64 protein-coding genes and 1 pseudogene (1 of these 65 only partly in view) are annotated in these 55,074 nt (G+C 67.2%); 23 read left to right on the top strand and 42 right to left on the bottom strand.

Translation table 11 applies throughout. The features are described 5' to 3' along the window. Positions 1–114: the 3' end of a menaquinone reductase MenJ gene (menJ, locus tag ACR2JI_RS04480; protein ID WP_526388447.1), read on the top strand. The gene continues 1,149 nt to the left of window position 1, outside the view; the window shows 114 of its 1,263 coding nt (coding positions 1,150–1,263); the start codon falls outside the window, past its left edge; it ends in the stop codon at positions 112–114. A 71-nt stretch (positions 115–185) separates the two neighbouring features. Here menJ and ACR2JI_RS04475 read toward each other — a convergent pair whose 3' ends face one another. The 8 genes from ACR2JI_RS04475 to ACR2JI_RS04440 all read right to left on the bottom strand — a co-directional run bounded on the left by ACR2JI_RS04475 (position 186) and on the right by ACR2JI_RS04440 (position 7,206). Continuing rightward, positions 186–875, bottom strand: coding sequence for a demethylmenaquinone methyltransferase (locus ACR2JI_RS04475; RefSeq protein ID WP_526388445.1), 690 nt, complete (start codon positions 873–875; stop codon positions 186–188). 18 nt (positions 876–893) lie between these two features. Then, on the bottom strand, positions 894–1,061 hold the full coding sequence (locus tag ACR2JI_RS04470) for a hypothetical protein (protein WP_526388443.1): 168 nt from the start codon (positions 1,059–1,061) through the stop codon (positions 894–896). Between the two features lie 146 nt (positions 1,062–1,207). Then, entirely contained in the window at positions 1,208–1,690 is a 483-nt protein-coding gene (locus ACR2JI_RS04465; RefSeq protein ID WP_526388541.1) for a DUF3592 domain-containing protein, read from the bottom strand. A gap of 29 nt (positions 1,691–1,719) precedes the next feature. Then, positions 1,720–3,372, bottom strand: coding sequence for a 2-succinyl-5-enolpyruvyl-6-hydroxy-3-cyclohexene-1-carboxylic-acid synthase (gene menD, locus ACR2JI_RS04460; RefSeq protein WP_526388441.1), 1,653 nt, complete (start codon positions 3,370–3,372; stop codon positions 1,720–1,722). 12 nt (positions 3,373–3,384) lie between these two features. Further along, a complete protein-coding gene (locus ACR2JI_RS04455; RefSeq protein ID WP_526388439.1) occupies positions 3,385–4,170 on the bottom strand; it encodes an alpha/beta fold hydrolase in 786 nt (261 codons plus the stop codon). Positions 4,171–4,179: 9 nt separating this feature from the next. After that, complete coding sequence (tpx, locus tag ACR2JI_RS04450; protein WP_526388437.1) at positions 4,180–4,671, bottom strand: thiol peroxidase; 492 nt, start codon at positions 4,669–4,671, stop codon at positions 4,180–4,182. Continuing rightward, on the bottom strand, positions 4,659–5,621 hold the full coding sequence (locus ACR2JI_RS04445; protein ID WP_526388435.1) for an o-succinylbenzoate synthase: 963 nt from the start codon (positions 5,619–5,621) through the stop codon (positions 4,659–4,661). The genes tpx and ACR2JI_RS04445 overlap by 13 nt, the downstream gene beginning before the upstream one ends. 16 nt (positions 5,622–5,637) lie before the next feature. After that, positions 5,638–7,206, bottom strand: coding sequence for a long-chain-fatty-acid--CoA ligase (locus ACR2JI_RS04440; protein WP_526388433.1), 1,569 nt, complete (start codon positions 7,204–7,206; stop codon positions 5,638–5,640). Between the two features lie 132 nt (positions 7,207–7,338). Between ACR2JI_RS04440 and fadD8 the strand changes: the two are divergent. From fadD8 to ACR2JI_RS04405, 7 genes and pseudogenes are all read left to right on the top strand, one after another. After that, positions 7,339–8,939: pseudogene (gene fadD8, locus ACR2JI_RS04435) on the top strand (fatty-acid--CoA ligase FadD8). Positions 8,940–8,965: 26 nt separating this feature from the next. Then, positions 8,966–9,610, top strand: a complete 645-nt coding sequence (locus ACR2JI_RS04430) for an HAD family hydrolase (RefSeq protein ID WP_526388431.1) — start codon at positions 8,966–8,968, stop codon at positions 9,608–9,610. Then, positions 9,607–10,467, top strand: coding sequence for an SDR family oxidoreductase (locus ACR2JI_RS04425; protein WP_526388429.1), 861 nt, complete (start codon positions 9,607–9,609; stop codon positions 10,465–10,467). Before ACR2JI_RS04430 ends, ACR2JI_RS04425 begins: the two co-directional genes overlap by 4 nt. A gap of 2 nt (positions 10,468–10,469) precedes the next feature. Next, entirely contained in the window at positions 10,470–10,856 is a 387-nt protein-coding gene (locus tag ACR2JI_RS04420; protein ID WP_526388427.1) for a VOC family protein, read from the top strand. A gap of 172 nt (positions 10,857–11,028) precedes the next feature. Further along, positions 11,029–12,117: an o-succinylbenzoate--CoA ligase gene (menE, locus tag ACR2JI_RS04415; protein WP_526388539.1), complete on the top strand. Its 1,089-nt coding sequence runs from the start codon at positions 11,029–11,031 to the stop codon at positions 12,115–12,117. A 28-nt stretch (positions 12,118–12,145) separates the two neighbouring features. Next, a complete protein-coding gene (locus ACR2JI_RS04410) occupies positions 12,146–12,835 on the top strand; it encodes a response regulator transcription factor (protein ID WP_526388425.1) in 690 nt (229 codons plus the stop codon). Between the two features lie 4 nt (positions 12,836–12,839). After that, positions 12,840–13,847, top strand: a complete 1,008-nt coding sequence (locus tag ACR2JI_RS04405) for a sensor histidine kinase (protein ID WP_526388423.1) — start codon at positions 12,840–12,842, stop codon at positions 13,845–13,847. A 24-nt stretch (positions 13,848–13,871) separates the two neighbouring features. On the opposite strand, the gene ACR2JI_RS04400 is transcribed toward ACR2JI_RS04405, so the two are convergent. After that, the gene (locus ACR2JI_RS04400; RefSeq protein ID WP_526388421.1) at positions 13,872–15,002 is read right to left on the bottom strand and encodes an NAD(P)H-dependent flavin oxidoreductase; all 1,131 of its coding nucleotides are present in this window, start codon (positions 15,000–15,002) and stop codon (positions 13,872–13,874) included. Positions 15,003–15,026: 24 nt separating this feature from the next. On the opposite strand from ACR2JI_RS04400, the gene ACR2JI_RS04395 reads away from it, so the two are divergent. Genes ACR2JI_RS04395 through ACR2JI_RS04385 form a run of 3 tightly spaced genes read left to right on the top strand, consistent with a single transcriptional unit; the run spans position 15,027 to position 17,050 of the window. After that, positions 15,027–15,653, top strand: coding sequence for a DUF1345 domain-containing protein (locus ACR2JI_RS04395; RefSeq protein ID WP_526388419.1), 627 nt, complete (start codon positions 15,027–15,029; stop codon positions 15,651–15,653). Then, positions 15,653–16,522, top strand: a complete 870-nt coding sequence (locus ACR2JI_RS04390) for a 1,4-dihydroxy-2-naphthoate polyprenyltransferase (RefSeq protein WP_526388417.1) — start codon at positions 15,653–15,655, stop codon at positions 16,520–16,522. The genes ACR2JI_RS04395 and ACR2JI_RS04390 overlap by 1 nt, the downstream gene beginning before the upstream one ends. 21 nt (positions 16,523–16,543) lie before the next feature. Then, a complete protein-coding gene (locus ACR2JI_RS04385) occupies positions 16,544–17,050 on the top strand; it encodes a RidA family protein (protein WP_526388415.1) in 507 nt (168 codons plus the stop codon). Here ACR2JI_RS04385 and ACR2JI_RS04380 read toward each other — a convergent pair. Continuing rightward, entirely contained in the window at positions 17,047–17,325 is a 279-nt protein-coding gene (locus ACR2JI_RS04380; RefSeq protein WP_526388537.1) for a DUF4229 domain-containing protein, read from the bottom strand. The two genes, ACR2JI_RS04385 and ACR2JI_RS04380, sit on opposite strands and share 4 nt — an antisense overlap. Before the next feature lie 85 nt (positions 17,326–17,410). Between ACR2JI_RS04380 and ACR2JI_RS04375 the strand changes: the two genes are divergently transcribed. After that, positions 17,411–17,551 carry a hypothetical protein gene (locus ACR2JI_RS04375; protein WP_526388413.1) on the top strand — a complete coding sequence of 47 codons (141 nt, stop codon included), beginning with the start codon at positions 17,411–17,413 and terminating at the stop codon, positions 17,549–17,551. An 8-nt stretch (positions 17,552–17,559) separates the two neighbouring features. On the opposite strand, the gene ccsB is transcribed toward ACR2JI_RS04375, so the two are convergent. From ccsB to hemL, 6 genes are read right to left on the bottom strand one after another with little or no spacing between them, the layout of a single operon-like run. Then, positions 17,560–18,594, bottom strand: coding sequence for a c-type cytochrome biogenesis protein CcsB (gene ccsB / locus ACR2JI_RS04370; RefSeq protein WP_526388411.1), 1,035 nt, complete (start codon positions 18,592–18,594; stop codon positions 17,560–17,562). Beyond that, a complete protein-coding gene (gene resB / locus ACR2JI_RS04365) occupies positions 18,578–20,155 on the bottom strand; it encodes a cytochrome c biogenesis protein ResB (RefSeq protein ID WP_526388409.1) in 1,578 nt (525 codons plus the stop codon). The genes ccsB and resB overlap by 17 nt, the downstream gene beginning before the upstream one ends. Next, positions 20,155–20,907 carry a cytochrome c biogenesis CcdA family protein gene (locus ACR2JI_RS04360; RefSeq protein ID WP_526388407.1) on the bottom strand — a complete coding sequence of 251 codons (753 nt, stop codon included), beginning with the start codon at positions 20,905–20,907 and terminating at the stop codon, positions 20,155–20,157. Before ACR2JI_RS04360 ends, resB begins: the two co-directional genes overlap by 1 nt. Further along, positions 20,904–21,503 carry a TlpA disulfide reductase family protein gene (locus tag ACR2JI_RS04355; protein ID WP_526388405.1) on the bottom strand — a complete coding sequence of 200 codons (600 nt, stop codon included), beginning with the start codon at positions 21,501–21,503 and terminating at the stop codon, positions 20,904–20,906. Before ACR2JI_RS04355 ends, ACR2JI_RS04360 begins: the two co-directional genes overlap by 4 nt. Further along, a complete protein-coding gene (locus tag ACR2JI_RS04350; RefSeq protein ID WP_526388535.1) occupies positions 21,500–22,081 on the bottom strand; it encodes a histidine phosphatase family protein in 582 nt (193 codons plus the stop codon). Before ACR2JI_RS04350 ends, ACR2JI_RS04355 begins: the two co-directional genes overlap by 4 nt. Before the next feature lie 23 nt (positions 22,082–22,104). After that, entirely contained in the window at positions 22,105–23,409 is a 1,305-nt protein-coding gene (gene hemL, locus ACR2JI_RS04345) for a glutamate-1-semialdehyde 2,1-aminomutase (RefSeq protein WP_526388403.1), read from the bottom strand. Between the two features lie 132 nt (positions 23,410–23,541). On the opposite strand from hemL, the gene ACR2JI_RS04340 reads away from it, so the two are divergent. From ACR2JI_RS04340 to ACR2JI_RS04330, 3 genes are read left to right on the top strand one after another with little or no spacing between them, the layout of a single operon-like run. Continuing rightward, entirely contained in the window at positions 23,542–23,838 is a 297-nt protein-coding gene (locus ACR2JI_RS04340) for a FeoA family protein (RefSeq protein ID WP_526388401.1), read from the top strand. Then, positions 23,835–25,793 carry a ferrous iron transporter B gene (gene feoB / locus ACR2JI_RS04335; RefSeq protein ID WP_526388399.1) on the top strand — a complete coding sequence of 653 codons (1,959 nt, stop codon included), beginning with the start codon at positions 23,835–23,837 and terminating at the stop codon, positions 25,791–25,793. Before ACR2JI_RS04340 ends, feoB begins: the two co-directional genes overlap by 4 nt. Then, positions 25,790–26,338, top strand: coding sequence for a NifU family protein (locus ACR2JI_RS04330; protein WP_526388397.1), 549 nt, complete (start codon positions 25,790–25,792; stop codon positions 26,336–26,338). The genes feoB and ACR2JI_RS04330 overlap by 4 nt, the downstream gene beginning before the upstream one ends. Here ACR2JI_RS04330 and ACR2JI_RS04325 read toward each other — a convergent pair. From ACR2JI_RS04325 to ACR2JI_RS04280, 10 genes are all read right to left on the bottom strand, one after another. Next, on the bottom strand, positions 26,322–28,424 hold the full coding sequence (locus tag ACR2JI_RS04325) for a heavy metal translocating P-type ATPase (protein ID WP_526388395.1): 2,103 nt from the start codon (positions 28,422–28,424) through the stop codon (positions 26,322–26,324). The genes ACR2JI_RS04330 and ACR2JI_RS04325 overlap by 17 nt on opposite strands. 16 nt (positions 28,425–28,440) lie before the next feature. Further along, a complete protein-coding gene (locus ACR2JI_RS04320; RefSeq protein ID WP_526388393.1) occupies positions 28,441–28,701 on the bottom strand; it encodes a hypothetical protein in 261 nt (86 codons plus the stop codon). Then, positions 28,698–29,168 carry a transport-regulating membrane protein Mce1N gene (gene mce1N / locus ACR2JI_RS04315; RefSeq protein WP_526388391.1) on the bottom strand — a complete coding sequence of 157 codons (471 nt, stop codon included), beginning with the start codon at positions 29,166–29,168 and terminating at the stop codon, positions 28,698–28,700. The genes ACR2JI_RS04320 and mce1N overlap by 4 nt, the downstream gene beginning before the upstream one ends. Then, positions 29,161–29,604, bottom strand: a complete 444-nt coding sequence (locus ACR2JI_RS04310) for a hypothetical protein (RefSeq protein WP_526388389.1) — start codon at positions 29,602–29,604, stop codon at positions 29,161–29,163. The genes mce1N and ACR2JI_RS04310 overlap by 8 nt, the downstream gene beginning before the upstream one ends. 14 nt (positions 29,605–29,618) lie before the next feature. After that, positions 29,619–30,014, bottom strand: a complete 396-nt coding sequence (locus tag ACR2JI_RS04305) for a hypothetical protein (protein ID WP_526388387.1) — start codon at positions 30,012–30,014, stop codon at positions 29,619–29,621. Further along, positions 30,011–30,991: a porphobilinogen synthase gene (gene hemB / locus ACR2JI_RS04300; protein WP_526388385.1), complete on the bottom strand. Its 981-nt coding sequence runs from the start codon at positions 30,989–30,991 to the stop codon at positions 30,011–30,013. The genes ACR2JI_RS04305 and hemB overlap by 4 nt, the downstream gene beginning before the upstream one ends. A 23-nt stretch (positions 30,992–31,014) precedes the next feature. Continuing rightward, positions 31,015–32,673, bottom strand: a complete 1,659-nt coding sequence (locus ACR2JI_RS04295) for a bifunctional uroporphyrinogen-III C-methyltransferase/uroporphyrinogen-III synthase (RefSeq protein ID WP_526388383.1) — start codon at positions 32,671–32,673, stop codon at positions 31,015–31,017. Continuing rightward, the gene (gene hemC / locus ACR2JI_RS04290) at positions 32,670–33,608 is read right to left on the bottom strand and encodes a hydroxymethylbilane synthase (protein ID WP_526388381.1); all 939 of its coding nucleotides are present in this window, start codon (positions 33,606–33,608) and stop codon (positions 32,670–32,672) included. The genes ACR2JI_RS04295 and hemC overlap by 4 nt, the downstream gene beginning before the upstream one ends. Then, positions 33,605–34,978, bottom strand: a complete 1,374-nt coding sequence (locus ACR2JI_RS04285; protein WP_526388379.1) for a glutamyl-tRNA reductase — start codon at positions 34,976–34,978, stop codon at positions 33,605–33,607. The genes hemC and ACR2JI_RS04285 overlap by 4 nt, the downstream gene beginning before the upstream one ends. Positions 34,979–35,077: 99 nt before the next feature. Further along, a complete protein-coding gene (locus tag ACR2JI_RS04280) occupies positions 35,078–35,371 on the bottom strand; it encodes a glutaredoxin family protein (RefSeq protein WP_526388377.1) in 294 nt (97 codons plus the stop codon). Positions 35,372–35,406: 35 nt separating this feature from the next. On the opposite strand from ACR2JI_RS04280, the gene ACR2JI_RS04275 reads away from it, so the two are divergent. Both ACR2JI_RS04275 and ACR2JI_RS04270 read left to right on the top strand, forming a co-directional pair. Next, positions 35,407–36,333: an HAD family hydrolase gene (locus ACR2JI_RS04275; protein WP_526388375.1), complete on the top strand. Its 927-nt coding sequence runs from the start codon at positions 35,407–35,409 to the stop codon at positions 36,331–36,333. 24 nt (positions 36,334–36,357) lie between these two features. Beyond that, positions 36,358–36,861 (top strand): FAS1-like dehydratase domain-containing protein, encoded by a 504-nt coding sequence (locus tag ACR2JI_RS04270; RefSeq protein ID WP_526388373.1) that lies wholly within the window; start codon positions 36,358–36,360, stop codon positions 36,859–36,861. Positions 36,862–36,873: 12 nt separating this feature from the next. On the opposite strand, the gene ACR2JI_RS04265 is transcribed toward ACR2JI_RS04270, so the two are convergent. The 9 genes from ACR2JI_RS04265 to ACR2JI_RS04225 form a co-directional block, all read right to left on the bottom strand. Next, complete coding sequence (locus ACR2JI_RS04265; protein ID WP_526388371.1) at positions 36,874–37,899, bottom strand: lysophospholipid acyltransferase family protein; 1,026 nt, start codon at positions 37,897–37,899, stop codon at positions 36,874–36,876. A gap of 2 nt (positions 37,900–37,901) precedes the next feature. Beyond that, entirely contained in the window at positions 37,902–38,987 is a 1,086-nt protein-coding gene (locus tag ACR2JI_RS04260; RefSeq protein ID WP_526388369.1) for an SDR family oxidoreductase, read from the bottom strand. Positions 38,988–39,003: 16 nt separating this feature from the next. Continuing rightward, the gene (locus ACR2JI_RS04255; protein WP_003402602.1) at positions 39,004–39,105 is read right to left on the bottom strand and encodes a 30S ribosomal protein bS22; all 102 of its coding nucleotides are present in this window, start codon (positions 39,103–39,105) and stop codon (positions 39,004–39,006) included. Between the two features lie 115 nt (positions 39,106–39,220). After that, positions 39,221–39,472, bottom strand: a complete 252-nt coding sequence (locus ACR2JI_RS04250) for a cell division/environmental response transcriptional regulator (RefSeq protein ID WP_524922621.1) — start codon at positions 39,470–39,472, stop codon at positions 39,221–39,223. A gap of 140 nt (positions 39,473–39,612) precedes the next feature. Further along, positions 39,613–40,482 carry a pyrroline-5-carboxylate reductase gene (proC, locus tag ACR2JI_RS04245; protein ID WP_526388366.1) on the bottom strand — a complete coding sequence of 290 codons (870 nt, stop codon included), beginning with the start codon at positions 40,480–40,482 and terminating at the stop codon, positions 39,613–39,615. A gap of 11 nt (positions 40,483–40,493) precedes the next feature. Beyond that, the gene (locus tag ACR2JI_RS04240; protein WP_526388364.1) at positions 40,494–41,306 is read right to left on the bottom strand and encodes an acyl-CoA thioesterase; all 813 of its coding nucleotides are present in this window, start codon (positions 41,304–41,306) and stop codon (positions 40,494–40,496) included. 9 nt (positions 41,307–41,315) lie between these two features. Continuing rightward, a complete protein-coding gene (locus tag ACR2JI_RS04235) occupies positions 41,316–42,161 on the bottom strand; it encodes a sugar phosphate isomerase/epimerase family protein (protein ID WP_526388362.1) in 846 nt (281 codons plus the stop codon). A gap of 7 nt (positions 42,162–42,168) precedes the next feature. After that, positions 42,169–43,302, bottom strand: coding sequence for an Rv0497 family membrane protein (locus tag ACR2JI_RS04230; RefSeq protein ID WP_526388360.1), 1,134 nt, complete (start codon positions 43,300–43,302; stop codon positions 42,169–42,171). Continuing rightward, positions 43,299–44,255 (bottom strand): Ppx/GppA family phosphatase, encoded by a 957-nt coding sequence (locus ACR2JI_RS04225; RefSeq protein WP_526388358.1) that lies wholly within the window; start codon positions 44,253–44,255, stop codon positions 43,299–43,301. The genes ACR2JI_RS04230 and ACR2JI_RS04225 overlap by 4 nt, the downstream gene beginning before the upstream one ends. Before the next feature lie 33 nt (positions 44,256–44,288). Between ACR2JI_RS04225 and ACR2JI_RS04220 the strand changes: the two genes are divergently transcribed. Then, the gene (locus tag ACR2JI_RS04220) at positions 44,289–45,074 is read left to right on the top strand and encodes a DUF3109 family protein (RefSeq protein ID WP_526388356.1); all 786 of its coding nucleotides are present in this window, start codon (positions 44,289–44,291) and stop codon (positions 45,072–45,074) included. Positions 45,075–45,079: 5 nt separating this feature from the next. Here ACR2JI_RS04220 and ACR2JI_RS04215 read toward each other — a convergent pair whose 3' ends face one another. The 6 genes from ACR2JI_RS04215 to ACR2JI_RS04190 form a co-directional block, all read right to left on the bottom strand. Further along, the gene (locus tag ACR2JI_RS04215; protein WP_526388354.1) at positions 45,080–45,766 is read right to left on the bottom strand and encodes a winged helix-turn-helix domain-containing protein; all 687 of its coding nucleotides are present in this window, start codon (positions 45,764–45,766) and stop codon (positions 45,080–45,082) included. Beyond that, complete coding sequence (locus ACR2JI_RS04210) at positions 45,763–46,941, bottom strand: sensor histidine kinase (RefSeq protein ID WP_526388352.1); 1,179 nt, start codon at positions 46,939–46,941, stop codon at positions 45,763–45,765. Before ACR2JI_RS04210 ends, ACR2JI_RS04215 begins: the two co-directional genes overlap by 4 nt. Positions 46,942–47,047: 106 nt before the next feature. Then, positions 47,048–47,797, bottom strand: coding sequence for a phosphoglyceromutase (locus ACR2JI_RS04205; protein WP_526388350.1), 750 nt, complete (start codon positions 47,795–47,797; stop codon positions 47,048–47,050). Positions 47,798–47,810: 13 nt separating this feature from the next. Then, positions 47,811–48,320, bottom strand: coding sequence for a YbjN domain-containing protein (locus ACR2JI_RS04200; protein ID WP_526388348.1), 510 nt, complete (start codon positions 48,318–48,320; stop codon positions 47,811–47,813). Further along, positions 48,317–49,606 carry a D-inositol-3-phosphate glycosyltransferase gene (mshA, locus tag ACR2JI_RS04195; protein WP_526388533.1) on the bottom strand — a complete coding sequence of 430 codons (1,290 nt, stop codon included), beginning with the start codon at positions 49,604–49,606 and terminating at the stop codon, positions 48,317–48,319. The genes ACR2JI_RS04200 and mshA overlap by 4 nt, the downstream gene beginning before the upstream one ends. A 13-nt stretch (positions 49,607–49,619) precedes the next feature. Beyond that, on the bottom strand, positions 49,620–50,909 hold the full coding sequence (locus ACR2JI_RS04190; protein ID WP_526388346.1) for an ROK family protein: 1,290 nt from the start codon (positions 50,907–50,909) through the stop codon (positions 49,620–49,622). A gap of 169 nt (positions 50,910–51,078) precedes the next feature. On the opposite strand from ACR2JI_RS04190, the gene ACR2JI_RS04185 reads away from it, so the two are divergent. Continuing rightward, positions 51,079–51,831: an SDR family NAD(P)-dependent oxidoreductase gene (locus ACR2JI_RS04185; RefSeq protein ID WP_526388344.1), complete on the top strand. Its 753-nt coding sequence runs from the start codon at positions 51,079–51,081 to the stop codon at positions 51,829–51,831. Positions 51,832–51,912: 81 nt separating this feature from the next. Here the strand turns inward: ACR2JI_RS04185 and ACR2JI_RS04180 are convergent, their stop codons facing one another. Then, complete coding sequence (locus tag ACR2JI_RS04180) at positions 51,913–52,974, bottom strand: UDP-N-acetylmuramate dehydrogenase (RefSeq protein WP_526388342.1); 1,062 nt, start codon at positions 52,972–52,974, stop codon at positions 51,913–51,915. 26 nt (positions 52,975–53,000) lie between these two features. Between ACR2JI_RS04180 and ACR2JI_RS04175 the strand changes: the two genes are divergently transcribed. The 4 genes from ACR2JI_RS04175 to ACR2JI_RS04160 form a co-directional block, all read left to right on the top strand. Then, positions 53,001–53,507 (top strand): DUF2505 family protein, encoded by a 507-nt coding sequence (locus ACR2JI_RS04175; protein ID WP_526388340.1) that lies wholly within the window; start codon positions 53,001–53,003, stop codon positions 53,505–53,507. 15 nt (positions 53,508–53,522) lie between these two features. After that, positions 53,523–54,026: a DUF2505 family protein gene (locus tag ACR2JI_RS04170; RefSeq protein WP_526388338.1), complete on the top strand. Its 504-nt coding sequence runs from the start codon at positions 53,523–53,525 to the stop codon at positions 54,024–54,026. An 82-nt stretch (positions 54,027–54,108) separates the two neighbouring features. Then, on the top strand, positions 54,109–54,834 hold the full coding sequence (locus ACR2JI_RS04165) for a class I SAM-dependent methyltransferase (protein WP_526388336.1): 726 nt from the start codon (positions 54,109–54,111) through the stop codon (positions 54,832–54,834). Between the two features lie 9 nt (positions 54,835–54,843). Then, positions 54,844–55,074: nitrilase-related carbon-nitrogen hydrolase (locus ACR2JI_RS04160; protein WP_526388334.1), on the top strand; the 231-nt coding region annotated here is incomplete at its 3' end.

Genomic DNA, 55,074 nt, shown 5'->3' with positions numbered 1-55,074 from the left:
GTGCGCGTGATGGGGAACCTGGTGACCGATGAGGATGCCGACTGGGTGGCCCGGCTGTGGCGCGGCGCCGGAGCCGGCTCCCGGATGGTGGATCGCCGAAAGCCGTTCTGCTAGTTCTGCCGACTGATTCGGCGCGGTTTCGTGCGCTCACCGCTTGTTTGCGCGCCGACTTGCGCGAGCTCGGCTCAGCCGGGCTTGACGGCGGAGTGCAGGGCGACGATGCCGCCGGTGAGATTGCGCCAACGCACTTCGGCCCAGCCGGCCCCCTCAATCCGGCGGGCCAGCGCGGGCTGATCGGGCCAGGCCCGGATGGACTCGGCCAGGTAGACGTAGGCCTCCGGGTTGCTCGACACCGCGGTGGCCACCCGCGGCAGGGCCCGCATCAGATATTCCTTGTAGATGGTGGAGAACACCGGCACGGTGGGCGTGGAGAACTCGCAGACCACCAGCCGTCCGCCCGGTTTGGTGACCCGGGCCATCTCGCGAAGACCGGCGACGTTGTCGACGACGTTACGCAGGCCGAAGCTGATGGTCACCGCGTCGAAGACATCGTCGGCGAACGGCAGTCGGGTGGCATCGGCAGCGACCTTCGGCACCGGCCGGCCGGCGCCGGCACGGAGCATGCCCACCGAGAAGTCGGCGGCCACACACCAGGCTCCGGACTTCTCCAGTTCGACGGTCGACACCGCCGTGCCCGCGGCGAGATCCAGTACCCGATCCCCCGGGCCCGCTCCCAGCGCCGCCCGAGTGGCCCGTCGCCAGGAGCGGTCCTGCCCGGCCGACAGCACCGTGTTGGTGATGTCGTAGCGGCGCGCCACACCGTCGAACATGGACGCGACATCGTGTGGGTCTTTGTCCAGGGAAGCGCGGCTCACCCGCCTGACGTTACCGCCTCAGGCGGTATCGGACGACATGCGAATCCCCACCTGGCGGGCATGCTGGACCATCTGTTCGCTGAGCCGGATCAGCCGGTCCTCGTGCCCCGCAGGCATGGTGTAGGCCAGCTTGCGTAACTCGATGGCGAATCCGTTGAGGTCCTGTCGGAATGCATTTTCGTTCATTGGGTTTCGCTCCCCACGTTCTCAGCTGGTATTCACCAGCGCGAAAGCACTTGTGCGAGATGGCCCCTTTGCCCTGCACACCATCTTCCACCGCAATCAGCCCGGGGAGAAGACCTCCCAGGAAAGATTCAGGTGAACATCATGTTTCAGACAGATGCCGACCCGGGCGAGCGTTGTTCGGCCCGCACCAGCCCGGCTAGCACGATGCTGCCCGCCAACCAGCCGGCTACGGCGATGGATCCGGCCGGGATGATGGCCAGCGCCGCGTTGCGATCCTGCACGCGAACGAGATTCGGATTGCTCTTGTCGTATTCGACGTAGATGCGCATTCCGGTGGCCAACTCTGACGGGTAGAGCACACCCAGTTCGGGCCGGTAGGTCACACGCTCGGGGGTGACGTACTCGACGGTGGACCGACGGGGCCCGGCGGAGAGCACTTCTGCTTCCGCAACGCCCATGTGCCGCTCGATCTGCCGGTCGTTGCGCCACGCTCCGGCAACCAGTAGGACTGACTGAAGGGTGACGATGCCCATCAGGATCCATACTCCACTCTTGGCCCAGCGCAACGCTTTTCGCCGCGGGCTATCCGTCAGGCCGGGGTCGCGCAGCGGTAGCGCGGCTTGCAGTATCGATCGCAGCCACCCGATAACCGAGCTGATCACAGCGCCGCTCTGATGGCGGCGTGCAGCTGCCGCAACGTGGATCGGTCGGCCTTGACCTCGAGTACCCGGATACCGTCGTGCGGTTCATCGAGTGCGAGTCCGAGTCCGTCGACCTCGACCTGCCGGGAGTCGACGTGATAGGCACGGCAGAGGGCGCCGACATCGACGTCATGGGGGGTGCCGAAGATGCGCGATGAGACATCCGAGAACCGCGGGTCGCCCTGCTCGAGCAACTCGAAGATACCGCCGCCGTTGTCATTGGACACCACGATCGTGAGGTTGCGCGGAACCGGCTCGGTGGGCCCGATCAACAGGCCCGATGCGTCGTGCACGAAGGTCAGATCTCCGAGCAGAGCGATCGTCCGGCCGTCGTAGGCCAGTGCTGCGCCGATGGCCGTCGACACCGTGCCGTCGATACCGGCGACCCCGCGGTTGGAGCGCACTGCGACCCCGTCGGTGTTCAGCCCGACCAGGGCCATGTCGCGAACCGGATTGGAGGCGCCGAGCACCAACTGGTCGCCGGGGCGCAACGCGGCGGCCACTGCCGCCGCGACATGCAGGCCAGTGGCCAGCGGGTACTCCGCCAGTTGTCCCCGCACCGCGGCCAAGGCATTCTCATTCGCCGCGGCACAGCGCGCGATCCAGTCCGGGTCGGGGGTACCGACGGTCTCCGCACGAGTGCCGGTGGCCTCGGAATTGCCCGATACATCGGGCCAGCGTGGACCGGTGGTCAGCGCGAACACCGGCACCGCCGGGTCAGCCAGCAGAGCCGAGACACCCCGGTGCAGGGTCGGACGGCCCAGCATGATCACCTGCTGGGGTCGAACGGTGTTCAGCGCCAGAGGATGCAACGGGTTGGCCGCGTGCGGGGCGGTGGGCTCGGCGATCGTCGGCAGGTGCGCCAGGTTCGGATGCACGCCGGCGCCGTGTCCGGCCACAACGACGGTGTCCGGTGTCAGGTCGATCGCCAGCGGCTGGTCGAAACTCACCGGCGGGACGTAGGTCCAAGGCTTGCCGTCAGGCCGGCCCGGTAGAACATCAGCGGGATCCGAATCAACCTCGGGCACAAGGGGTTCGCGGAGCGGGATGTCGAACTGGACGGGACCGGAGTTGGCAGTTCGGGCACCGGTGGCAGCGGCCAAAACCCGGGAGGTGACTGAGCGCCACGATGCGTTTTGCGCATCGAATCGCCGCGATGCGTTGTGAGCGTCCAAACTCTGCGGCGCACTCTCCGCCAGCCCCAGACTGATCGCCGCACGCACCTGGGTGCCGAAGTACCCCAGTTGCTCCATGGTCTGGTTGGCGCCGGTGCCCAGTAATTCGTAGGGGCGGTTCGCGCTCAGGATGATCAGCGGAACTCGGGCGTAATTGGACTCCACCACAGCCGGACCAATGTTGGCCACGGCGGTGCCCGAGGTCATCGCGATCGGCACCGGACGGCCACTGCCCAGCGACAGACCGATAGCAAGGAACCCGGCGGTGCGCTCGTCGATGCGCACATGCAGACGCAACCTGCCGGCCCGGTCTGCGTCGGACAGGGCGAAGGCCAGCGGGGCGTTACGCGACCCGGGGCAGAGCACGACGTCGCGCACGCCGCCGCGAACGAGTTCGTCGACGACGACCCGTGCCTGAGCCGTCGAGGGGTTCACCCTCTCAGGGTGTCATATGAGGGTGCCGGCGAAGAATTCCAGGATCGCCCGGTTGACGGCGTCCGGGCGCTCCAGGAAGCCGAGGTGCCCGGCATTGGCGATTTGGATGTAGCGGCCGTTGACCAGCGCCTCACCGACCTCTTTGCCCAGCGCCGGCGGGGTGATGATGTCGTCGCCGAAACCGATCACCAGTGTCTCGGTGGAGATTGAGCGGTAAGCCGGCAGCCGGTTCTCGGTGGGGGCCACCGTCAACTGGGCACGCCACCCGGGGGTACGCCGCAGCGGGAATGCGGCGAAGACCTCCAGCCACTCCCCGATCGCCGGGGAATTGATGGTCTTCGGTGAGAAGTTCTCCAGCACCCGCACCTTGGCCGCGTAGGCGGACGGAATCTCCACGTTCGCGTCGGCCAGCGCGAAGTCGGCGGCCCGGAAAGTCTTGCGGGTGTCGTCCAGTCGGCCGCGAGTGCCCATCAGCACCGCCTGGTGCACGAGTTCGGGGCGGACCAGCATCAGTTCCTGGGCAATGAAGGCCCCCATCGACATCGCGACCAACCGGACCGGACCGCCGACCACCGCATCGATCAGTTCGGCGGTGTCGGCCACCATCTGCGCGGTGGAGAAGCCGTCGGCGTTTTCGGTCTCGCCGATACCGCGGTTGTCGAAGGTGATGCAGCGGTAGCCGGCTTCCAGGAATGCCGGGACCTGGTGGATGTGCCAGGTCCGCCCACCGCCGCCGGTGCCGGAGATGAACAGCACAGGATCACCGGACCCGCTGTCGTTGTAGGCCAGGTTGGTCACGCGGGGTGGCTAGCCGGCGGCCAGCGCGGCGTCGTAGTCGGGTTCCTGGGCGATCTCGCCGACCAGCTCGGTGTAGGCGACCTTCCCATCGGCGCCGATCACCACAACCGCACGCCCGAGCAGTCCGGCCATCGGGCCGTCGGTGATGGTCACCCCGTAGTCCTCACCGAAGCTGTCCCGGAACGCCGACGCGGAGATGACGTTCTCGATGCCCTCGGCACCGCAGAACCGGCTCAACGCGAACGGCAGATCCTTCGACACGCACAGCACCGTCAGCCCGCGCGCCGCGGCCTGCTCGTTGAACTTGCGGACACTCGATGCGCAGACCGGGGTGTCCACCGAGGGGAAGATGTTCAGCAGCACCGGTTTCCCGCTGAACTGCGCGAGGCTGACAGTTCCGAGATCGGTTCCGGTCAGAGCGAACGCCGGGGCCGACGATCCCACGGCCGGGAGATCGCCGACGGTGTTGATGGGGTTTCCACGCAGGGTTATCTGAGCCATGACCAACAGTCTTGCACCCTGGTCACCCACCAGTCACGGCGGTCGCCCGGCACGGCCAGACCGGCCAGCCGGGCCGGGTCAGGAGCGACCGGGGCCACCGCCAATCGGCCATCGACCGGGGTCAGGCCCGGCTCGATGACGTCCTCCACGAACAGGCCGCCGGTTCCCAGCCCGCACGCGTATGCCAGGGCGGGCAGGGCCGCGGCCGCCGCCACCCCCGCCGCGATGCCGACCGCGGAGTCCAGTGCGCTGGAGACGACCACCGGGATGTCGATCTGACCGGCGATATCCAGCATGGCCCGCACCCCGCCCAGCGGGGCCACCTTGAGCACAGCGATATCGGCGGCGTCGGCCCGCACCACGGCCAGCGGGTCCGACGCCTTGCGGATGCTCTCGTCGGCGGCCACCGGAACGTCGATCAGCCGGCGCACCTCGGCCAGCTCGCCTGTGCTGCGGCACGGCTGTTCGAGGTACTCCAGGTCACCGCCGGCGGTCAGCGCCCGCGCCGCCGTCACCGCCTCGGCCACCGTCCACCCGCCATTGGCGTCCACCCGTACGGTCGGGATCAACGCCCGCACCGCCTCGACCCTGGCCACATCGTCGGCCAACGTCTGCCCCGGCTCGGCGACCTTGACCTTCGCTGTAGTCGAACCCGGGAACCTGGCCAGCACCTCGGGCACCCGATCCGGCGTGATCGCAGGCACGGTGGCATTGATCGGTATCGAATCACGCACTGGCACAGGCATTGTCCCGTAGGCGGATTCGATACCGGAGGCCAGCCAGTGAGCCGCCTCCGGCGCCTCGTACTCCAGGAACGCCCCGAACTCACCCCAGCCGGCGGGACCGTCGATCAACGCCACCTCGCGCACTGTGATGCCGCGGAACCGCACCCGCATCGGCAGTGCCACGACATACAGCCGGTCGAGCAGATCGTCGAGCGCCGGGATCACGACGAATCAGCGATCATCAGATCGCGCGGTCGCGATTCTCCCAGTAGGGCTTTCGCAGATCCTTCTTGAGCAGTTTGCCGGTGGGGTTACGTGGCAGCTCTGCCATGATCTCGACGCTGCGCGGGCACTTGTAGCCGGCCAGCCGCTCCCGGCACCAGGCGACCAGCTCTTCGGGTGACGTCTGCTGTCCGTCGGCCAACTCCACGACGGCTTTCACCGACTCCCCCCACTTCTCATCGGGAATGCCGAACACCGCGGCATCGGTGACCGCCGGGTGGTCGGTGAGCGCCCGCTCCACCTCCACCGAGTAGATGTTCTCGCCACCGGAGATGATCATGTCCTTGAGCCTGTCCTCGACGAACACGAACCCGCCGTCGTCAACGCGGCCGATATCGCCGGTGCGGAACCAGCCGTCATCGGTGATGGCCTCCCGGGTGGCATCCGGCTTGTTGTGGTAACCCTGCATCAACTGCGGTGTGCGGAACCACAATTCCCCAGGCTCGCCGGGCGCGACGTCGTCGAGGGTGTCGGGATTGACCACCTTCACTTCGACCCCACGCGCGGGCTGGCCGGCACTGGTGAGCCGCTCCGGCCGAGAGTCGTCGCGATGTGCCTCCGGCGACAGCTGGGTGATGGCGCCGCACACCTCGGTCAGTCCGTACACCTGGACGAAGTCGGTGTTGGGAAACTCCTCGAGGGCGGTCCGCAACAGCGCAGGCGGCATGGGTGCCGCCCCGTAGACGAAGGTGCGCAACTGGTTGAACAGCTTGATGGCATCGGGGCCCATCTCCATCACCTTGGCCAGCACCGCGGGCACCAGGAAGGTGCGGGTGGCCCCTGCCAGCATCGCTCCGGCAAGAGAGGCGCCGTCGACCTCGCGGGTCATGATGCTGGGGATGCCGGCGTGGATACCGAACTGGGCATACGAGGATCCGCCCACGTGGAACAGCGGCATCGACACCATGTTCTTGTCATCGGCATCGAACTCGAAGGTGCCGGCATTGAGGGTGTGGGCGATCAGGTTGGCCTGAGTGAGCCTGATGCCCTTGGGGTTTCCGGTGGTGCCGGAGGAATACATGATGACGCAGACATCCTCCGGTGTGACGTCGGCTCCGCGGCCACGCGGGGTCGCGGCGGCCAGCATCGCCTCGTACTGGTCGCCGTCCACTCCCTCGGGGGTGACTTCGATGATGTGCTCGACACCCGGGATCCGGTCGCGGATCGCGTCGATACCGTCGGCGAGTTCGGCGCCGACGATCAACAGCTTGGCGCCGGAGTCGTTGAGCACGTAGTCGGTCTCGGCACCAGCCAGTCGGAAGTTGATGATCGCGGTCGCCGCGCCCAGGGAGGCCGCGGCCAGCGTGACCTCGATGCAGGCCGGGTGGTTCTTGTCCAGGAAGGCCACCACATCGCCGCGACCGACACCGCGTTCTGCCAGCGCCCCGGCCAGCCGTCGCACCCGGTCGTCCAACTGCGCCCAGGTGAAGCTGCGGCCGAGGTAGGAGATGGCCTCCGCGTCGGGCTTGGCCTTCGCCCAGTAGGCCAGCCGGTCGTCAAGGAAGCGCGGTTCGGGTGGTTGCGACATACCCCACAGGGTGCCACGCATCGCCCGATCAGTGGACGGTTCCAGTCAACCCCGAAGTTGATTCCTCAGGCCTTACGAAGGCGTGCGCTCCGATGCCTTCCGAGGAACTGGAACACGTTCTAATCTGTGGTCATGAGCCAGGACCTGTTACGCCATCCCGTGCACTCGGGTCATTTGACCGTCGGTGCGCTCAAACGCCACCGGAACTCACCTGTGCTGTTCCTCGGGGACACCACACTGACCGGGGGCGAACTGGCGGACCGGATCAGCCAGTACATCCAGGCGTTCGAGGCGCTCGGCGCCGGTAGCGGCGCGACCGTCGGCCTGCTCTCGCTGAACCGGCCCGAAGTGCTGATGATCATCGGCGCAGGCCAGACCCAGGGCTACCGGCGCACCGCGCTACACCCGCTGGGCTCGCTCGACGACCATGCCTACGTGCTCGCCGACGCCGAGGCGACCGCGCTGATCATCGATCCGAACCCGATGTTCGTCGAGCGCGCGCTGGGATTGCTGGCCAAGGTGGGGTCGCTGACCAAGATCCTGACACTGGGACCGGTGCCGGCCGAACTGGCCGAGGTCGGGGTGGATCTGATCGCCGAAGCGGCCAAGTACCCGGCCACGACCCTGGCGGCGGCGGATCTACCGCCCGACCACATCGGCGGCCTGACCTACACCGGCGGCACCACCGGCAAGCCCAAGGGCGTGATGGGGACGGTGAGTTCGATCCTCACCATGACCACCGTGCAGCTGGCCGAATGGGAATGGCCGGAGAATCCGCGGTTCCTGATGTGCACGCCGCTCTCGCACGCCGGTGCGGCGTTCTTCGTGCCGACGATCGTCAAGGGCGGCGAGATGATCGTGTTGCCCAAGTTCGACCCCGCCGAGGTGCTCAAGACCATCGAGGAGCGTCGCATCACCGCCACCATGCTGGTGCCGTCGATGATCTACGCACTGATGGACCATCCCGACTCACATACCCGCGATCTGTCATCGCTGGAAACGGTGTACTACGCGCCTCAGCGATGAACCCGGTCCGACTGGCCGAGGCGATCAGCAGGTTCGGGCCGATCTTCGCCCAGTACTACGGGCAGTCCGAGGCTCCGATGGTGATCACCTACCTGGCCAAGGGCGACCACGACGAGAAGCGACTGACATCCTGCGGGCGTCCCACCCTGTTCGCCCGTACGGCTCTGCTCGGCGCCGACGGAAAACCGGTGCCCCGTGGCGAAGTCGGTGAGATCTGCGTGTCCGGTCCGCTGCTGTCGGGCGGCTACTGGAAACTGCCGGAGGCCACTGCTGAGACCTTCAAGGACGGATGGATGCACACCGGCGATATGGCGCGCGAGGACGAGGACGGCTTCTGGTTCATCGTCGACCGGGTGAAGGACATGATCGTCACCGGCGGATTCAACGTCTTCCCCCGGGAGGTGGAGGACGTCGTCGCAGAGCACCCCGCCGTCGCGCAGGTGTGCGTGATCGGCACACCGGACGAGAAGTGGGGTGAGGCGGTGACCGCGGTGATCGTGCTGCGCCCCGAGCATCCCGCCGATGAGGATTCGGTGGCCCGGGTGACCGCCGAGATCCAGGAGGCGGTCAAGGACCGCAAAGGCTCCGTGCAGTCGCCCAAGCAGGTCATCGTGGTGGACTCGGTTCCGGTGACCGCACTGGGCAAGCCGGATAAGAAGGCGGTGCGGGCAAGGTTCTGGGAGGGCGCCGGACGGGCCGTGGGATGACGATCGGGTGACCGTAGGCTGACGCGGTGGCTCCGCGCGCTGTGCTGTTCGACTACTCCGGAACCCTGTTTCGTCTCAACGAGGACGACCGGTGGTTCGGTGGGATGGACCTCGACGCCGATCAGCGTGCCGAGGTGATGGACAGGCTGACCCACCCGACCGCCGATGTCACCCACCATGCCTGGGCACACCGAGACCTCGACCCGGTGCTGCACCGGGAGGCCTACCTGCACGTGCTCCAGATCTCCGGACTCAGTGACGAGCACGCCGAGACGCTGTACCAGCGCGTCATCGATCCGGCCCACTGGACGCCCTACCCCGATACCGCCGCGGTGCTGCGGGGCCTGCGTGACCGCGGGGTGAGAACCGCGGTGGTGTCCAACATCGCCTGGGACATCCGGGAGACGTTCGCTGATCTCGGCGCCGATCCGGATGACTTCGTGCTGTCCTTCGAAGTCGGCGCGGTCAAACCGGATCCGCGAATCTTCGAGACCGCACTGGCCCGACTCGGGGTGGACGCCTCCGACGCCCTGATGGTCGGCGACAGCGAGGAGAACGACGGCGGTGCACGAGCACTGGGAATGGGGTTCGCACTGGTCGATCCGTTACACACCGATGACCGGCGCACCGGACTTATCGCCGCGCTGCGCGATCACGGACTGGCGCTATGAAATCCCGGCGCCGAAAACTGACCGAAGCCATCGCACTGGCCGGCATGCGACCACCGCTGAGCATGCCGTCACGTACCCGAATTCCCCTGCGGGGCAGGCGAGTACTGATCACCGGCGCCTCATCGGGCATCGGTGAGGCCGGCGCCGAGGCGTTCGCGGCCGAAGGCGCAGAAGTGATCATTGTGGCCCGTCGGATCGATCTTCTCGAGAACGTCGCGACCAGGATCTCCGGCAATGGCGGCATCGCGACCGCGCTGCCCTGCGACCTGTCCGATCTCGATGCTGTCGACGCCCTCGCCGATACCGTCGAGCGGCGCTTCGGCGGAGTGGACATCCTGGTGAACAACGCGGGCCGTTCGATCCGCAGGCCGCTTGCCGACTCGCTGGACCGTTGGCATGACGTCGAACGGACCATGGGTCTCAACTACTTCTCCCCACTGCGACTTATCCGCGGACTGGCTCCCGGGATGATCGAACGGGGCGACGGTCACATCATCAACGTGGCCACCTGGGGTGTGCTCAGCGAAGCCTCCCCGCTGTTCAGCGTCTACAACGCTTCCAAGGCCGCGTTGAGTGCGGTCAGCCGGGTCATCGAGACAGAGTGGTCACGCCACGGGGTGCACTCCACAACGCTCTATTATCCGCTGGTGGCCACCCCGATGATCGCTCCGACCAAGGAGTACGACGGGATGCCCGCGTTGAGTTCCGCAGAAGCGGCGCAGTGGATGATCGACGCCGCCCGCCGCCGCCCGGTGCGGATCGCCCCGCGGTTCGGGGTTGCCGCGCGGGCCATCGATGTGCTTGCACCCGGCGTCCTCAACGGGATGCTGAAACGTCAACGCGTGCAGCCGAACTGACGATGGAGATCCTATCCAGCCGGGTGTTGTTCCGGCCCGCGGACTATGACCGATCGGTCCGTTTCTACCGTGACCGTCTGGGCCTGGCGATCGCTCGCGAATACCCCGGCGGGACGGTCTTTTTCGCCGGACAGTCGTTGATCGAACTGGCCGGCCACGGTGAACCGACCTCATTCTCCGGTGGCCCATTCCCTGGGGCCCTGTGGCTGCAGGTACGCGACCTCTACCAGACTCAGGGTGAGCTACGCGACCGCGGCCTCACGATCACCCGCGAGGCCCGACGCGAACCGTGGGGCCTGCATGAGATGCACATCATCGATCCGGATGGGATCACCCTGATCTTCGTGCAGATCCCCGAGGACCACCCGTTGCGCCGGGACAGCCGCTGACCTGATCGCACGACCTCCACCACCTGCAAGGATGGCGGCCAGGGTTACCTCGGTTTTCTGCTTGGGCGCCCCGCGCCCGATATCGTTGGGTCCGGCCATCACCGAAAGGAAGTCCGGGATCACCACCCTGCGCGCGCTCGCAATTCCCCCTGGTCCGTCGGCGTTATCACTGCTGGCGGCGCTTGAGGGCGTACTGGATGGCCGGGAAACCCCGCTGGTGCCGATCCCGTCCGGGGACTTCCGGGAGAGTGAACTGCTGACCCGAGCGCTGCGGGTCGGTGAGGAGATCGACGACGATATCGCCCTGGTGATCCCCACGTCCGGGACCACCGGAAAGCCCAAGGGCGCAATGCTGACTCCGGCCGCCCTGATCGCCAGCGCATCGGCGACCCACGACCGGTTGGGCGGGCCGGGCACCTGGCTGCTGGCTCTGCCGGCCCACCACATCGCCGGGATGCAGGTGCTGGTCCGCAGTGCACTGGCCGGCACGGTTCCGGTTGAACTCGACCTGTCCGAGGGTTTCGAACCCGCAGAATTGCCCGCAGCCATCAGCGAGATGGGCTCGGGGCGCCGGTATACCTCGCTGGTGGCCGCACAACTGGCCAAAGCACTGGCGGAGCCCGCCGCTGCCGCCGCCCTGGCCGAACTCGACGCTGTGCTGCTCGGCGGCGGACCGGCTCCGCAGCCGGTCCTGGCCGCGGCGGCAGAGACCGGAATCTCGGTAGTGCGCACCTATGGCTCCAGCGAAACTGCCGGAGGCTGCGTCTATGACGGCCTGCCACTGGACGGGGTCGAGGTGCGCATCGACTCGGACCGGATCGCAATCGGCGGCGCGACCCTGGCCAAGGGATACCGCAACCCGACGGACCCCGACCCGTTCGCCGAGTCCGGTTGGTTTTGCACTGACGACATTGGCGCCCTTGATGATTCGGGGTTACTCACCGTGCTGGGCCGGGCCGACGAGGCGATCAGCACCGGCGGCCTGACCGTGCTGCCCGCCGCGGTGGAGGCGGTGCTGTCCCGGCACCCGTCGGTAGCCGAGTGCGCGGTGTTCGGAGTTACCGACGATCGGCTGGGAGAGCGGGTGGTGGCTGCGGTGGTGCCGTCCGGCACGGTCCCGACCCTCGATGAGCTCAGGGATTTCGTGGCCCGGTCACTGGACCGCACAGCCGCGCCGCGCGAGATACATATCGTCGGCGAACTACCCCGGCGTGGTATCGGCAAGCTGGACCGCCAGGCGTTGCGCGAGCGTTACGGGTGAACACCGGCCAGGCACTAGGCTCGCGAACATGACGCCGCGGGTGCTGATCGCTGATGACGACGCGGTGGTGCGTGACGTCGTCCGGCGCTACCTGGAACGTGACGGACTCGAAGTCCGGGTGGCCGGCGACGGCAGCGAGGCGTTGCGCGTCCTGGGCACCGAGCGGATCGACCTCGCGGTTCTCGACGTGATGATGCCCGGTCCCAGCGGTCTGTCCCTGTGCCGGACCTTGCGCCAGAGCGGCGACTACAGCATTCCCGTCATACTTCTGACCGCCCTCGGCGAGGAGGATGACCGGATCGCCGGCCTGGAAGCCGGTGCCGACGACTACCTGACAAAGCCGTTCAGCCCGCGCGAATTGGCGCTACGGGTCAAGTCGGTACTGCGCCGGTCGCCGGCCACGCCGTCGACCCTGCCGCTGGAGATCGCCGTGGGTGAACTGGCGGTGTCGACCGCAGCCCGCTCCGTCACCGTCGCCGGCCAGCCGGTCGGGCTGACCAACCGGGAGTTCGATCTGCTGCTGTTCTTCCTGACCCATACCGATGCGGTGTTCTCCCGAGAGGAGTTGTTGCAGCGGGTGTGGAACTGGGATTTCGGCGACCTGTCAACGGTCACCGTGCATGTCAAACGGCTGCGCTCCAAACTCGGCGACCACCACCGCGTTCAGACGATCTGGGGCCGCGGTTATCTGTGGCAGGGCGACGCTGACACCGCATGATCTGATGCAGCTGGGGCTGCTGGCACTGGGGGGCTCCCTTCCGGTGGTGCTACTCGGTGGTTTGGTAATCCGGCTGGCGCGGTCCTGGTCACTGACGCTGAGCATGGTTGTGCTGGTACTGATACCCACCCTCGCAACATTCGCCGGGGTCTTCTTCGCCAGTCGCTTCATGACCGGCGGAACCTTCCACGCTGTGGCACTTGTGCTGGTGATCGTGGCGATTGTGACACTGCCCGCCGCGGTGATGCTGGCGCGCTACCAGGCCCGCCGAACGGTGTGGGAGCAGGAGATCCAGGAGGTCGAGCGAACGGCCGAGCAGTCCCGCCGGCAACTGGTCGCCTTCGTCAGCCACGATCTGCGCACCCCGCTGGCTGCGATCCGGGCGCTGTCGGAGGCGATCGCAGACGGTGTCGTCACCGGTGACGAGGCACGCTCGCAGGCTAAACGCATCGAGCAGGAGAGCATTCGGCTCTCCGAGATGGTCAACGATCTGTTCGAGATCTCCAAGATCAACGCCGGCGCGGTGACGGCACCCTACGAGCGGGTGGCTCTCGATGAGGTCGTCGACGACGTGCGCAAGATCCACCACGCCGCCGCCGAACGCGCGGGGGTGGCACTTGAGGTTGACCTTCCGTCCGCACCGGTGCGAGTCATCGGAAGTGATCGGGCGCTGGTGCGGGTGCTGTCCAATCTGGTGGCCAACGCGATCGCGCATACCCCCGCCGGCGGGAAGGTGTCGCTGTCGATGGGCACCGATGACGATGGAGCCTGGGTGCGGGTGGACGACACCGGGGTGGGAATCTCCCCCACCGATCTGCCGCGGGTGTTCGATGTTGCCTACCGGGGATCCAATGACCGTGTGCCGCGATCGGATTCGTCACTGCCCAGCGGATCCGGGCTGGGCCTGGCGATCGCGTCCGGTTTGGTCAGGGCGCACCGCGGCACGCTGTCTGCACGCAACCTGTCCACCGGGGCGCGCTTCGAGGTGCGGCTACCGGTGGCCGCCGGCTAGCCGCGGCCGGAACCGCTGTCGCCCTCAGTCGTCAAGGGTGCCGGACAGCCGCTCGGCAGCGGCCACGTAGTCCTCGATGAACTCCAGCACGACCTCGCGGGCGGGCTTGATCTTGTTCATCAGGCCGACACCCTGACCGACAAAATAGGTGGCCAGGGCTTGTGCGCCGGGGTGGCCGTTGCCGGCCAACCGGTCGATACGGCGCAGCGCAGGCTCGGCGATCATCGCCTGCAACGGCAGTCCCAGCGGCTGCCGTCCGCCCGGATTGGGGGCCCAGGCGTCGGTCCAGTCCGAACGCAGCTGTCGCGAGGGCTTGCCGGTTCGACCCGCCGAGCGCACGGTGTCCCGCGATGACGCGGCCAGCATCTTCTGCTTGGTGTGAGGCTCGGTCTCGGCCTCCTCTGTGGTCAGCCACACCGAACCGGTCCAGGCACCGGCGGCACCCATCGCCACACATGCCGCCATCTGGCGGCCGGTGACGATTCCGCCGGCCGCCAGCACCGGCACGTCCCGCCCACCCGGGATCTCCGAGATCGCATCCAGCACTTCAGGAATGAGCACCAGCGTGGTCACCTCACCGCAGTGGCCGCCGGCCTCGGTGCCCTGCGCCACGATCAGGTCGACGCCGGCCTTCACCTGTTTGATGGCATGTTCCTTCGCTCCGACCAGCGCAGCGACCGGGATGCCACGCTCCTTGCCGGCTTCGATCATGTAGTCCGGCGGCACCCCCAACGCATTGGCCATCATCTTGATGGGATGGTTCAGCGAGACCTCGAGCAGGCTCCGGCCGGTATCGCCGGACAGCGCCGAGGAGGCCACTCGGAGTTCCTCGACCTCGATGTCGTGATCGGTCAGCAGCTGGTTGATGAAGTCCCGATGCTCGACCGGGATGCGTTCGGCGAGTTGTTCCCGTGAAAGGTTCTCGCCCTTACCCTCGAACTTGGCCGGCACGATGATGTCGACGCCGTACGGCTTGCCGTTGACGTGGTCGTCGATCCAGCACAGTTCCTGTTCAAGCTGGTCGGGGCGGAACGCCACGCCGCCCAGCACTCCGAAGCCACCGGCGTTGGTCACCGCGGCCACCACATCGCGACAGTGGCTGAAGGCGAAGAGCGGGAACTCGATGCCGAACTGGTCGCAGATCTGTGTCTTCATCAGCCCAGTATTACGCTCTGGGGAATGCTTCGGATAAGCGCGGCCCTGACTTTCGGCGTCCTGGCCGCCGTGCTGGTCGGACTGACCCGCCACGAGTGGCACTACTCGCCGGCCGTGGGCTGGATCGTTGCCGCGGGGATCTACCTGATCGTGACCTGGTCTCTGCTGTTCGGAATGGACGCCGAACAGACGATCGCGCATGTGCACAAACGCCACCGGGACGGTAACCCGCGGTTGTCGCACGCCATCGTGCTGACAGCGAGCCTGGCGGGTCTGGCCGGGGTGGGTTACCTGCTGGCCGCCACCTCGGGCAGCGAAGCTCACGTCGGCGAAGCACTGGTCGGGGTGCTCAGTGTGATCGCATCCTGGTTCGCCATCCACACGGCGTTCACCATGCGCTACGCCCTGCTCTACTACACCGACGGCAGCCCGGAACCGATCAGCTACCACCAGAACCACTACCAACCGTGCTACAAGGATTTCGCATATCTCGCCTTCACCGTCGGGATGACCTATCAGGTGTCCGACACGGATCTGGCCAGCCCGCGGGTGCGCGGGTCGGTGCTCGGCCAGGCTCTGGTGTCGTTCCTGCTGGGTGCGGTTGTTCTGGCCAGCACCATCAACCTGGTCCTCGAATTGGCGAACCACTGATGGCCACCGTCGCCGAATGGATCGAGGGTGCACGACCGCGCACCCTTCCCAACGCAGTGGCTCCGGTAATAGCCGGGACGGGTGCGGCCGCTTGGCTGCACGGGGCAGTGTGGTGGAAAGCCATACTGGCACTGGTTGTTTCGCTTGCACTGATCGTTGGCGTCAACTACGCCAACGATTACTCCGATGGCATCCGAGGCACCGACGACGAGCGGGCCGGGCCGCTGCGACTGGTCGGCGCGAGACTCGCCGCGCCGCGCTCGGTGCTGACCGCCGCAGTCGTCAGCCTGGCCGTGGCGGCGACCGCCGGTCTGGCACTTGCGGCGCTCAGCGCCCCGTGGCTGATCGCCGTCGGTGCGTTGTGCATCGCCGGCGCCTGGCTCTATACCGGGGGCTCCCGGCCATACGGCTATGCCGGGCTCGGAGAGGTCGCGGTATTCGTGTTCTTCGGTCTGGTGGCGGTACTGGGAACTCAGTACACCCAGGCGATGCGGGTCGACTGGGTGGGCCTGACACTGGCGGTCGCCACCGGCGCGCTGTCGTCGGCGGTACTGGTGGCGAACAATCTTCGCGACATTCCGACCGACTCCACATCCGGCAAGATGACACTGGCGGTGCGACTCGGCGATACCCGCACCCGACGGCTGTACCAGTGGCTGCTGGCGACCGCCGGGGTGCTCACCGTGGTGTTGATGACTGCGACGCCGTGGTGTGCGGCCGGCCTGCTGGCCGCACCGCTGGCGATGCGGGCGGCCGCTCCGGTGCGCGCCGGCAGGGGCGGCCGCGAACTGATACCGGTGCTGCGGGACACCGGGCTGACCATGCTGGTGTGGTCGGTCGCGGTGGCCGCGGCACTGATCGTGCACTGACCGAGAGACGAGGAGAAAACGATGGCGGCAGACAAACTGATCTCGGGGGGTGGACCGTGGGAGTCCGCTATCGGCTATTCGCGCGCAACGGTCGCGGGCGACTACGTGCACGTTTCGGGGTCCACCGCCAGTATCGGCGGCGAGGTGCAGCACGAGGGCGACGCCTATGGTCAGACCCTGGTGGCGCTGAACGACGTCATCGCCCCCGCGTTGGCGCAAGTCGGCTATTCGCTGGCAGACGTGGTGCGTTCCCGGGTGTATCTGGTCAACGCTTCTGATGTGGATGCGGCCGCGAAGGCGCACGGTGAGGTGTTCGGTGAGATCCGGCCCGCAGCCACCATGGTCGCCGGCGTGACGATGGTCGATCCGAAGAGTTGGTGGAGATCGAAGTGGACGCCTGGAAGCGCAGCTGATCACTACTGTCTCGCTCCTGCGCCGCCTCGGCCCTCGGCGGCATCGTCGACTCCAAGCCCCTCTGTCTCGCTCCTCCTCCGCCTCGTCCCTCGGCGGCATCGTCGACTCGACTAGCCCCTATCCACCTCTCCGCGCAGCCTGGCTTCAAGTTGCTCACGGTCACTGCGCCGGCGCGCATCGACCTCGGCGATTCCGGCGGTTGCCCGACGCCGCAGCGGTGCGAGCAGCCAGATGCCGAGCGGTAACGCGAGGATGATTCCGAACAGCAACGCGACGACGAACGGCATCTCGGAGATGCCGAGCAGGTGCGCGGCGTAGAAGATCACCACCGTCAATACGGCCACCAGAGCCAGCCTCGCCAGGGTGTACACGGCGACGTCGCGCACCATCCGGCCGCTGGCACCGTCCTTCTCGTTCTCAGCCACGGCGCCGAGCCTACCGACGCGCGTATATTCGTTCACAGGAGGTTCGGGAGTGATTTACCTGCTGCTCATCGTGGTTGTCGCGGCGCTTGCCTATTTCGGCTTGCGTGCGGTTCGCGCACAGGCCAACCGGCCCAGCACCCGGGTTATCGGACCCGACGACGATCCGGAATTTCTTCGTCGGATCGGTTAGGGGCCCGATCAGCCGACGCCGGCGTAGGAGTGCAGGCCGACGGTCACCAGGTTGATGAAGAACAGATTGAAGACCATGGCCACGAAGCCGGCAATGTTGATCCACGCCGCCTTCCGGTCCCGCCAGCCGGCCGTCGACCTCGCATGCAGATATGCCGCGTAGATGACCCAGGTGATGAAGGCCATTGTCTCCTTGGGGTCCCAGCCCCAGTAGCGACCCCAGGCCTCCTCGGCCCAGATGGCACCGAAGATGACACCGAATCCGAAGACCGGGAACGCGAAAATGGCAGTGCGGTAGGCAATCCTGTCCAGGGTCTGGGCATCCGGTAACCGGGAGACGATTGACGCCAGGGCCCCATTCGGAGCCGCTGTGCCGGCGACATCGGACCCGGTACCTGGTTCGGCGAACTTGGAGAGCTTGAGTAGGAAGAGGATGCTGGCCACACCGGACACCAGGAACACCCCGGAACCGAGGCTGACCACCGAAACGTGGATGGGCAGCCAGTAGGACTGCAGCGCGGGCATCACGGGCGCGGCGTTGGCATAGAGCCACCTTCCTGAAACCGCAAGCAGGATCAGCACCGGTACCAGGACGAACACCCACAGCGCCCGGTACTGCGGCTTGCGCAGCATCACCGCGCCGGCGACCAGGCCGCAGAAGCTGGTCAGATTGATGAACTCGTACATGTTGCCCCATGGCACCCGTGAGGTGGCCAGGCCGCGCAGCACGATGCAGCCGAACAGCAGAGCGATGCCGACATAGACCAGTGCCAGGCCGGAACCGCCGATCCGTTCGGACAGCGACCGCGCGGGGGCATCCACAACCACGCCGGGGCGGTCGGCGTCGGTGCTCACCGACCCTGCAGCGGTGCCGAATGTCACCGGCCCCGCGGCTCCGACCAGTTCGCGCTCTTCGACCCGCCGTCCGCGGCTGGAGGACAGTTCAACCGCCAGCAGCATCAGCGCCAGAACCAGCACCACGACCGAACCGGTGAAAGCCCAGTCCGAGTACCGGGATAGCTCGATATCAATGCCGGCGTTCATCTGCGATCCGCTTTCTGCTCCGGGACTCATTCTGCTCCAGGACTTCGGTGAGCCTTTCGAACTCGCCGCCCCAACCGGAGTTGTCGGTGCGGGCCAGACCGCCCAGCTCGACCATCACCGTACCCGGCTGGGAGCCGGTCCCCGATTCGCTGATGCGTGCCCAGACCCGTCGCCGGCGCACCACCAGCGACACCAGCAGCCCAGCCATCATCGACATCGAGCTGACCAGCACCCACACCTGCCCCGGGTCATGGGAGACCTGGAGGTTGACGAACGGGGTGGCACCGTCGAACCGCACCACGGTGCCATCGTCGAGACCCACCTCTTCACCTACCCCGAGGTTCACCCGATTGAGCTTGGTGAGCCGCTTCTCCTCGATCAGCTTGGCGTCAATGCTGAACAGCGACTGGGGTTTGCCGGTGTCGAGCCCTGCGTCGCCGCGATAGATATCGATTGCCACCGCCGGATCGCGCATGTCCGGGAAACTGGAGGACAGCAACTTGCCGTCCATCTGCCGAGTCGGCGCGAACAGACCGGTGATGGCGAGCTGCTGCTTGCGGCGCTCATCAGCCGAATACATACCGGCCGGCGGATCCACTCGCACAGTCCCGGAGGACAGCAGCGTCAACGCATTATCCGGACGGAACTGCATGGTCTGGGTTCGCTTCTGGCCGCCCGGGAAGATGACGGTGAAGGTCGGCGCATAACCATGGCCCTGCAGGTACACCCGGTCCCCACCCACCCGCAGCGGATGGTTGACCTCCAGCAGATAGGGCCGCCAGGTACCGGAGGTGAGATCAGCGCCTGCCTGATAGTCGATATTCGCGGCAAATGAGGTGGCTTGACCCGAGTTGAGGTACTTGGCCTGGAAGTCGTTGACCCGCACGCACATCGGGTACAGCGAGGTGCCGTCGACCTTGTTACCGGCGCGGAAAGAGTCGTACGCGGCCGGTGATGCCGAACAGAATCCGGGACCGCCGTTGGCGATGACGATGACGTTGCCCTCGTACCCGAAGAGCTTGCCTACGGCGATAGCGACCAACAGAGCCAGCAGCGAGAAGTGAAAGACAATATTGCCGAACTCGCGCAGGTAGCCCTTCTCGGCGGACACTTCAGTGACCCCGTCTCCAGCGCAGGTGCTGCGTCGCCAGCCGCGTAGTTGCCCGGAGATCATGGCGGCAACCTGCTCGGGGGTACCGACGACGGAGAACTCGGCGTGCTTGGGCAACCGGTTCAGGTTGCGAGGGACCGGAACCGGTGCGGCGCGCAGGGTTCGAACATGGTCGACGATCCGCGGGGTCAGGCAGCCCACCAGGGAGATGAACAGCAGCACGTAGATCGCGGTGAACCAGAAGCTGGAGAACACATCGAACAGTTGCAGCCGGTCCAGCCAAGGGCCGATGACCGGATGGTCGCGCAGATACTGCGCGACCTTGGACTCATTGAGGCTGCGTTGCGGCAGCAGCGCACCTGGGACTGCGCCGAGGGCGAGCAGAAACAACAGGACCAGCGCGGTGCCCATCGAGGTGAGCGCCCGCCACAGGTTCCGGATGACGGTCATCAGATCGGCAGCCTTACATCACTGACGAACGCATCACGCACGAAGGAGATGAAGTCGTTCCACAATCCGGTCAACAGGGCCACTCCCACGGCGATCAGAAGCGCTCCGCCGAACACCTGGATAGCCCGGGTGTGCCGGCGCAGCCAGCCGAAACCATTGACAGCCCAGCCCGATCCGAGGGCCAGCAGGATGAACGGAATACCCAGACCCAGGCAGTACGCGAGGACCAGTGCCACCCCGCGTGCGACGTCGGCGCCTTCGGTGGCCGATGCCACGGCTATCACACCGGTCAGCGTCGGTCCCAGGCACGGGGTCCAGCCGAGCGCGAAAACCGCGCCGAGCAGAGGTGCACCGGCTATGCCGGCCCACTGGCGTGGAGCGAACCGGGCCTGACGCTGCAGTGCAGGAAAGAAGCCGATGAACACCAGGCCCATGACGATGGTGATCGCGCCGCCGATACGTTGCAGCAGAATCTGGTTGGTGATCAGAGTGCTGGTCATGCCGAGTACCGCGACGGTGCCGAGCACGAACACCGCAGTGAATCCGGCGACGAACAGCAGCGCCGAGCCGGCTACCCGCCAGCGCCGGCCGGCCGGGTCGTCTGCACCGACCACGGCCGCCAGGTACGACAGGTAACCCGGTACCAGCGGCACAACGCACGGCGAGGCGAACGAGACCAACCCGGCCAGCACACAGAGCGCGAGGGCGACCAGGAGCGGTCCTGCCGCCGCGGTCTCGGCAAATCCGGTCACGACGCGCCCGAAGCCGGCTCGGCTGCCAATCGTTGCACCACCGGCAGCAGGTCCTCGGCGAGCAGTTCGCGTAGGAACACCGCGGCGACCCGATGCTCCCGGTCGAGCACCAGCGTCGACGGGATCACTGTGGTCGGATACTTGCCTCCGAAGGCGATCATGGTGCGCATCGCCGGATCGTAGATCGACGGGAAAGTAATCTTGCGATCCTTGATGAAGTCTCGTGGCGCGTCAATGTCGTTGTCCCGCACATCGATTCCGAGGAACTCCACACCCAGGTCACGAGTCTGCTCATAGACCTTCTGCAGCTGGGTGATCTCCGCGCGACATGGTCCGCACCACTGTCCCCAGACGTTGATGACCACCACTTTGCCGGTGAAGTCACTCAGCGAGATGGTCTTGGCGGGGTCGAGCAGATCCCGTCCGGACACCGAGCCGGGCCGGCCCCGACTGGCCGGCGGGTCGTAGGTGATGTCGGTCTTGCCACCGGGGGCGACGAACTCGAACGTGCCGCCCTGGGCGACTGCGTCATCGCCGGTGGAGCAGCCGGTGACAACGAACGCCGCCGTCACCAGCACTGCCAACAGCCGCCTCACCGTCCGCCGAGCTCCGCGTATGCCCAGCCGACATACTCGTCGCCGTCGAAGTGAAAGGACGTCAGCGACGCAAGGTTGCACATCCGCCGGGTCGGGAAGTGATGCAGCGGATCGCCGTTCATCGCCCGACGAAGTGTCTCCACCGGAAGCTGGTGGCTGACGCACACTGCCTCATGCCCGGCGCCCTCGATCCGGGCCCGCTCGACGGCCGCCCGCATGCGCACGGCGATCTCGGCGTAGGGCTCACCCCAGGACGGCTGCTTCGGATTACGCAGGTGCCACCAGTTACGCGGATCGCGCAGCGCGCCGTCTCCCGGTGACACCCGTTCACCCTGAAAAACATTGTGCGACTCGATCAGTGACTCGTCGACCTCGACCGGCAACCGATGGTGCGCGGCGATAGGAGCGGCGGTCTCCTGAGCGCGCTCCAGCGGTGAGGCCACCACATAGGCGATGTCGCGGCGTGCCAGCCAGTCGGCCACCGCCTGAGCCTGGGCGCGACCGCGCTCGGATAGGTGATAGTCCGGCAGCCGGCCGTACAGGATGCCATCGGGGTTGTGCACCTCGCCGTGGCGCATTACGTGGACGATGGTCCGGTTGCTCACGATGGCTCCGCCTCCGCTGCCGCGCGGGCGGCGGCCGGTAACGCGGCGGCGATGTGCTCGAAGGCGGCATCGTCCAAAGCCGCTGACACGAACCAGGTTTCGAATGCGCTGGGCGGTGCGTACACACCGGCATCGAGCAGTGCGTGGAAGAACGGCGGAAAGCGCCAGGTCTGGCTGGCACGCGCGGACGCGAAGTCGGTGACCGGGTCTTCGGCGAAGAACACCGACAGGAAACTTCCTGCCCGAGCCACCTGATAGGGCAGGCCGGTCGGGGCCAACGCGTCGGCCAGCAGGTGAGCCAATCGGTCGGCATTGGCATCGAGCGCGGCATAGACAGCGTCATCGGCATGACGCAGGGTGGCCAGTCCAGCGGCCACCGCGACGGGATTGCCGCTCAGCGTGCCTGCCTGATACACCGGGCCCAGCGGAGCCAGCCGTTCCATTACGTCGGCCCGTCCGCCGAAGGCAGCCGCGGGCAGGCCGCCACTCATCACCTTGCCGAAGGTGAACAGGTCGGCGTCGACGGCCTCGATGCCGTACCAACCGGACCGGCTGATCCGGAATCCGGTCATCACCTCGTCGCTGATGAGCAGTGCGCCGTGTTCGGCGGTGATCCGGCGCAGTGCGGCGTTGTAGCCCGGCAGTGGCGCGACCGCGCCCATGTTGCCCGGGCAGGCCTCGGTGATCACCGCGGCGATGGTGTCGCCGAATTTCGCGAAGGACTGCTCGACCGCGGCCACGTCGTTGTAGGGCAGCACGATGGTGTCGGCCGCGGTGGCGCCGGTGACACCGGGTGAGGACGGCAGCCCCAGGGTGGCAACACCGGAGCCGGCATCAGCCAGCAGCGCATCGACGTGACCGTGGTAGCAGCCGGAGAACTTGATCACCTTGGCGCGGCCGGTGAAACCGCGGGCCAGTCGCACCGCGCTCATGGTGGCTTCGGTGCCGGAGTTGACCAGGCGCACCCGCTCGACCGGCTTCACGCGCCCGATGATTTCGGCGGCCAGATCGGTCTCACCGGCGGTAGGCGCTCCGAAAGACAGTCCGTTGACCGCGGCCCGCCCAACGGCCTCGACCACCGCCGGGTGAGCGTGGCCAAGGATCATCGGCCCCCACGAACAGACCAGGTCGACATACCGGTTGCCGTCGACATCGGTGAGCCAGCACCCCTGCGCCGAGCTCATGTAGCGCGGCGTGCCGCCGACCGAGTTGAATGCCCGCACCGGCGAGTTGACCCCGCCGGGTATCACTGTGCATGCCTCGGCGAACAGTCTCGCCGAAACGGTGGAGGGGGCGCCCATGGGAACCAGTGTCCCAGCCTGGACGGGCCGTTCAACGACAGGGTGTAGTTCTGCCACACCCGCAATCGACGTTTCCCGACAGGGGTCTTTCGACCCTACGGAGGGAGCCGAAAGTTAAGGTACCCTAACTTCGTGTCCTCGGTATCCGACATCATGCGCCGGCGCCGGCTTTCCGCTGGCCCGCTCACTGCGGCGGGGACGATGGCCGACCTGAGCCGCGGTCAGCGCGCGACCGTGGTGGGTTACAGCGACGCGGTGGAACCCAGCACTGCCCGTCGGCTGTTCGACCTCGGCCTGGTCCCGGGAATCGAGGTCGAGATGGTCCGGCGGGCCCCGATGCGGGACCCGGTGATATACCGGGTCGGCGACTACGAGATCGCCCTTCGCACCGCCCAGAGCCGATTCATCCACGTGGAGCCCGTTCGATGACCGACGGCCACTGCGGTACCGGCGGGGCTGCCATTGCGACGGATCCGGGACTGACCCGGTTCGCCGTCGTCGGCAGTCCCAACTCCGGTAAGACCACTCTCTTCAATGCACTGACCGGACTGCACGCCAAGACCGGCAACTATCCGGGCGTCACCGTCTCCCGGTACGAGGGGCGGGTGAAACTGGGCGAGAATCAGACCGTCGTCATCGAGGATCTGCCCGGAACCTACAGCCTGGATCCGATCAGTCCGGATGAACAGATCGTCGTCGACGTCCTCGACACCGATCACCACAACGTCCGCGTCGACGTGCCGGATGCGATTCTCGTCACGCTCAACGCCACCACGCTGCGCCGCTCGCTGGGACTGTTCGCCCAGCTGCAGCAGACCGGATTGCCGACGTGTGTGGTGCTGACCTTCACCGACGATTTGGCCCGCCGGCAGGGCAAGCTCGACGTTGCGGCGCTCGCGCGGGCTCTCGGCGTCCCCGTCGTGACGGTGGTCGCCGGCCACCGTGACGCGCTGGCCGACCTGCGTCATGTGATGGCTCGCTCGGACTCCTGGACCGCTCCTGTGGTGCCGCCGCCCACCGACCCGGCAGAGGTGACGGCATGGGCGGACTCGGTGCTGGATTCCGCGGGATACCTTCTGCCCAAGGTGGATCGGCGCACCGACCTTATCGATTCGGTGGTGCTACACCCGGTGGCCGGGACCGCAATCTTCCTGTTGACGATGTTCGTCTTCTTCCAGACGATCTTCGCCGTCGCGGCTCCCATGCAGGACTACGTCGAGACGTTCTTCGGCTGGCTCGGCGGCCTGGTTGCCGATCATGTCCACATCGGCTGGCTGTCGGCCTTCCTGTCCCAGGCGGTGATTGGCGGGGTGGGCAGCGTGCTGGTGTTCGTGCCGCAGATCGCCCTGCTGTTCGTGCTCATCGCAGTACTCGAGGGCACCGGGTATCTGGCCCGGGCGGCGTTCCTGATGGATCGGGTAATGGCGGGAGCGGGACTCGAGGGCCGCGCCTTCGTGGCTCTGCTGTCGTCGTTCGCGTGCGCGATTCCCGGGATCATGGCGACACGGTCGCTGCCGTCGGCCAAGGACCGGCTGGCCACCATGATGGGCGCACCGCTGATGACCTGCTCGGCGCGGCTTCCGGTGTACATCCTGCTGGTGAGCCTGCTGCTGCCCTCAGACGCGCGCCTGGGGTTGTTCAACGCGCGCGGAGTGGTGATGTTCGCGCTCTACGTCTTCGGTGCGCTGTCGGCGATGATCACCGCGGCGTTGTTCAAGAAGTTCACCTCCCGGACCGGGCCGATGCTGCCCTTCTACATGGAGATGCCGCCCTACCAGGTACCGCGTTGGCGCAACGTCGGCGCCGAGGTCTGGACGGCGACATCAGCGTTCCTGCGCAAGGTGACCTCGATCATTCTGGCGACCACGGTGGTGTTGTGGGTGCTGCTGAACCTGCCCATGCGCAGCGATGCGCAGATGGCGGCGGCAGGTGTCGACACCGGCGATGACGCCGCCGTCGCGGCCTACGTGATCGATCATTCCTACGCCGCCTCGGTCGGCAAGGCGGTGGAGCCGTTGTTCGACCCGCTGGGCTTCGACTGGCGGATCAATATCGGCATCCTCTCGTCGCTGGCGGCCCGCGAGGTGTTCGTCGCGACACTCGGCCAGGTTGCCGCTGCGGAGAACCCGGAGGAGCCGGCGCAGGCGCTGCGCGACATGACGGTCCAGAGCGGCCCCGATGCGGGTCGGACGTTATTCGACGCACCCACCATCGCGGCACTGTTGGTGTTCTTCATGTATGCGCTGCAATGCATGTCGACGGTGGCGGTGCTGCGCCGGGAGAGCGGATCGTGGAAGTGGCCGGCCATCGCGTTCAGCTACATGTTCGTCCTGGCCTGGGGGCTGGCATTCGCGGCGAGGACGATCGTCGCCGCGCTCACATGACTATTCCCCTGCACGCCGAGCGGGTGGCCGGTGAACCGAATGCTGTGCGCTGGGTGGTACCTCCGGGCCGGCTGCCGGCCGGCCGGATCGTCGCGGGTCCGGGCAGGCTGGGTGAACTGTTCGCCGACGGGACGCTGAGCGGCGGACTTGTGGAGTACACCGCGGTGTGGCTGTGGTTGCGCGACGGTCTGTCGTGGTCAACATTGGGCGCAGAAGTCCGTGCTGCACTGCAGGATGCCCTCACCGACCCCGACGGCTGGACCCTTGAGTCCGCCCCGGAAGAGGTCCTGGGTCGCGTCGTGACCGACCTGCTCAGCGGTCCGCTCGGCGACTTCGTCCGCTCACATGGCGGCACGGTGAGCGCACAGAGCAGCGGGGCTGCCGTGACGGTGCAACTGGGCGGGGCATGCGAGCACTGTCCTGCTGCGGGCCTGACCCTGCGCCAGCGGCTGATGGGTGAACTCCATCGCCGATGCCCGGATGTCGTCGAGGCCGGCAGCGACGGAAGTCAGCTGACGCTGACGCTCGTCAGTGGAACCGCTTGAGGCGCAAGCTGTTCAGTACCACCAAGACCGATGATGCCGCCATCGCAGCACCTGCGATCATTGGATTGAGGAGTCCCAGCGCAGCAAGCGGGATGGCGGCCGTGTTGTAGCCGAACGCCCAGAACAAGTTCTGCTTGATGATTCGCAGGGTGCTCGACGATAGCCGCAGCGCGGTCGGAACAGTGCGGAGATCGCCGCGCACCAGTGTGATGTCACCTGCCTCGATCGCCGCGTCGGTACCGGTACCCATCGCCATGCCGATATCGGCGGTGGCCAGGGCCACCGAGTCGTTGACGCCATCGCCGACCATGGCGACCCGTTTGCCGCCGTCCTGTAACCGTCTGACGGCCTGGGCCTTCTGCGCGGGAAGCACCCCGGCGATCACATCCTGCGGTGCGATTCCGACCTCGGCGGCAACCCGGCCGGCCACGGCGGCGTTGTCACCGGTGAGCAGCACCGGGGTGATTCCCATCGCCTTCAGTTCGGCGATCGCCTCGGCACTGCTCGGCTTCACCCCATCGGAGAGGCGAATCACGCCCCGCTCGGCACCGTCCCAACTCACCGCGACGCTGGTGCGGCCGTCGGAGTCGGCCGCGCGGGCCACCCGGATCGCTACGCCGTCGACCACACCGCTGACGCCACTGCCCGGATCGTTGGCGAAGCCATCGACCGCAGCAACGGTCAGACCGCGGTCGCGGGCGGCAGCCGCGATCGCCACGCCGACCGGATGCTCGGAGGCGGCCTCGACCGCCGCCGCGCGGGCCAGCACCTGATCGGCATCCTCGCCGACGCCCGGTTCGATATCGCCGACGCTCATCTGACCGGTGGTCACCGTTCCGGTCTTGTCCAGCACGACGGTGTCAATGCCACCGACGGCCTCGAGCACCTGTGGCGCCTTGATCAGCACACCCAGCTGTGCACCGCGGCCGGTACCGACCAGGATCGCGGTCGGGGTGGCCAGACCCAACGCACACGGGCAGGCGATGATCAACACCGCCACGGTAGCGGTGAAGGCGGCGGCGACCGAATGCCCGGTGAGCAGCCAGCCGGCCAGTGTCAGCGCAGCCACGACGAGCACCACCGGAACGAATACCGCCGACACCCGGTCTGCGAGCCGCTGAATCGAGGCTTTGCCGCCCTGCGCGTCGGCCACCATCCGGGCCATCCGGGCCAGCTGAGTGTCCGCCCCAACTTTGCTGGCGCGCACCAGGATCCGGCCGTAGGTGTTGACCGCTCCGCCCAGCACGGCGTCGCCTGGGCGGATATCGACAGGTACCGACTCCCCCGTCATCGCCGATGCGTCCAGCGCCGAGGCGCCGTCGACGACGACACCGTCGGTGGCGACCCGCTCGCCCGGGCGCACCACGATCAGATCATCGACCCTGAGTTCGCCGACGGGGATCCGAACCTCGGTGTCCCCGCGCACCACCGTGGCGTCTTTGGCCCCCAGCGAAAGTAACGCGTGCAGGGCCGCTCCCGCCGAGCGTTTGGCCTTGGCCTCCGAATAGCGACCGGCCAACAGGAACACCGTGACCGCGGCCGCCACTTCGAAGTAGACGTGCCTGTGTTCACGAGCACCACTGATCACCACCACCGCCGACCAGATGTAGGCCGACAGCGTGCCGATCGACACCAGGGTGTCCATCGTGGAGGTGCGATGCCGGGCGGCGTTGAGGGCGGCTGTGTGGAACGGGTAACCGCCCCAGAACACGATCGGCGTGGCCAGTGCGAGCACCAACCACTGCCAGCCGGGAAACTGCCATGCCGTCACCATCGATAACGCCACCACCGGAACCGCGAGCACCGCCGACCCGATCAGCCGCGCGCGCAGCTGGTCCTCCGGGACGTCATGCGCCTGATGGCCGGCATGCCCGGAATGGTCGATAACGGTGGCGTGGTACCCGGCGGACTCCACCGCGTGAATGAGGTCGGCGGCGCTCACCTGCGCGCCATGCTCGATATGGGCCTGCTCGACGGCGAGGTTCACTGAGGCACTGACGCCGCCGAGTTCATTGAGGCCCCGCTCGATCCGGGCCGCGCAGGATGCACAGCTCATCCCGGTCAGGCGTAGATCCGTTGTCGTCATAGCGCCGACTATACCCCTAGGGGGTATATGAATCAAGGGGGCGGCGTCGCCGCCGCAACCCCGCCAATCCCAGAACGGTCAGCACCCCCGCCGTAGTACCGAGCAGCCAGGACAGCATCATCAACGGCGGGTCGTAGACCACCGAGACGGTGGCCGGCTGACCTTCTGCTACCGGGGCCACATCGACCAGACTCTTCACCGCCAGCCAGACGAACACGGCACCGGCGGCGGCGATGGCGGCCGCGGCTAACTGCAGAACGTGCCGGCCGCGCTTCATCGATCGGCCACAAGTCGAGTCAATGCAGCGCGCAGCGCTTCGTCATCACGTGCCCAGGCCTGGGCGGTGCGACCTCCGGTCAGCTTGAGTCCGATACCCTTGCGGCCCTTGGGGACACCATTGAGCTCGCCGATACTGCGGGCTTCCTGCCACGGATAGGGATCCTTGCCGGACTTGGGCGCATTCGGTGTTTCCGGATACACAAGGACGATCTCCGAGAGCGGCAGCACCTCAGTTCCCTCCCGGAGGTTGTCCGCGGTGAGTTCGACGCTGGTGTGCAGTCGTGCCGCGTTGACCTGGACGTAGAGCACGCCGGAGAGCAACACCAGGAAGAACAGCGGCACCACCGGCTTGAATCCGAGCCCGGCCCCGTGCTGGATGTACAACATGGCCAGCGCCGCAATCGGACCCAGCAGCAGCCAGCGCCAGCTGGCGCCATTCTCGTGGAATAACACCTCGTCAGACATCAATATCCGTCCGTCCCGTGAACCAGTCCACCGACGCCGGCCGACCCAGTAGCAGGGTGCCGACGACAACCGGAAGCAAGCTGAGCAGAGCGAGGACGTGAGTCCCCGCGAATACCGCGGCCACCGCCACCAGGACGACGATGGTGAGGCCCAGGGTTACGGTGGCCCGCCGCGAGCGCGGATCCGGCGTGCGGATGCGCGCGGCGAAGAACACCAGTGCGGCGCCGGCGAGGGCAAACAGTATTCCGGCGCCGCGGTACAACCGCAGATAGTCGCGGATGGACTGATCCGACACCGATGCCCCTGCCGCCTGCCGAAGCGTGTCGAAGCTCACCGCCGCGGCGAGCAGCCCGCCGACAACCAGCAAGACCCCGCCGACCACCAGCAGCCAGAAGGCCGCGGTGACCGCACCGGGACGCGATTGGGGCGCTGTCATGCGACTCAGCCTATTCAGCGGGTGAAGAACGTGTGCGAATCGGGCCGATGCAGCAGGTAGATACCCCCGCCGATGAGCACCGACCCGATGATCCCGGTCACCGCATAGATAACCGCCGGTACCGGGTCCCGGACCACACCGAACACGGTGACGGCGGTGTAGACGATGGTGGCCACCCCGCCGACAGTCAGCATGGTGCGGGTCCAGCGGTGCCCCACGCGCATCAGGAGCAGTAGGGACAGCACCACGATTCCCAGGCCGACAGTGAGGAACGAGGTGGTGATGACGACCATCTTCCTGTCACCCTGCACCGGCGCGATGAAGCTTTCTGAGATCTGCCCGATCATCAGCAGGGGCAGAGCGGCCAGCCAGAGCCAAAACCCGGTGTCGACGTCCGCCGGGCGCGTCACGCCAGCCAGCCCGCGGCCTCGGCCGCCCAGTAGGTCAGAACGATATCCGCGCCGGCGCGCCGTATCCCGGTGAGCGATTCCAGGATGGTGGCCCGCCTGTCGAGCCAGCCGTTTGCCGCGGCGGCGCTGATCATCGCGTACTCACCGGACACCTGATAGGCCGCGACAGGCACCGGGGAGATCTCGGCGGCGGCGCGGACGATGTCCAGGTAGGGCATCGCAGGCTTGACCATGACGATGTCGGCGCCCTCATCGATGTCCAGGACGATCTCGCGCAGCGCTTCCCGCGCGTTGCCGCCGTCCTGCTGATAGGTGCGTCGGTCGCCGCTCAGGCTGGAAGCCACCGCCTCCCGGAACGGTCCGTAGAACGCCGAAGCGAATTTCGCGGCGTAGGCCAGGATCACCACATCGCCGAACCCGGCTGCGTCCAGGCCGTCACGGATGGCGGCCACCTGCCCGTCCATCATCCCGCTGGGTCCGACCACGTGTGCGCCTGATTCCGCCTGTGCCACAGCCAGCTTGACGTATTGGGCGTTGGTGGCGTCGTTGTCGACCCGACCGCGGGAGTCGACGATTCCGCAGTGCCCATGGTCGGTGAACTCGTCGAGACAGGTGTCGGCCATCAGAACGGTGGCGTCACCCAGGTCGCGGGCAAGATCACCCAGGGCGGCGTTGAGTATCCCGTCCGGACGCACGCCGGATGACCCGGTGGCGTCCTTGTCCTCATCGCGCGGAACGCCGAACAGCATCAGTCCGCCCACACCCGCCGCGACGGCATCAGCGGCAGCTCTGCGCAGGGAGTCGCGGGTGTGCTGTACGACGTCGGGCATCGACGAGATCGGCCGCGGATCGGCGATGCCGTCGGCGACGAACATCGGCAACACCAGGTGCCTTGGCTCCAGAGAGGTTTCAGCCACCAAACGACGCAGGGCCGGTGTGGACCGGAGCCGACGGGGGCGCTGCCTCGGGAAGGACATCGACGTTGATGAGACTTCGGCCGCTACCGACGCCGGCTCTTCTTGCGCGGCGGCGGGAGCGCACCCTCGGCGCGCAACCGGGCCGCATGCTCGGCCAGTGCGTCGACAAGCGGTCCGACGGCCGCCGTCTCCGGTTGCACGTCGACCCGCAGTCCGAACTCGGCAGCAGTCTCGGCGGTCTTGGGACCGATACACGCGACGATGGTGCGCGCATGCGGCTTGCCTGCGATGCCGACCAGATTGCGCACCGTCGAACTCGAGGTGAAGCAGACCGCGTCGAAGCCGCCGGTCTTGATCATCTCGCGGGTATCGGCCGGCGGCGGTGCGGCGCGCACCGTGCGGTAAGCCGTGACGTCCTCGATCTCCCAGCCTCGTTCACGCAGACCCTCGGCGAGTGTCTCGGTGGCGATGTCGGCACGCGGCAGCAGCACCCGGTTGACCGGATCGAAAATGCTGTCGTACTCGGGGAACTCGTCGAGCAGACCCAGCGAGGACTGCTCACCGGAGGGAACCAGTTCAGGGCTGATCCCGAACGCGCGCACCCGGTCGGCGGTCGACTCCCCGACACAGGCGATCTTCACCCCGGAGAACGCGCGGGCATCCACACCGAATTCGCCGAATTTCTCCCACACCGCGCGCACCGCATTGGTCGAGGTGAACACCACCCACTGGAAACGGCCGTCGACGAGTCCCTTGACGGCCCGCTCCATCTGGGCCGGGCTGCGTGGCGGCTCGACGGCGATGGTCGGCACCTCGATCGGCGTGGCGCCGTGAGCGGTCAGCCGCTCGCTCATTTCGCCGGCCTGCTCCTTGGTTCGGGGCACCAGCACCGTCCAGCCGTACAGGGCGCGGCTCTCCCACCAGTTCAGTTTGGCGCGGTTGCTCACTGTGCGGCCGATGGTGACAACCACCGCACCGGCCATCGGGCCCGCCGGGTCGGCTGCGCCCAGCGCGTTGCGATCGGTCAGACCGCCGAGAGTGGACTCCAGCGAACGCTGCGAGCAGGTGGTGCCCTGGGCGGTGACGACGCACGGGGTGCCTTCGGCCAGCCCGTGCTCGATGAGCGCGCGGGCGGCCTCGGGCAGATGCGATGCGGTCGCAGTCAGGATCAGTGGACCCGGTGCGGCGGCCAGCGCTGACCAGTCAACCTCACCGCGCACATCGGCGACGGTGTGGGTGGAACCCAGCGGCAGGCCCGCGTAGCTCGGCACCGCGACTGTGGCGGGCAGTCCTGGGACGATCTCGAAGGTGAGGTGGCTGCGGGTGACGGCGTTGACCTCGGCGGTGACAGCGTCGACCGACAGCGGATCGCCGGCGACCAGGCGGACCACATCGGCTCCGGTCTTGGCCTCGGCCACCAGAATCTTGGCCACTTCGGCCGGTTCACCGAGGGCGGGCCGGATGTCGGCACCGACGGCAACCACCGACGGCTCCGAGACCGCCACACCGTCGGCCGCAGCGACGTTCGGTGCCGGGGCCGGGCCCACCGCGGGCGGCAGATCGACACCAACCAGCTTGAGCACCGCGTCGGGGACGTCAGGATCGGTGAACACCAGCGCGGCGTTGGCCAGGACGGTCCGGGCGCGCGTCGTCAGCAGGCCCGGATCGCCAGGACCCGAGCCGACGAACGTGATGCGTCCCGGCTTCGCCTTGCGCCCTCGCGCACCCGAGTGACCCGTCATCTCTCTCCCGCTCTACCGTGCGCCATGACCTCGCGCGCACCGAGTTCGAACAACTCCGCCGCGACCGAGAGCCCAAGCTCCGCAGCGCGGTCGGGAGTGCCGATACCCGACGCACGGATCACGTCGGATCCGTCCACCGCCGCCACGCATGCGCGCAGCGACAGCTCTAAGAAGACGCGGCCATCGTCATCGATGGACTCGACCACCTCCGCGATCGCGCCCACCGGTGCGGAACAACCCGCCTCCAGTTCGGCCAACAGGGCCCGTTCAGCGGTGACCGCGGCGCGGGTGTCGGGGTCATCGAACCCCGCCAGCAGCCCCGCAAGCCCGGAATCACCCGCACGGCATTCCACCGCGAGCGCACCTTGAGCCGGTGCCGGCAGCATCTGCACCGGCTCCAGCGTCTCAGTGACATCGCCGAGTCGTCCGATACGGGCCAAGCCCGCCCGGGCGACCACGATGGCGTCGAGATCACCGCTACTTACCCTGTTCAACCTGGTGTCTAGGTTGCCTCGTAGGGGGCGGATTTCCAAACCCAGACCCAGTGCTCTAAGCTGCGCCCCCCTGCGGACCGATGAAGTGCCGATCACCGAGCCGGCCGGCAATTCGCCCAGCACCAGGCCGTCGCGCGCCACCAGTGCGTCGCGCGGGTCCTGCCGGGGCGGTATCGCAGCGATGACGAACCGTTCGTCCGGCGCGGTCGGCAGGTCTTTGTAGGAATGCACCGCCATATCGACCCGGCCGTCCGCGATCGCCTCACGCAAAGCGGCGGTGAACACCCCGACGCCGATCTCGGCGACCGGCTTGGCCGACCGGTCCCCCTCGGTGCTGATGATCACCAGTTCAGCTGCGCTACCGCGCGCGATCAGTTCGTCCCGGATGGTGCCGGCCTGGGTGGTCGCCAACAGGCTGCCCCGGGTTCCGATTCGGATCAAGCGCCGGGTTCCGTTGCCGCCGAGGCGATCTCGCCGGCGGCGACCGCATCGACGGCGTGCGGATCGAGCTCGAAGAGCTCCCGCAACGCCTCGGCGTAGGTGTCTCCGCCGGGGGCGCCGGCCAGTTGCTTGATCCGGACGGTGGGGGCGTGCAGAAGTTTGTCGACCACGCGCCGCACGGTGCGCGCGACCTCGTCACGCTGGTCGGCGTCCAGACCGGGCATCCGGTTATCCAGCCGCAACAACTCGGCCTCAACCACCTCGGCGGCCCGCTGACGCAGAGCTGTCACCGTCGGGGTCACTTCGGCCATCCGCTGGCTGAGCAGGTAGTCGGCCACTTCCGCCGCAACGATCTGGCGGGCGGCATCGGCGTCGGAGGCGGCTGCCCGGGCCGAGGGCTCGCGCTGCAGCCGCTCCATGTCGATCACCCAGACGCCAGGCAGGCCGGAGACGGCGGGATCGATATCGCGGGGCATGCCCAGGTCGCAGAAGACCACCGGTTCGGTGAGCTCGTTGCGCTGCACGTTGGCCAGTGCATGGTGAACGTCGGCCAGCGACACCACCGGCCGCACCGCGCCGGTGCAGCTGATCACCAGGTCGGCGCCGGTCAACGCGGACGGAAGCTCGTCGAGGGTCATCGCGCGGGTGCCGACGCCCTGTTCGGCGAGGTTATCGGCCAGTCGCCGGGCCCGGGGCAACGACCGGTTGACGACGTTGACATGGCTCACCCCGGCCCGGACGAGATGCGCAGCCGCCAGACTGCCCATGGAGCCGGCGCCGATCACGGTGGCGGTGCGTCCAGCCAGCGCGGTGTAGGAGGGTCCGACTTCGGGGCGGTACAGCCGTTCGGCCGCCACATGCAGGGCCACCGACACCACACTGGCTCCCGCGGCATCGATCGAGGTCTCCGAGTGCACCCGCTTGCCGACCGCCAGCGCGCGCTGGGCCAGATCGTGCAGAACCCGCCCCACCGTGCGGTTGGTCTCGGCGGTGGCGTAGGCGCGGCGCACCTGACCCAGCACCTGGGCCTCACCCACCACCGCGCTGTCGAGCCCGCTGGCCACCGCGAACAGATGCTCGACCGCGGCCTCGCTGTACCGGACGTAGGCGTGCTTGGTGAGATCGCCCATCGACAGACCGGAGTGCTCAGCAAGCACCTGACCGATGGCCTGCAGGCCGCCGTGGAAGGCGTCGACCACTGCGTAGACCTCGACCCGGTTGCAGGTCGACAGGATCATCGCCTCGGTGACCAACGGCGATTGCAGGACCTGCTGCACGAGCTTGAGTTGGTCCGATTCGTCGGTGGACAACTGTTCGAGCACCGACACCGGTGCACTGCGGTGAGACACCCCGAACAACAGGACACTCACAGCACGATCACCTGGCCGGCTCCCTTAACGGATGTGAACAGAGTTCAGGAAGTGGAACTTACTCGTAACGGTAGGCGTTTCGCAGGTCCAGCGCCAAATTCACCGGCCTGCGATATCTGTCCGCAGCCGCTGTTCGTCGAGGTCCCAGTAGCTGTGTTCGCGGCCGTCGAGCAGCACCACCGGCAAACGGTCGCCGTACTGGGCCCTAAGGCCGGATTCACCCGCCGCAGCCGCCTCGTCGACGTCGGTGCTGGACAGCTCGAAGTCCAGTTCAACGGCCAAGTCAGCCAGCCGATCGTGCACCCGCCGACAGATGCCGCAGCCCGCCCGGGTCAGCAGTTCCACCCGGGGCCGCGCCGCACCACCAGCCGCTGGGGCTCCTCGGCTCGTCACCCGTGAAGTCTCCCATCCCCCGATAGGCTGTGCTCATGGCCTCCGAGGACAGCGCGGCCGACCACAAGTCGTCCGACCGTGCGGCAGGCGAGGCGAGCGCGCAGCGGGCAGTCGAGGGTCTGGCCGGCGCGGCCCGGCTCGAGCCCGGCGCCCCCGCCGCTGGTCCCGCCGACACAGCTGCCCCACCCCTTGACCTCACCGCGGCGGCGTTTTTCGATGTCGATAACACCCTGGTCCAGGGATCCTCGCTGGTGCACTTCGGTCGCGGTCTGGCCGCACGCAAGTACTTCCGCTACGGCGACGTGTGGAAGTTCATCTACGCGCAGGCCAAATTCCAGCTGACCGGCAAGGAGAACAGCGATGATGTCGCCGAGGGGCGCCGCAAGGCGCTGGCCTTCATCGAAGGCCGGTCCGTCGAGGAGCTGAATTCTCTCGGCGAGGAGATCTACGACGAGTTCATCGCGGGCAAAATCTGGCCGGGCACCCGGGCGCTGACACAGATGCACCTCGACGCCGGGCAGCAGGTCTGGCTGGTCACCGCCACCCCGTACGAACTGGCCGAGGTGATCGCCAGACGGCTGGGCCTGACCGGGGCGCTGGGCACCGTCGCCGAATCCGTCGACGGCGTCTTCACCGGCCGGCTGGTGGGCGACATCCTGCACGGCCTGGGCAAGGCGCACGCGGTCCGGGCGCTGGCGGTGCGCGAGGGCCTTAATCTCAAGCGCTGCACCGCATATTCCGACAGCATCAACGACGTACCGATGCTGTCACTCGTCGGCACCGCGGTGGCGATCAACCCGGATTCGGATTTGCGCGACGTGGCGCGCGAACGCGGTTGGGAGACCAGGGATTTCCGTACCGCTCGCAAGGCGGCCAAGATCGGCGTCCCGTCGGCTCTGGCACTGGGTGCCGTCGGTGGTGCGCTTGCCGCAGCCGCATCCCGCCGTCACGAACACGACTGAGCGACGCTGATAAAGTCAACGACCATGTCCTTCGCCAGCGACATCATCGGAACTCACTTCCGCTACCCCGACTACTACCTGGTCGGGCGAGAGAAGATCCGGGAATACGCGATGGCGATCCAGTCCGACGACCTGCTGCACTTCAGCGAGGAGGCCGCCAAGGCGGCCGGTTACGCGGACGTCGTCGCACCGTTGACGTTCATCGCCATCCCCGGCCGACAGGTACAGCTGGAGATCTTCCGTAACTTCGACGTCGGCATCAACCTGGCCCGGGTGATCCATCGCGACCAGAAGATCACCTACCACCGCGCGATCTGCGCCGGCGACAAACTGTTCTTCGACTCCTGGCTGGAGGATGTGATCGAGTCGCACGGTGCAGTCATCTCCACGCTGCGGACCGAGATCACCGATGAGAACGGCAAGCCCGTGGTCACAACCCTGGTGACCATGCTCGGTGAGTCGGCCGGCGAAGAAGACAACGCCCAGATCGCCGCCATCGCCGCAGCAGCGATGGGCCGAAAGAATTAGCCGTCGGGCGAACTAGCCCAGAAATGTGTTGCGGCGCTTGCCCAGCAACTGGAAGAGCGTCTGCTGAATGGTTTCGCGCACATTATCTGTCACCTCGAAGGTGATCATCGGGTCGTCGGCGGCGTTCTCGTCGAAATCAGCGGTCTCGATCGGTGTACCGAACGCGATATGCCACTTGGACGGCAGCGGCACAAGGCCCAGCGGACCGGCCAGCGGAAATAATGGGGTGACCGGGAAGTACGGCACACCGAGCACCCGGGCCAGCAGTTTGACGTCGGCGAGCATCGGGTAGATCTCCTCCGATCCGACGATCGAACACGGGATGATGGGCGCCTTGGCCCGCAGTGCCGCCGAGACGAAGCCGCCCCGACCGAACCGCTGCAATTTGTAGCGGTCGCGGAAGTTCTTGCCCAGCCCCTTGTAGCCCTCCGGGAACACAGCCGTGAGCTCACCGCTGCCGAGCAACCGGTTGGCATCGGCATTGCAGGCCATGGTGTGCCCGGCCTTGCGGGCGACCGATCCGAATACCGGCATGTCGAAGACCATGTCGGCGGCCAGCAGTCGCACATCCCGATGCGCAGGGTGATGATCGTGCACGGCCACCGAGAGCATCAGACCGTCGAACGGCAGCGTGCCCGCGTGGTTGGACACGATCAGAGCCGCACCTTCGGCTGGCACATTCTCGATGCCGGTGACATCGACCCGGAACCACTTCTCGAAGAAGAACCGCAATACCGGCAGCACGACGGCCTCGTTGTACTGCGGGTCGAAACCGAACTCGTCGACGGCGTAATCGCCGGCCAGTCGTTTGCGCAGGAAGTCCGCCGCGGTCGCGATCCGGGCGACCAGTTCACTGGCGGCCGGCTCCGCCGTATCCGTGCGGCGCTGCTCGAACTCCCGGATGACAGCCTCGATCTGCTCCGCGGACCCCGCTGACGACGGATGCCGACGAGGGGCGGCAGCTCGCTGAGAAGCCCGCGCCCTGGCGCGTGAATCGCCATGCAGTGGGATGACTTTCGCCTTGGAATCCCCCGCCATCGTCACCGCCCTCCCCAGCGATCGACGCGCTCGGCCAGAACCGTCGCGCGTCTTTGCGCCGACACTACCCAGTTCGGGTCGATAATCGGTGACAGACCCCGCCCGCGTACGAAATCGTCGAAAGCCTCCATGGTCGTCCACTTCGGCTCGAATCCCAGCTCGGCTCGCATCCGGGTGGTGTCCATAACCCGCCCGTAGCTCAGGTACGCCAGCTGTTCGGCGTTGAGCTCGCTACTGGTCGTCGCCTTGCGCAGCGAGTCCGCCCCGCGCATCCCGAAGGTCGGCACCGGCAACCCCAGCCGCCCAGCCCGCCGGACCGCCTGCGACATCATGATGATCCCGTCGGCGCCGATGTTGAAGGTGCCGGCCCGACCGGCCATGGTGGCGCGCTCCAGTGCGCCGAGTGCGTCCTGCTCATGTAGCAGTTGCAGGCGGGCGTCGTGGCCGAACACGGTGGGCACCACCGGTCCGGACAGATATCGCGCGAGCGTGGTGTCCATGGCCGGGCCGATCATGTTGGCGAGCCGCAGGATCGTGACCGCGATATCGGGCCGCCGCCGGCCGAGTCCGCGGGCATAGCCCTCAATATCGATGCTGTCGCGGGCGAACCCGTTCCCAGGTGGACGGCGACTGCTGCTGTCCTCGGTGAACATCACCGGATCATGCGGGTGGGAGCCGTACACCTCGGAAGTGGACTTCAGCACCACCCGGCGTACGGACGGTGCCTTCTGGCAGGCCGCGAACAACTGCATGGCACCGAGCACGTTGAGTTCCTTGAGGGTGGCGCCGCCACCCGAACGCGGCGCGTAGGACGCGGCCGCGGCATGCACCACAGTATCGACGTCGCTGTTGCGAATGACCTTTGCGATGAACGGGTTCCGGATGTCGGCCCGGACGAACTCGGCACGCCCCATCCGGCGTTGCAGATCCTTGCTCGGCGCGATGGCATCAACGGCAATGACCTGATTGATCAGGGGATTCTGCGCGAGCCGTGCGGTGAGATAGCCACCGAGGAAACGGCATGCACCGGTGACCAGCACCACCTTCGGGTAGTGCGGCGTATCGGTGCCCTGGCCGCCGTGATCCATGCGGCCAGCGTATCGGCTACTTGCCGAGTTTTCTGCGCTGAACCCGGGTACGACGCAGCAGCTTGCGGTGCTTCTTCTTGGACATCCGCTTACGCCGCTTCTTAATGACTGAACCCATGAACTCCGCTACCTAGCTGTGATCGCCGTGATTTCCCGCCTAACCCTACCCAAGTGGGGGGTCGGAACGGAAAACGGCTGCGACGGATGCTGCACGCCAACCGTTGATCGGCAGGTTAACCAGCGTCGAAGTACGAGGTCTCGAGCAGGTCATGCACGGCCTTGGCATGCACCCGGAACGAGCGGCCGACGCGCACGGCGGGCAGCTCTCCGTTGTGAACCAGGCGGTACACCGTCATCTTGCTGACCCGCATCAGGGCGGCCACCTCGGCGACGGTGAGAAACTGCGTTCTCGGCTGGCCCTCGGCGGCACCGGTCTCCCGTGCCGACTTACCGCCAGCGGAGTCCCGCCCGTTCATAGAAGTCATCGCAACCCAATCCGGTCAGGCGTAGGTGGTTCCAGCGGCTTCCCCACCGCTGGAACCCTCCTGCGCATCCACGAGGAGAATAGCGTGGCTGATGGGGTTGTTGCGACGGGTGTTTGGTAATCCCTTAGAGAATTGCAGAACTACTCTGATGTAATTCCGAGCTGCTCAGAGCGTGTTTTTGCGGCGTCTACGGCGGCGGCGACGGCGGCCCGAAGGCCTCCCCGCTCCAGTTCGCGCAGGCCAGCGGCGGTCGTCCCGCCGGGTGAGGTGACCAGAGCCCGCAGCTGGGCGGCAGTGGTATCGGGCCGACCCGCCGATCGGGTGGCCTGGGTATCTTCGGCCTCAAAACGGTCCAGCAGCATCGCCGCGGAGCCGGCCATGGTCTGAACCGCGAGATCGGTGGCCACCGCCCGGCTCAATCCGAGAGCGACACCGGCGTCGATCAGCGCCTCGAGAAAGAGGAAGAAATACGCCGGGCCCGAGCCCGACACCGCGGTGACGGCGTCGATCTGCTGCTCCGAGACGATCAGCGTGCTGCCGACGCTCTCGAAGATCTCGGCGGCCGCAGCGATGTGCTCATCGGAGGCGAATCGGCCGGCAGAAAGGGCGCTGATGCCGGCACCGACCAACGCCGGGGCATTGGGCATCACCCGCACCACCGGCGATCCAGCCGGCAACCGTGACTCGTAAAACGCCGCGGTGACGCCGGCGACCACGCTGACCACGACCTGCTCGACGGCGTTGCCCTCGGCTCGTGATGCGGTTCCGGCGATCTCGACCACCGCTGATTCGACGTCGCCGGGTTTGACCGCGACGATCACGAAGGCGGCGTTCTCCACCGCGTCGGCGACCGGCGCTATCTGCACGCCGTGGGTCCGGGCGAGGTAGTCGGCACGCTCAGGCATCCGCTCGGCGACCACCATGTCCTTGGCCGAACGGCCCGCCCGAAGCAGACCCGCGAGGAGCGCTTCACCCATGTTGCCGCCGCCGACGAATGCGATTCTGGCCATGGTCGCCAACCCTACCCAGCCGGGACCAGGGCGAGCTGCCTTGTCTGCACGACAATTCTTCCGGTGCTGTCCACGACGGTGTGATCCTCGTCAAACCAGCCCTGCCCGATCTCGGTGGCGCTGCACAGCACCCGCAGCCAGCCGTCGGCCGGTAACGCGCGCAGGTAGGCGGTCAGCTGCACGGTGGGTGCCCAGCCGCGACGGCCTACCGCGTACGGGACCGGCAACGAGATGTCACCGCACATCAGAGCGAACCACTCATCGACCGGACCCTCCTTCGGGCGAGCCCAGACCTGAAATGCCGGCGCCTCCCCCTCGGCGATCGACTCGGCGACCCGGGGCCGGATGTCACAGCCGCGGGCGAGGTTGTTGATCTCGGCCGCCGGGTGTCCCGGGCCGATGGGAAGCACCTCCGACGGCGGTTCGACGCTCATCAGGGACGGGACCGGATTAGCCGAAAACAAAGGCTGCACATGGTGTTCCGGTTCGCCGAGGGTGACCACCGCATGCACACACGCCCGCTCACCCTGCACAAGTTCGACGTCCACCAGACCAATCCGCCTGCCCCGTTTGCGCACGGTGGTGACCAGTCGCAGCGGCCCCGGATCCGGAGCCGAAAGAAAATTAGCCGACACCGCGACCGGATGGACGGCCGTTGAGGTTTCCCCGTATCCAACACACGCAGCCTTGGCGCACAGGGCGACCATCACCCCACCATGCACCTTCGGCCCGATGGTCCAGTTGGAATCGATGTTGCCCACGAACTCCCCCGGACGGTCATCGATCGGCCGCAGAATCATGGCGTCGGCGAACCGTGGTGTCATCAGGCCCCTTCAGCGCAACAGGTGGGTGCGGGCGAACTGTAGCGACTCGGTCAACAACTCATCGCGCTCGGCCTTGTTCCGCGCCTCTGAGGTGGTGACCTCCAGGACCACATGACCGGTGAAATCGCTGCCGGCCAGCATCTGGCATACCTCGGCGGTCGGCTGCGTTCCTCGGCCCGGCACCAGATGTTCGTCGGTGGCGGCGCCGTTGCCGTCACACAGGTGCAGGTGCACCAGGCCCGAGCCCATCCGGCTCGCCATATCCAGGGCATCGGTGCCCGCCGTAGCGGTATGGGACAGATCCAGGGTGTAGTGCGCGTGGTTGCCGTCAAGCGGGTCGTAGGACGGCGCAAAGGCCGAGACGCCCACACCCGGGTGCCCGCCGCGGCGGCGCATCCGCTCGATCGACGGCTGGCCCGAACCGAAGAACCGGTCGGTGCGGAACGGGAACATGTTCTCCACTGCGACCATCACGTCGCTGCGGTCCTCCAGCCAGGCCACCTGCTCGCTGAAACCGTCGGCGTAGCGACGCTGCCAGCGGAACGGTGGATGTACGACGACCGTCTGGGCGCCGAGCCGCTCGGCCGCCTGCACGCTGCGAGTGAGTTTCGACACCGGATCTGAACCCCAGACCCGCTGCGAGATCAGCAGGCAGGGAGCGTGCACCGAGAGCACCGGCATGTCGTACCGGCGGGACATCTGGGCGATGGCGCCGATGTCCTGACTGGCCGCCTCGGCCCACACCATCAGCTCGACGCCGTCATACCCCAGCTCAGCTGCGCTCTCGAAGGCCGCCTCGGTCCGCAGTGGATAGACCGATGCTGTCGAGAGGCCGACCTTGATGGCTGGGCGCACAGTCGAGTCAGGTCGACTGCAGTAGAGCGAGCGGACCCAGCGTCACCATGGCTCCGACAGCAACGGCAATGAGCGTGCTGGCGATGTCCTCGGTCTTACGAACCACCCGCACCGCCACTACCAGACCGAGGATGACTAGAACCGAAAGTACCAGCGCCACAATGGTATTCCAACGCCACAGCTGATCGAAACCGAGGAACAGGCCGGCGCCGAAAGCGACCGCCAGCACAGACTGCAGGACCGCCGACAGCGCGTACCGCAGTCCGCCTAGCCGGCTTCCGCGCTCGGCGCGGACCTCGATTTCGTCGTCGTGCGCCTCGGGCTCGACCCCGGGGCCGCGGCGGGCGATGTCGTCGGCGAGGGTCTCCCCGCTGAACAGTGCGCCTGAGGAGGCCTTCAGATAGGACCGCAGTTGCTCGGCGTCGTCGTCCTGCTCTGCGAGAAGCTCGTCGAGGTCCACTGAATCGTCAACCGGGTCGGGCGCCATCTGCTCGGCCCTTGACGGCGCGCGCACCGGGCGCGGGTCATGGCTGAGCTCGGGTCCGGAAACCCGGCGGGGCCGCGGATCCTCGGAGCGCGGCGGTGGGCCGCTGACGATCTCCGGAACGTCGTCCCCGACGGTCTCCTCGATGGTTTCCTCGACGGTCTCCTCGATGTCGTCCTCGACAGCGACGTCCTCGGTGACATCCTCGACCACCTCGGCGTCGTCGAGTTCCTCAGCTGGCTCCTCAGCGGCCTCCTCGGTGACCTCCTCCGCGACCTCCTCGGTGACCACCACGGTGGGAGCGGAGTCCTCAGCTTCGGAGTAGATGACCTCCGTCTCGGTGGAGGGTTCCGGCGCGGCCTCGGCTCCGGGCTCGGGGGCCGAAGCAGTCTCGGGCTCGACCTCGGCTTCGGGCTCAGGCTCAGGGGTGAGCTCCTCGACCGGTCCGCGATCTTCGGTGATCGCTTGCTCAACCACGGGCTGATCGCGGATGACCGGGATCTCCCCGGTCAGTTCGGCCACCGAGACTGCATCCGCATTGCCGCGACGGCGATGGCGGCGGCCACCGACCGGCGGGGCCCCGATGGTCCCGTTACGGGCCAGCAGCTCAGCGACCGAGATCGGCCGCGTGTTCTGGCTGTCTTCTGATTCGCTCATCGTCCGTCTTCCACCAGGGCAGTTCCGTCGGCTTCACGGTCGAGCCGGCGCAGGATGATGCCTTCACGCAGTGCCCACGGGCAGATATCGACCGATTCCAACGACAGCGCTCGCATACTCGCCTCTGCCACCAGAGCTCCGGCCACGATCTGTGGTGCCCGCTCGGCACTCACCCCTTCCAGTTCGGCACGGTCCGCCGTGGTCATCCTAGAGATGAAGGCTATGAGTTGGCGCAGACCGTTGGCGGTCAGGGTCCGTTTGACCCTGGGTCCGGCGCCCGACGGTGCGGCCCCGGTCAGCCGGGCCAACGACCGGAAGGTCTTCGACGTTCCGACAGCCAGGTCGGGCGGCCCGGCCGCCAGCATGGCCTTGGCGGCATCGGCCAGCTCGTTGTCCAGCCAGTCCCGCAGCATGGCCACCCTGCGGCGGCCCGGCGGGTCGTCGGGCCACCACTCGCGGGTCAGCCTGCCCGCGCCCAGCGGAACCGAGAGCGCGACGTCAGGCGCCTCGTCCATGCCGCTCGACATCTCGAGTGAACCGCCTCCGATATCGATATTGGTGATCCGACCGGCGCTCCAGCCGTACCAGCGGCGCACCGCCAGGAAGGTCAGCCGCGACTCATCGGTACCGGACAGGACGCGCAGGTCCACTCCGGTCTCGGCCCGCACCTTGGCGAGCACTTCCTCGGAGTTACGCGCGTCGCGGACCGCCGAGGTGGCGAAAGCCATCAGGTCCGAACACCCTGAACTGGCCGCGATCCTGGCGAACTCGTCGACCGTCTCGATCAGTTTCTCGGCGCCACGCCGGGTCAGCTTTCCGGAGTCGTCGATCGACTCGGCCAGGCGCAGTGGTGCCTTGCTGGAACTCATCGGCGTGGGGTGGCCACCACGGTGCGCGTCGACAACCAGTAGGTGAACAGTGTTGCTGCCCACATCGAGCACGCCCAATCGCACGCCCTTCAACCTAATGCGTCTACCGTTGTCCCCGTGACAAGAAGGCATTCCGGCGAGGTCGAGTTGGACTTCCCACGCGAGTGGATCGAGTTCTACGACCCCACCAACGACGAACATCTGATCGCCGCCGACCTGACCTGGCTGATGTCGAATTGGACCTGCGTGTTCGGCACACCGGCCTGTCAGGGCACCGTGGCGGGCCGCCCGGATGACGGGTGCTGCTCACACGGCGCCTTCCTCTGCGACGACGACGACCGCGCCAAACTCGACGACGCGGTGGCCAAGCTGACCGACGAGGACTGGCAGTTCCGGGAAAAGGGGCTTGGGAAGAAGGGCTACCTCGAAATGGATGAGTACGAGGAGAAGCCAAATCAGCGAACCCGGAAGTACAAGGGCGCCTGCATCTTCCTGAACCGGCCGGGCTTCTCCGGTGGCATCGGGTGCGCGCTGCACAGCAAGGCGCTGAAACTGGGTGTCGAACCGCTGACGATGAAACCCGAAGTGTGCTGGCAGCTTCCGATCCGACGGACCCAGGAATGGGTTAAACGGCCCGACGGCAGCGAGATCCTCAAAACGACCATCACCGAGTTCGACCGGCGCGGCTGGGGCGAGGGCGGCGAGGACCTGCACTGGTATTGCTCCGGAGATCCGGCCGCGCACGTCGGGAGTAAGCCGGTCTGGCAGTCCTACGGCGCCGAACTCACCGAGTTACTGGGTGAGAAGGCCTATGCCGAACTGGCAGCGATGTGCAAGCGGCGCAGCGGCTTTGCACTGATCGCAATCCACCCGGCGACCCGCGCCGCAAAGCCGTCCGGCTAGCCCGGTCAGCCTTCCAGCTTGTAGCCGAGTCCTCGTACCGTGACCAGGTGCGCCGGGTTCGCCGGATCGGCCTCGATCTTCGATCGCAGCCGTTTGACATGCACATCGAGGGTCTTGGTGTCGCCGACATAATCCGAACCCCAGACCCGGTCGATGAGCTGACCGCGGGTCAGCACCCGGCCCTTGTTGCGCATCAGGTACTCGAGGAGATCGAACTCCTTGAGCGGCAACGCGACGTCGGCACCGCGCACCGTGACAACATGCCGTTCAATGTCCATCCGGACCGGGCCCGCCTCCAACACGGCATCAGCGAAGCTCATCTCGTCGGCCTCGCTGCCCCGGCGGAGCACCGCCCGGATACGGGCGATGAGCTCGCGCGCCGAGTACGGCTTGGTGACATAGTCGTCGGCCCCGAGTTCCAGACCGAGAACCTTGTCCAGTTCGCTGTCGCGGGCGGTGACCATGATGACCGGCACGCTGGAACGGATGCGCAACTGCTTGCACACATCGGTACCGCTCATCCCGGGCAACATGAGATCCAGCAGCACGATATCGGCGCCGGCGCGGTCGAATTCGGCCAGCGCCGAAGGACCATCGGAGACGATGGTGGCCTCGAAGCCCTCCTTTCGCAACAGATAGGCCAGCGGATCCGCCAGCGACTCCTCGTCTTCGACTATCAGGACCCGGGTCACTGCGCCTCCTCGGCTTCTTGATGTTCGACTGCATCGTCGGGTGCGCACACCGGCACCGACAGGGTGAAGGTTGAACCGGTGCCCGGCTGACTCCACAGGCGGATACTGCCGTTGTGGTTGGCGGCGACGTGTTTGACGATCGCCAGGCCCAGACCGGTGCCGCCGGTCGCCCGCGAACGGGCTTTGTCAACTCGGAAGAATCGCTCGAACACCCTGGCCTGGTCGGCGGGTGCGATCCCGATGCCGCGGTCGGTGACGGCGATCTCAACCATGTCGTCGCGCAGCACGCGGCTGATCGACACCGTCGACCCGTCCGGTGAGTAAGCAATCGCGTTGGAGATCAGATTGGCAACCGCGGTCACCAGCAGCCCTTCGTCGCCGAGCACCAGCAGTCCGCTGGGAGCGTCGGTGGTGATCGTGATCTGAGCCCGGTCTGCCGCCACCTTGTACCGCGAGATCGCCTCGTGCACAACAGAGTCCACCCCGACTGAGACCAGATCGGGGAGCCGTTCTGCACCCTGGAGACGAGACAGCTCGATCAGCTCACCGACCATCCCGGCCAACCGCTGGGATTCGGTGAGCAACTTCTGACCGAAGCGGTGCACGGTGCCCGGATCGTCGGCGGACTCCAGCAGCGCCTCGGCCAGCACGCCCATAGCCGCCACCGGCGTCTTGAGCTCATGGCTCACATTGGCGACGAAGTCGCGCCGACTGGCCTCCATCCGCGCCTGTTCGGACTGGTCGTCCAAGTAGATGACAGCGCACCGCGGATTCGCCGGGCTCAGCAGCCGGACGTGAGCGCGCACCGACAGCGCGGCCCGACCCTCGGCCACACCCCCGGGTACGGAGAAGTCCACTTCCACGTCCTCGCCCCCGGCCAGTGTGTGCTGGGCGGCTTTCCAGACCCGGCCGTCAAGGAGGTGGTTGCGCACCAGTCCCAGTTCCACCGCACGGTCGTTGCTGACCAGTACGTCACGCAGATCGTCGACGACGACCACACCGCCCGGCGCAAGGGCAACCGTCTGCTGCAGCATCTCAGCGACCGTCAGCCCGGTCGAGGAACCTGATGCCGGGGCATCCTGGCGGCGCCGGCCACCGATGATCGCGACGGCGCCGAGCACTATCGCCACAACGGCTGCGACGGCGACCACGAAGACCACCGCGCCAACACTCACGGGATGAGCGTACGCATCCTGCCAATGTCACGGGAATACCATGCGACCTCGACGAACAACATCACATTCCGGCGCCTGGGAGTTCCGCCGTTGTTCACCTGATGTTCTATTTGCCGCCCTGGTTGGCAACCGCAGCCGCCCCTGCCGCGGCAGCCGCCGGGTCAAGGTAGGTGCCGCCGGCGACGGTCGGCTTCAGATCACCATCGAGGTCGTACCGAAGCGGGATACCGGTCGGGATGTTCAGGCCCACGATCTCCTCATCGGAAATCCCGTCGAGGTACTTCACCAGTGCGCGCAGTGAATTCCCGTGCGCAACAATGAGGACTGTCCGCCCGGCCTTGAGATCAGGCACGACGATCTGCTCGAAGTACGGGACGAACCGCGCCACTACATCGGCCAGGCACTCGGTCAGCGGTCCGCCACCGATCGCCGCATAGCGCGGATCGGTGTCCTGGCTGAACTGGCTGCCCTTCTCGATCGGCGGCGGCGGGGTGTCATAACTGCGCCGCCAGGCCATGAACTGTTCCTCGCCGTACTTGGCTTTGGTCTCGGCCTTGTCCAGACCCTGCAGCGCACCGTAGTGCCGCTCATTGAGCCGCCAGTCGCGGTGTACCGGGATCCAGTGCCGATCGGCCTTGTCGAGCGCCATATTGGCGGTCGTGATCGCCCGGCGCAGCAGCGAGGTGTAGAGCACGTCGGGCAGTCGGTCCTGCGCGCCGATGAGCTCACCGGCGCGCACCGCCTCGGCCCGGCCCTTGTCGGTCAGATCCACGTCCACCCAGCCGGTGAACAGGTTGAGGGCGTTCCACTGGCTTTCGCCGTGGCGCAGCAGGATCAGCGTGGAGGTGTCAGCCATGCGCGGAAGTCTCTCACGCCTCGTCATCTTCAATGAGGTGCTCGAAAGCCTTCAGGTTCTTCAGCGACTCACCGTGGGCCGTCCGCCACGCCCACTCCCGCTGGATCGAGGTCTTGAAGCCGAGTTCCAGCAGGGTGTTGAAATCGGCGTTCACCGCTTCCACGACCTGGCCGAGCACCCTATCGATCTCATCAGCGGTGACCGAGCCCAGCGACATCCGACCGACCAGATAGATGTCGCCGAGGTTGTCCAGGGTGTAGGCCACCCCGTAGAGCCGGCGATTCCGCCGGAGCAGAAAACGGTAGACACCGTCGAAGTTCTCGTCGGGCTTGCGGCACACGAAAGCCTCAACCCGCACCGAGTGGTCCCCGATGCTCAGCAGGGTGTTGGTGATCAGTTTGCGTTCACCGGGAAGTTCGACGATCAGCCCCGGCATCCCGCCACGGGCGCCCTCGTAGCGGGTGTAGTTCAGGCCGTTCTCATCGAGGGTGTCCTGGATCACCTGCTGGACTGCTGAACTCACGCCCGCACCCCGCGCAATTTCGTCCATCGCCGGCCGTTGCGCCGCGCGGTCAGGTCCCGTCCGGCGCCGCGACGGTGGGTACTGCCGTAGTCGGCGATGGCCCGCTCGTAGCTGGCCAGAAGCGCATCCACCGAAACGTCCCAGGAGAAGCGCCGGGCGTGCGCCAGCGCGGCACGACCGAGTTCATCAGGGTCGGCGGCCAGAACCTCGGCCAGAACCTGGGCCCAGCGCGCCGGATCGTGACCCTGGACCAGGGTGCTCGCGTCGGCCACCGCAACCGGCAGTCCGCCTACCGCCGCGGCCACCACCGGGGTACCGCAGGCCTGCGCCTCGACCGCCACCAGTCCGAAGGACTCGGAGTAGCTCGGGACGGCGACCACATCAGCCGCCCGGTAAACGTCGGCCAGTTGCTCGCGGGACTGCGGCGGCAGGAACCTGACCCGATCGGCGATACCGAGATCGGCGGCCAGCTTCACCAGCCTGTCCGGAGCGGCCAATCCGCTACCGGAGGGGCCGCCGGCGATCAATACCTGAACATCGGGCAGCAGTGCCGCCGCCCGCACCAGTACGTCAGGAGCCTTCAGCGGCTGGATACGGCCGATGAAGGCGACGATCCGCCCCTGCGCCGGCAGCCCCAGTGCCGCACGCGCCGCCTGACGGTCACCCGGGGTGAAGGTTTGCAGATCCACGCCGGGATGGACGACGTCGATCCGGTCGGGATCGGCGTTATGTAGCGAAACCAGTTGGTGCGCTTCATCTTCGGTATTGACGATGAGCCGATCCGCTTCGTCGACGACCTGTTGTTCGCCGACGGCCCGCAGCGGCGGCTCCGGGGTGTCACCTTCGGCGAGGGCGGCATTCTTCACCGCGGCCAGCGTGTGCGCGGTGTGCACCAGGGGCACCGCCCAGCGATCCCGGGCCAGCCAGCCGACCTGTCCGGACAGCCAGTAGTGCGAGTGGACGATGTCGTAGTGACCAGGATCGTGGTTGGCCTCAGCGCGCAGAACGCCCGCGGTGAACGCACACAATTGGGTCGGCAGGTCGTATTTGTCCAGACCCTCGAACGGGCCGGCGACCACATTGCGCACCAGAACACCGGGTGCTACCGGAACCACCGCCGGGTCGGCCGAGGAGGTGGCCCGGGTGAAGATCTCCACCTCGACCCCACGGCGGGCCATATGCAACGCGGTCTGCAGGACATAGACGTTGAGCCCGCCGGCATCGCCGGTGCCGGGCTGGGCAAGTGGGGAGGTGTGCACGGAGAGCACGGCCACCCGGCGGGGCATCACCTCTCCATGTTTACACCGCGCGGCGCGCAGATGTTTGCCGTGCCCGGCGCAAAGACGCCAGCGGGTCGGCATAAATGCTGCTCAGCGACACCACGCTGGCGCCGGCCTCCTGGACCCGGTTACCGAATGCCGTCACCCGGATGTCCTTGGCCGCCAGCAACGAGCGCTCAGCGAAAGAAGCGCGTAGCCGGTCCAGACCCTCCGGGTACTCGGTGAAGGCCTGGCCGCCGACCACCAGGTCATCGGGGTTGAGCATGTCGCGTATGAGGGCCACCGCCCCGCCGAGGACGCGGGCGCGTTCGGCGAGCAGTGCACGGGCACCCGATGCGGCAGCACCATCCCGCTGCCGGGCGACTCGAAGGAGTGCCGTCATGGCTGAGTTGGGTCCGGTCGCCGGCAGGATGCCGGTCCGGCGGGCCGCGGCCACGACGGCCTCGTCACTGACTGTCGACTCCAGTTGCCCGCTGCCACCAAGCAGATCGGACTGGACCGGCAGGCCGGCCACGGTTCCCGGTCCGCTTGCCGGGCTGTGCACCCGGCCATCGATCACCAGCGCGAAGCCCACGGTCTCGCGCGCGTAGACGTAGAGCCCGCTTCCCCGTCGCGGGTGCGTCCCGAGCAGCAACTCGGCCCCGGCCATCGCGTCGACGTGTGAGGCCACCGACACCGGCAGGCCCAGCACGCCGGCCAGGACCGGGCCCAGAGGTGCCCGCGACCAGCCGAGCCGGGTGTGGTCGACATAGCCTCCGGCGCTGTCCACCACACCGCCGATGGTCACCCCGGCCCAGAGTGCACGGCGACGGTGCCAGCGGCTCAGGTAGCGCCGGGCGCTGTCGGCCAGTGCGGCCAGAGCGGCCGCCTGCGAACCGCCGGGGGTCGGCGTTTCGACCGCGTCCAGTGCACGACCGAACAGGTCGCTCGCCACGATGCTGGTGGTCCGGGCGCCGACGTGAACACCGAGGGTGAGGTACGGCTCGTGGTTGATCTCGACCGGAATCCGTGGACGGCCGATCGCGCCCGCGGCTGCGAGGTCAGGCCGCTCCCGCAGCAGCTGCGCCTCGAGCAAGGCGCTGACCTGGCGGTTCACCGTCGCAACGGACAGCCCGCTCAGGGCGGCAATGGTGTCGCGGGCCACCGGCCCGCGCTGGCGCACTGCGGCGAACACCGCGGCGACGGCCGCCTCAGGCGTGCTCAGCGAAGGGGCGACGACATTGGCGACGACATTGGCAAGGACGTTGCGGCGGGCACGCAGGGGACGGACATGGGACGGAAGATACGGCGCAACAAGGGTGCTGGTCATTGTGAATCCTTCTCGGGACGGGGCTGGGGGCTGGAATGCCGCGCCCGCGACCGAGGGTCAGCGTGAAATCAGGCGCAGCAGGACGCGCGACAACAACACGCGTCGAATGCGGCCTGACAACCACGAAGAATCACGGGCAAAAGATAACACGCTGACTAGATTGGGGGCGATGGGCACCACACCGGACGCACATTCCCGAGTCGCCGTCGTCACCGGAGCTAGCTCCGGAATCGGCGCCGCGACTGCGAGAACCCTTGCCACACTTGGCTTTCATGTCGTCGCGGTGGCACGCCGTGCTGACCGGATCCAGCAGCTTGCCGATGAGATCGGCGGCAGCGCGGTGGTCGCCGACGTCACCGACGGAGCATCGGTCCAGGCGCTGGCTGATCAGCTGCACCGGGTGGACGTCCTGGTCAACAACGCCGGCGGCGCTCGCGGTCTGGAGCCGGTGGCCGAGGCCGACCTGGAGAACTGGCGCTGGATGTGGGAGACCAACGTGGTCGGCACACTCCAGGTCACCCGAGCGCTGCTGCCCAAGCTGATCGCGTGCGGTGACGGTCTGATCGTGACAGTGACTTCGACGGCCGCGCTGGAGGTCTATGACGGCGGGGCCGGCTACACCGCGGCCAAGCACGCCCAGGGCGCGCTGCATCGCACCCTGCGCGGGGAACTGCTGGGCCAGCCGGTCCGGTTGACCGAGATCGCGCCCGGCGCCGTGCAGACGGAGTTCTCGCTGGTTCGATTCGGCGGTGACGAACAACGGGCCGAGAAGGTCTACGCCGGCATCACCCCGATGGTCGCCGAGGATATCGCCGAAGTGATCGGGTTCGTCGCCTCCCGGCCAGCGCACGTCAACATCGATCAGATCATCGTGCGGCCGCGCGATCAGGCCAGCGCGAGCCGCTTCAACCGCCGGGTCTAGCGCCCGCCGGCGGCGGTGCGTTGGCCGGTGTGGCCGGTGCCTCGCGCGGGATGTTCGTGCTCTGCCTTCCCAGAGCGGCGACTACAGCGCACAGCCGATCAGCACCGGCTCGGGCACCAGGGTGACCCCGAACGCATCGTGGACCCCGTCGCGCACCCGTCGGGCGAGCGCGAGCACGTCGGCCGTGCGCGCCCCGCCGCGGTTGGTCAGCGCCAGCGCGTGCTTGGTGGACAGCCGGCACGGACCCTCCCCCGGGAATCCCCTGCCGAAACCGGCTCGCTCCACCAGCCAGCCGGCCGCGAGCTTTACGCCATCGGGGGCGCCATAGTGCGGAACCGGACCGTCGGCACCGGCTTGCAGGCGGTCGAACACCTCCGCCGGCACCACCGGGTTGGTGAAGAACGAACCCACGCTCCAGGTGTCGTGATCGGCGGCATCGAGCACCATCCCCTTACCCGCCCGCAGCGCCAACACCGCAGAGCGCACCCGCGCCGGGTCGGCCTGCTCACCGGCAGGCAGACCGAGGCTGGCGGACAGCTCCCCGTACCGCAGCGGGGCCGAGCGCCCGGACGGGTCGAGGGTGAACTCCACCTCCAGCACGATCTCCGCGTCGGAGTTCTTCAGCACGCTGTGCCGGTAGCTGAACTCGAGTTCGGCGGCCGCAACCCAGCGCACCCGAAAGGTCTGCCGATCCAGCAGCAGAACCCTTGTGAGGCTGTCGGCCACCTCGACCCCGTACGCGCCGACGTTCTGCACCGGCGTCGCGCCGGCCGACCCTGGAATACCTGAGAGGCATTCCAGTCCGCCCAGATGTGCCTGCAGGGCACGGGCGACGACGTCGTCCCATTCCGCCCCGGCCTGCGCCCGTAGCTCCGATCCCTCCACGGTGACAGTCGAGTTCGCCAGCCGTACGACGGTCAGACCCGCCAGATCATCGGCCACCACCACGTTCGAGCCGCCGCCGAGCACCAGAACCGAGTCCGGGCCGCCGCCATCGAGTGCGCGCATCGTCGCGACGATCTGCTCGGTGGTCTCGCAGGTGATGACGCGCCGGGCGACGGGGCCGACCCGCAGGGTGGTCAATGCGGCCACCGGCACGTTTTCCTCGACCCGGGCGCCGCCGAAATCTTCCCTGAGCGTCACGCCAGGTAACGGTAGCCTCACCAGCTATGCCGCGCTCATTCGACATGGCCACCGACTATCAGGCGTCGGTCGAACAGGTGCACGCCGCGCTGCGCGACGAGAAGTACTGGCTGGCCCGACTGGCAGACTCCGGCGCCGACCAGACCCGCCTGGAGGCCTTCGACCTCGGGCGTGACGGCGGTCTGGACGTGGTGACCACCCAGGTTCTGCACGCCACCCGGCTACCCGGCGTCATCCACCAGTTCCACCGCGGCGATCTGGAGATCCGGCGAGCAGAGACCTGGACTGGGATCGTCGAGGGTAAGGCCGAGGCCACCGTAGCCGGCAGTGTGGTCGACGCCCCGGTCTCGCTGCTCTGCGAGGGAGAGCTATCCCGCGCAGATCACCAGTCCCGGTTGGCATTTCGTGCCACCGTCGAGGTTGGCGTGCCACTGGTCGGAAGGAAGCTGGAGAACTTCATCGGCGCCCAGCTCGAGCAGCTGCTGATCGCCGAACAGCGGTTCACCACCGCCTGGATCGCCGGGAACCACTGATCCATGCCGAGCCGGATGAGTTACGTCGTAGCGGTCGATAAGCCGGCCGCCGCGGTCTATCGGGACTTCACCACCATCGACTACTGGGAGGATCTGGTGGCGTTCTACCGGGAGCATTCGTTGCGCACCGAGATCGAACGTTTCAGCACCGATGACTCCGGGACCGATATCGCATTCACCCACGTCCTCTCGGCGCAGGATCTCCCCGCCATCGCGCGTCCGGTGGTGCCGGGCAGTTTCACCGTCACCCGCCAACAGCATTTCGACCCACTCGACGAGTCCGCCGACCGCGCGGCCGGTCACTATCGGGCGACGGTCCCCGTGGCACCGGTGGTGATCTCCGGGGATTACGTGCTCTCCGATACCGCCGGCGGAAGCCAGCTGGAGCTGCGAACACTGTGCCACGCCAAGATCCCGCTCATCGGCGGACAGATCGAGCGTCTCGTCATCAACGGGCTGCGAACGTTGTTCAGCACGGAGGGCGATTTCACCACCGAATGGGTGGCGGGCCATCACTAGACCCTCCCGAGGCGGGCGTCCCGTCGGCGTCCCGACCCGCGGGACAACCGGGGTCAACCGGCTGCGCAAGGCCGACCGCTGGATGACCGGCTCCGCGGTGGTGCGGGCGGCCCTGCAGTCGGTCGGTGACCCGGTGGCCGTCGACCTCGGCTACGGCCGGCTGCCGGTGACCACTCTGGAGTTCGCGTCCCGGCTGCGCCGCGTCGCGCCCGGGGTGCGGGTGGTGGGCCTGGAGATCGAACCCGAACGCGTCGAGACGGCCCGGGCCGCCGCCGGCGACGGGGTGGAGTTCGCCCTCGGCGGATTCGAACTGGCCGGCATACGACCGGTGCTGGTGCGTGCGTTCAACGTCCTGCGTCAGTACCCCGAGCAGGACGTGGCCGCAGCGTGGCGCACCATGCAGTCCGCGCTGACGCCGTCCGGGCTGATCATCGATGGCACCTGCGACGAACTGGGCCGGCGATGCTGCTGGGTGCTACTGGACCGCAATGGGCCGTTGAGCCTCACGCTGGCCTGCGATCCTCGCCATATCGAGACACCTTCGGATCTGGCCGAGCGGCTGCCCAAAGTGCTTATCCACCAAAATATTCCGGGTCGGCCGATACATGCGCTGCTGAGCGCTGCCGATCGCGCGTGGGCCACCGCGGCCGGGCAGTCGGTGTTCGGGCCGAGAGCCCGGTGGCGGGCGATGCTCGCCGCACTGGCGGCCGACGGACTTCCGATCGAACCGCAACGACGGACCGGCCGGGACGGGGTTCTCACCGTGCCGTGGTCGGTGGTGTCACCCACCCCGTCGACCGACGAATAGGCTGTTCACATGCGGATTGCGTGTGCGCAGATTCTGTCGGGTACCGACCCGGCGGACAACCTGAAGACAGTGGGCGACTACACCCGACGGGCCGCCGACGCCGGCGCCCGGCTGGTGGTGTTTCCGGAGGGCACCATGTGCCGGTTCGGGGTTCCGCTGGCCTCGGTCGCCGAACCTATCGACGGGCGGTGGGCCGACGCGGTGCGCGGTATCGCCGGCGCTGCCGGAGTGACGGTGTTC

The organism is Mycobacterium sp., from assembly GCF_051006775.1.
Lineage (GTDB): Bacteria > Actinomycetota > Actinomycetes > Mycobacteriales > Mycobacteriaceae > Mycobacterium.
The sequence above is the reverse complement of the archived record's forward strand: the minus strand, read 5'-3'. Positions and strand labels throughout refer to the sequence as shown.

Coding starts and splice junctions, on each gene's coding strand:
- ACR2JI_RS04410 (WP_526388425.1), top strand. CDS start 12,146: ATGACGCCGCGGGTGCTGATCGCTGATGACGACGCGGTGGTGCGTGAC.
- tpx (WP_526388437.1), bottom strand. CDS start 4,671: ATGGCTCAGATAACCCTGCGTGGAAACCCCATCAACACCGTCGGCGAT.
- ACR2JI_RS04350 (WP_526388535.1), bottom strand. CDS start 22,081: ATGCGCCACGGCGAGGTGCACAACCCCGATGGCATCCTGTACGGCCGG.
- ACR2JI_RS04325 (WP_526388395.1), bottom strand. CDS start 28,424: ATGACGACAACGGATCTACGCCTGACCGGGATGAGCTGTGCATCCTGC.
- ACR2JI_RS04275 (WP_526388375.1), top strand. CDS start 35,407: ATGGCCTCCGAGGACAGCGCGGCCGACCACAAGTCGTCCGACCGTGCG.
- ACR2JI_RS04440 (WP_526388433.1), bottom strand. CDS start 7,206: ATGTCGCAACCACCCGAACCGCGCTTCCTTGACGACCGGCTGGCCTAC.
- ACR2JI_RS04240 (WP_526388364.1), bottom strand. CDS start 41,306: ATGACACCACGGTTCGCCGACGCCATGATTCTGCGGCCGATCGATGAC.
- ACR2JI_RS04320 (WP_526388393.1), bottom strand. CDS start 28,701: ATGAAGCGCGGCCGGCACGTTCTGCAGTTAGCCGCGGCCGCCATCGCC.
- proC (WP_526388366.1), bottom strand. CDS start 40,482: ATGGCCAGAATCGCATTCGTCGGCGGCGGCAACATGGGTGAAGCGCTC.
- ACR2JI_RS04420 (WP_526388427.1), top strand. CDS start 10,470: ATGGAGATCCTATCCAGCCGGGTGTTGTTCCGGCCCGCGGACTATGAC.
- ACR2JI_RS04310 (WP_526388389.1), bottom strand. CDS start 29,604: ATGACAGCGCCCCAATCGCGTCCCGGTGCGGTCACCGCGGCCTTCTGG.
- ACR2JI_RS04255 (WP_003402602.1), bottom strand. CDS start 39,105: ATGGGTTCAGTCATTAAGAAGCGGCGTAAGCGGATGTCCAAGAAGAAG.
- ACR2JI_RS04295 (WP_526388383.1), bottom strand. CDS start 32,673: ATGACGGGTCACTCGGGTGCGCGAGGGCGCAAGGCGAAGCCGGGACGC.
- ACR2JI_RS04170 (WP_526388338.1), top strand. CDS start 53,523: ATGAGTTACGTCGTAGCGGTCGATAAGCCGGCCGCCGCGGTCTATCGG.
- ACR2JI_RS04385 (WP_526388415.1), top strand. CDS start 16,544: ATGGCGGCAGACAAACTGATCTCGGGGGGTGGACCGTGGGAGTCCGCT.
- ACR2JI_RS04405 (WP_526388423.1), top strand. CDS start 12,840: ATGCAGCTGGGGCTGCTGGCACTGGGGGGCTCCCTTCCGGTGGTGCTA.
- ACR2JI_RS04185 (WP_526388344.1), top strand. CDS start 51,079: ATGGGCACCACACCGGACGCACATTCCCGAGTCGCCGTCGTCACCGGA.
- ACR2JI_RS04205 (WP_526388350.1), bottom strand. CDS start 47,797: ATGGCTGACACCTCCACGCTGATCCTGCTGCGCCACGGCGAAAGCCAG.
- feoB (WP_526388399.1), top strand. CDS start 23,835: ATGACCGACGGCCACTGCGGTACCGGCGGGGCTGCCATTGCGACGGAT.
- ACR2JI_RS04380 (WP_526388537.1), bottom strand. CDS start 17,325: ATGGTGCGCGACGTCGCCGTGTACACCCTGGCGAGGCTGGCTCTGGTG.
- ACR2JI_RS04175 (WP_526388340.1), top strand. CDS start 53,001: ATGCCGCGCTCATTCGACATGGCCACCGACTATCAGGCGTCGGTCGAA.
- ACR2JI_RS04330 (WP_526388397.1), top strand. CDS start 25,790: ATGACTATTCCCCTGCACGCCGAGCGGGTGGCCGGTGAACCGAATGCT.
- ccsB (WP_526388411.1), bottom strand. CDS start 18,594: ATGAACGCCGGCATTGATATCGAGCTATCCCGGTACTCGGACTGGGCT.
- ACR2JI_RS04470 (WP_526388443.1), bottom strand. CDS start 1,061: ATGAACGAAAATGCATTCCGACAGGACCTCAACGGATTCGCCATCGAG.
- resB (WP_526388409.1), bottom strand. CDS start 20,155: ATGACCGTCATCCGGAACCTGTGGCGGGCGCTCACCTCGATGGGCACC.
- hemL (WP_526388403.1), bottom strand. CDS start 23,409: ATGGGCGCCCCCTCCACCGTTTCGGCGAGACTGTTCGCCGAGGCATGC.
- ACR2JI_RS04390 (WP_526388417.1), top strand. CDS start 15,653: ATGGCCACCGTCGCCGAATGGATCGAGGGTGCACGACCGCGCACCCTT.
- ACR2JI_RS04270 (WP_526388373.1), top strand. CDS start 36,358: ATGTCCTTCGCCAGCGACATCATCGGAACTCACTTCCGCTACCCCGAC.
- ACR2JI_RS04400 (WP_526388421.1), bottom strand. CDS start 15,002: ATGAAGACACAGATCTGCGACCAGTTCGGCATCGAGTTCCCGCTCTTC.
- hemB (WP_526388385.1), bottom strand. CDS start 30,991: ATGTCCTTCCCGAGGCAGCGCCCCCGTCGGCTCCGGTCCACACCGGCC.
- ACR2JI_RS04190 (WP_526388346.1), bottom strand. CDS start 50,909: ATGACCAGCACCCTTGTTGCGCCGTATCTTCCGTCCCATGTCCGTCCC.
- ACR2JI_RS04425 (WP_526388429.1), top strand. CDS start 9,607: ATGAAATCCCGGCGCCGAAAACTGACCGAAGCCATCGCACTGGCCGGC.
- ACR2JI_RS04165 (WP_526388336.1), top strand. CDS start 54,109: ATGACCGGCTCCGCGGTGGTGCGGGCGGCCCTGCAGTCGGTCGGTGAC.
- ACR2JI_RS04265 (WP_526388371.1), bottom strand. CDS start 37,899: ATGGCGGGGGATTCCAAGGCGAAAGTCATCCCACTGCATGGCGATTCA.
- ACR2JI_RS04250 (WP_524922621.1), bottom strand. CDS start 39,472: ATGACTTCTATGAACGGGCGGGACTCCGCTGGCGGTAAGTCGGCACGG.
- ACR2JI_RS04230 (WP_526388360.1), bottom strand. CDS start 43,302: ATGAGCGAATCAGAAGACAGCCAGAACACGCGGCCGATCTCGGTCGCT.
- ACR2JI_RS04260 (WP_526388369.1), bottom strand. CDS start 38,987: ATGGATCACGGCGGCCAGGGCACCGATACGCCGCACTACCCGAAGGTG.
- mce1N (WP_526388391.1), bottom strand. CDS start 29,168: ATGTCTGACGAGGTGTTATTCCACGAGAATGGCGCCAGCTGGCGCTGG.
- mshA (WP_526388533.1), bottom strand. CDS start 49,606: ATGCCCCGCCGGGTGGCCGTGCTCTCCGTGCACACCTCCCCACTTGCC.
- ACR2JI_RS04395 (WP_526388419.1), top strand. CDS start 15,027: ATGCTTCGGATAAGCGCGGCCCTGACTTTCGGCGTCCTGGCCGCCGTG.